This window comes from Lentimicrobium saccharophilum, assembly GCF_001192835.1.
In the GTDB taxonomy this organism is placed as follows: Bacteria; Bacteroidota; Bacteroidia; order Bacteroidales; family Lentimicrobiaceae; genus Lentimicrobium; species Lentimicrobium saccharophilum.
Genome location: NZ_DF968182.1, coordinates 367,363 through 425,033 on the forward strand (window position 1 = coordinate 367,363; position 57,671 = coordinate 425,033).

At 46.9% G+C, this 57,671-nt stretch carries 39 protein-coding genes and 1 pseudogene (2 of these 40 only partly in view); 20 read left to right on the top strand and 20 right to left on the bottom strand.

Going from position 1 to position 57,671, the window contains the following annotated elements:
* The 7 genes from TBC1_RS01335 to TBC1_RS01365 form a co-directional block, all read left to right on the top strand.
* A protein-coding gene (locus tag TBC1_RS01335) for an ADP-ribosylglycohydrolase family protein (RefSeq protein WP_062042634.1) crosses the window boundary here: on the top strand, positions 1–983 show its 3' portion. Its footprint begins 601 nt before the window's first position; 983 of the gene's 1,584 nt are visible here — the last part of the coding sequence; the start codon falls outside the window, past its left edge; it ends in the stop codon at positions 981–983.
* 8 nt (positions 984–991) lie between these two features.
* A complete protein-coding gene (locus tag TBC1_RS01340; protein ID WP_062042637.1) occupies positions 992–2,557 on the top strand; it encodes an ADP-ribosylglycohydrolase family protein in 1,566 nt (521 codons plus the stop codon).
* Positions 2,557–4,167, top strand: coding sequence for an alpha/beta hydrolase (locus tag TBC1_RS01345; protein ID WP_062037400.1), 1,611 nt, complete (start codon positions 2,557–2,559; stop codon positions 4,165–4,167). The genes TBC1_RS01340 and TBC1_RS01345 overlap by 1 nt, the downstream gene beginning before the upstream one ends.
* 3 nt (positions 4,168–4,170) lie before the next feature.
* Positions 4,171–5,736, top strand: coding sequence for an alpha/beta hydrolase-fold protein (locus TBC1_RS01350; RefSeq protein WP_062037403.1), 1,566 nt, complete (start codon positions 4,171–4,173; stop codon positions 5,734–5,736).
* Between the two features lie 31 nt (positions 5,737–5,767).
* A complete protein-coding gene (locus tag TBC1_RS01355; protein ID WP_062037407.1) occupies positions 5,768–6,775 on the top strand; it encodes a GRP family sugar transporter in 1,008 nt (335 codons plus the stop codon).
* A gap of 57 nt (positions 6,776–6,832) precedes the next feature.
* A complete protein-coding gene (locus TBC1_RS01360; RefSeq protein WP_062037410.1) occupies positions 6,833–7,603 on the top strand; it encodes a hypothetical protein in 771 nt (256 codons plus the stop codon).
* A 238-nt stretch (positions 7,604–7,841) separates the two neighbouring features.
* A complete protein-coding gene (locus tag TBC1_RS01365) occupies positions 7,842–9,323 on the top strand; it encodes an SLC13 family permease (RefSeq protein ID WP_062037413.1) in 1,482 nt (493 codons plus the stop codon).
* 29 nt (positions 9,324–9,352) lie between these two features.
* Here the strand turns inward: TBC1_RS01365 and TBC1_RS01370 are convergent, their stop codons facing one another.
* The 10 genes from TBC1_RS01370 to TBC1_RS01415 form a co-directional block, all read right to left on the bottom strand.
* The gene (locus TBC1_RS01370; RefSeq protein ID WP_062037415.1) at positions 9,353–10,480 is read right to left on the bottom strand and encodes an efflux RND transporter periplasmic adaptor subunit; all 1,128 of its coding nucleotides are present in this window, start codon (positions 10,478–10,480) and stop codon (positions 9,353–9,355) included.
* A 7-nt stretch (positions 10,481–10,487) separates the two neighbouring features.
* Entirely contained in the window at positions 10,488–14,828 is a 4,341-nt protein-coding gene (locus tag TBC1_RS01375; RefSeq protein WP_062037417.1) for a CusA/CzcA family heavy metal efflux RND transporter, read from the bottom strand.
* 35 nt (positions 14,829–14,863) lie between these two features.
* On the bottom strand, positions 14,864–15,481 hold the full coding sequence (locus TBC1_RS01380) for a tetratricopeptide repeat protein (protein WP_201781616.1): 618 nt from the start codon (positions 15,479–15,481) through the stop codon (positions 14,864–14,866).
* Complete coding sequence (locus tag TBC1_RS01385) at positions 15,478–16,803, bottom strand: hypothetical protein (protein WP_062037421.1); 1,326 nt, start codon at positions 16,801–16,803, stop codon at positions 15,478–15,480. The genes TBC1_RS01380 and TBC1_RS01385 overlap by 4 nt, the downstream gene beginning before the upstream one ends.
* Before the next feature lie 7 nt (positions 16,804–16,810).
* On the bottom strand, positions 16,811–19,003 hold the full coding sequence (locus TBC1_RS01390; RefSeq protein ID WP_062037422.1) for an urea transporter: 2,193 nt from the start codon (positions 19,001–19,003) through the stop codon (positions 16,811–16,813).
* 34 nt (positions 19,004–19,037) lie between these two features.
* A complete protein-coding gene (locus TBC1_RS01395; protein ID WP_062037424.1) occupies positions 19,038–19,613 on the bottom strand; it encodes an RNA polymerase sigma factor in 576 nt (191 codons plus the stop codon).
* Positions 19,614–19,769: 156 nt separating this feature from the next.
* Complete coding sequence (locus TBC1_RS01400; RefSeq protein WP_062037426.1) at positions 19,770–21,125, bottom strand: type III PLP-dependent enzyme domain-containing protein; 1,356 nt, start codon at positions 21,123–21,125, stop codon at positions 19,770–19,772.
* A gap of 11 nt (positions 21,126–21,136) precedes the next feature.
* Positions 21,137–22,183, bottom strand: a complete 1,047-nt coding sequence (locus TBC1_RS01405) for an ATP-grasp domain-containing protein (RefSeq protein WP_062037429.1) — start codon at positions 22,181–22,183, stop codon at positions 21,137–21,139.
* Positions 22,176–22,424 carry a PqqD family protein gene (locus tag TBC1_RS01410; RefSeq protein WP_062037432.1) on the bottom strand — a complete coding sequence of 83 codons (249 nt, stop codon included), beginning with the start codon at positions 22,422–22,424 and terminating at the stop codon, positions 22,176–22,178. Before TBC1_RS01410 ends, TBC1_RS01405 begins: the two co-directional genes overlap by 8 nt.
* A gap of 141 nt (positions 22,425–22,565) precedes the next feature.
* Positions 22,566–23,174: a helix-turn-helix domain-containing protein gene (locus TBC1_RS01415; protein WP_082189440.1), complete on the bottom strand. Its 609-nt coding sequence runs from the start codon at positions 23,172–23,174 to the stop codon at positions 22,566–22,568.
* A 645-nt stretch (positions 23,175–23,819) separates the two neighbouring features.
* On the opposite strand from TBC1_RS01415, the gene porZ reads away from it, so the two are divergent.
* Positions 23,820–26,153, top strand: a complete 2,334-nt coding sequence (gene porZ / locus TBC1_RS01425) for a type IX secretion system anionic LPS delivery protein PorZ (RefSeq protein WP_062037441.1) — start codon at positions 23,820–23,822, stop codon at positions 26,151–26,153.
* An 88-nt stretch (positions 26,154–26,241) separates the two neighbouring features.
* On the top strand, positions 26,242–26,967 hold the full coding sequence (gene recO / locus TBC1_RS01430) for a DNA repair protein RecO (protein ID WP_062037444.1): 726 nt from the start codon (positions 26,242–26,244) through the stop codon (positions 26,965–26,967).
* Positions 26,968–27,745: 778 nt separating this feature from the next.
* On the opposite strand, the gene TBC1_RS01440 is transcribed toward recO, so the two are convergent.
* Together TBC1_RS01440 and TBC1_RS01445 are read right to left on the bottom strand one after the other, a co-directional pair.
* On the bottom strand, positions 27,746–29,254 hold the full coding sequence (locus TBC1_RS01440) for a phospholipid carrier-dependent glycosyltransferase (protein ID WP_062037450.1): 1,509 nt from the start codon (positions 29,252–29,254) through the stop codon (positions 27,746–27,748).
* Between the two features lie 111 nt (positions 29,255–29,365).
* The gene (locus TBC1_RS01445; RefSeq protein ID WP_062037452.1) at positions 29,366–30,583 is read right to left on the bottom strand and encodes a 6-phosphofructokinase; all 1,218 of its coding nucleotides are present in this window, start codon (positions 30,581–30,583) and stop codon (positions 29,366–29,368) included.
* Between the two features lie 827 nt (positions 30,584–31,410).
* Between TBC1_RS01445 and TBC1_RS01455 the strand changes: the two genes are divergently transcribed.
* The 4 genes and pseudogenes from TBC1_RS01455 (at position 31,411) to TBC1_RS01470 (ending at position 40,421) form a co-directional block, all read left to right on the top strand.
* Entirely contained in the window at positions 31,411–35,514 is a 4,104-nt protein-coding gene (locus TBC1_RS01455) for a S8 family serine peptidase (protein WP_062037458.1), read from the top strand.
* A 128-nt stretch (positions 35,515–35,642) separates the two neighbouring features.
* A pseudogene (locus TBC1_RS01460) lies at positions 35,643–37,163 on the top strand (IS1182 family transposase); the annotation flags it as partial.
* 82 nt (positions 37,164–37,245) lie between these two features.
* Positions 37,246–38,964, top strand: coding sequence for a T9SS type A sorting domain-containing protein (locus TBC1_RS01465; RefSeq protein ID WP_062037461.1), 1,719 nt, complete (start codon positions 37,246–37,248; stop codon positions 38,962–38,964).
* A 68-nt stretch (positions 38,965–39,032) separates the two neighbouring features.
* On the top strand, positions 39,033–40,421 hold the full coding sequence (locus tag TBC1_RS01470; protein WP_062037463.1) for a T9SS type A sorting domain-containing protein: 1,389 nt from the start codon (positions 39,033–39,035) through the stop codon (positions 40,419–40,421).
* A 161-nt stretch (positions 40,422–40,582) separates the two neighbouring features.
* Here TBC1_RS01470 and TBC1_RS01475 read toward each other — a convergent pair whose 3' ends face one another.
* Both TBC1_RS01475 and TBC1_RS01480 read right to left on the bottom strand, forming a co-directional pair.
* The gene (locus TBC1_RS01475; protein WP_062037466.1) at positions 40,583–41,875 is read right to left on the bottom strand and encodes an MFS transporter; all 1,293 of its coding nucleotides are present in this window, start codon (positions 41,873–41,875) and stop codon (positions 40,583–40,585) included.
* A gap of 115 nt (positions 41,876–41,990) precedes the next feature.
* A complete protein-coding gene (locus tag TBC1_RS01480; RefSeq protein WP_062037468.1) occupies positions 41,991–43,262 on the bottom strand; it encodes an aspartate kinase in 1,272 nt (423 codons plus the stop codon).
* 200 nt (positions 43,263–43,462) lie between these two features.
* On the opposite strand from TBC1_RS01480, the gene fbp reads away from it, so the two are divergent.
* On the top strand, positions 43,463–44,458 hold the full coding sequence (gene fbp, locus TBC1_RS01485; RefSeq protein WP_062037471.1) for a class 1 fructose-bisphosphatase: 996 nt from the start codon (positions 43,463–43,465) through the stop codon (positions 44,456–44,458).
* Between the two features lie 16 nt (positions 44,459–44,474).
* Here the strand turns inward: fbp and TBC1_RS01490 are convergent, their stop codons facing one another.
* Both TBC1_RS01490 and TBC1_RS01495 read right to left on the bottom strand, forming a co-directional pair.
* The gene (locus TBC1_RS01490; protein ID WP_062037474.1) at positions 44,475–45,167 is read right to left on the bottom strand and encodes a response regulator transcription factor; all 693 of its coding nucleotides are present in this window, start codon (positions 45,165–45,167) and stop codon (positions 44,475–44,477) included.
* A gap of 42 nt (positions 45,168–45,209) precedes the next feature.
* The gene (locus tag TBC1_RS01495; RefSeq protein WP_062037477.1) at positions 45,210–46,775 is read right to left on the bottom strand and encodes a sensor histidine kinase; all 1,566 of its coding nucleotides are present in this window, start codon (positions 46,773–46,775) and stop codon (positions 45,210–45,212) included.
* A gap of 285 nt (positions 46,776–47,060) precedes the next feature.
* Between TBC1_RS01495 and TBC1_RS01500 the strand changes: the two genes are divergently transcribed.
* From TBC1_RS01500 to TBC1_RS01510, 3 genes are all read left to right on the top strand, one after another.
* Positions 47,061–48,413: a glucose-6-phosphate isomerase gene (locus TBC1_RS01500; RefSeq protein ID WP_062037480.1), complete on the top strand. Its 1,353-nt coding sequence runs from the start codon at positions 47,061–47,063 to the stop codon at positions 48,411–48,413.
* Positions 48,414–48,619: 206 nt separating this feature from the next.
* Positions 48,620–48,868 (top strand): hypothetical protein, encoded by a 249-nt coding sequence (locus TBC1_RS01505; RefSeq protein ID WP_201781617.1) that lies wholly within the window; start codon positions 48,620–48,622, stop codon positions 48,866–48,868.
* A gap of 346 nt (positions 48,869–49,214) precedes the next feature.
* Positions 49,215–49,883: an outer membrane beta-barrel protein gene (locus tag TBC1_RS01510; protein ID WP_172668798.1), complete on the top strand. Its 669-nt coding sequence runs from the start codon at positions 49,215–49,217 to the stop codon at positions 49,881–49,883.
* Between the two features lies 1 nt (position 49,884).
* Here the strand turns inward: TBC1_RS01510 and TBC1_RS01515 are convergent, their stop codons facing one another.
* From TBC1_RS01515 to TBC1_RS01530, 4 genes are read right to left on the bottom strand one after another with little or no spacing between them, the layout of a single operon-like run.
* Entirely contained in the window at positions 49,885–50,496 is a 612-nt protein-coding gene (locus TBC1_RS01515) for a hypothetical protein (protein WP_062037489.1), read from the bottom strand.
* Positions 50,497–50,554: 58 nt separating this feature from the next.
* On the bottom strand, positions 50,555–51,103 hold the full coding sequence (locus TBC1_RS01520; RefSeq protein ID WP_062037492.1) for a GNAT family N-acetyltransferase: 549 nt from the start codon (positions 51,101–51,103) through the stop codon (positions 50,555–50,557).
* Positions 51,096–51,788 (bottom strand): DNA alkylation repair protein, encoded by a 693-nt coding sequence (locus TBC1_RS01525; protein ID WP_062037494.1) that lies wholly within the window; start codon positions 51,786–51,788, stop codon positions 51,096–51,098. Before TBC1_RS01525 ends, TBC1_RS01520 begins: the two co-directional genes overlap by 8 nt.
* Before the next feature lie 55 nt (positions 51,789–51,843).
* Complete coding sequence (locus TBC1_RS01530) at positions 51,844–54,192, bottom strand: M1 family aminopeptidase (protein ID WP_137305359.1); 2,349 nt, start codon at positions 54,190–54,192, stop codon at positions 51,844–51,846.
* Positions 54,193–54,518: 326 nt separating this feature from the next.
* Between TBC1_RS01530 and TBC1_RS01535 the strand changes: the two genes are divergently transcribed.
* The 3 genes from TBC1_RS01535 to tsaB all read left to right on the top strand — a co-directional run.
* Complete coding sequence (locus tag TBC1_RS01535) at positions 54,519–55,955, top strand: TolC family protein (RefSeq protein ID WP_062037500.1); 1,437 nt, start codon at positions 54,519–54,521, stop codon at positions 55,953–55,955.
* A 321-nt stretch (positions 55,956–56,276) separates the two neighbouring features.
* A complete protein-coding gene (locus tag TBC1_RS01540; RefSeq protein ID WP_062037503.1) occupies positions 56,277–57,629 on the top strand; it encodes an efflux RND transporter periplasmic adaptor subunit in 1,353 nt (450 codons plus the stop codon).
* 15 nt (positions 57,630–57,644) lie between these two features.
* A protein-coding gene (tsaB, locus tag TBC1_RS01545) for a tRNA (adenosine(37)-N6)-threonylcarbamoyltransferase complex dimerization subunit type 1 TsaB (RefSeq protein ID WP_062037506.1) crosses the window boundary here: on the top strand, positions 57,645–57,671 show its beginning. 681 nt of this gene lie beyond the right edge of the window; the window shows 27 of its 708 coding nt (coding positions 1–27); the start codon lies at positions 57,645–57,647; the stop codon falls past the right edge of the window.

Sequence of the window (57,671 nt, forward strand, 5' to 3'; positions counted from 1 at the left end):
CCGATGATGTTGAATTTATTGTGGGGGAAGCCGTAAAGACCATCCCCGAAGGCACGAAATTTCACGATTGCGTCGCCGATGTGATTAAATGGCACAAGCAGTATCCCGACGACTGGAAAGCCACCTGGTTTGAACTCCAGAAGAAATGGAACAAGGATGTGGGCTGTCCCAAGGGTGTTTACCTTTCATTCAACATCGATGCAAAGATCAATTCCGCATACGTAGCCATCGGGCTGCTATATGGTAAGGGCGATTTCTCCCGCTCTGTCGACATCGCCACCCGCTGCGGGCAGGATGCCGATTGCAATGCAGCCACTGCGGGCGGTGTGCTGGGCGTGATGCTGGGCTATGATGCCATCCCTGAATTCTGGCTGAACCCGCTTAAGGAAGTTGAAGCGCTGAATTTCGAAAGCACCGAGATGTCGCTCAGCAAAGCCTATGAAATGAGCTACCGCCATGCGCTGGGCATGATTCAGCTTGCCGGTGGCAAAACCGAAGGTGAAACCGTTGAAATTCCCTATGAAAATCCGGTTGCGGTCGCGTTTGAGCAGAACTTTGTGAATTGCCACCCCATTGCCCGTGAGAAAATTGATCGCTCGTTTATGGATGAGATTACCTTTAATTTTACCGGAAACGGTTACATTCTGTATGGAAATATGGTGAAAAGGTCGAAGGTGGATCCCGATTACATCGACCGGATTTCGAAGCGGCTGGGATCGGAAGTGTTTGGTCTTGCTGAACTGGAGGACCCATATGTGGCCGAGGTTGAGGTTTACATTGACGGGGTGCTGGATGAAACGGTTTACCTGCCTATGAAGAATACCTCGCGCCGTCTGGAGCCGGCCTGGAAATACCAGCTCCCCGAAGGCAAACATGAGGTACGTCTGAAATGGACCAACAACACCCCGGATTATGAAATCCGGATCAACGACCTGATCGTTTATTCCGAAAATCCTCCGGTTAGTCCTTTACCGGTTAACTGATGAAAATTATGAAGAAACTGATAATACTTCCGTTTATCCTGTTGCTGCTGATGTCGTGTCAGCCGGAGAAGAAAAAGCAGGCTGAGCTTCCTGAAACGTTCACCCTTTCGAAGGAAGCGCTGTTTGACAAAATCAGGGGCGGCTGGGCTGGTCAAACCATCGGCTGCACTTACGGAGGGCCAACCGAGTTCAAGTTCAAGGGCACCATGATACAGGATTATCAGGAAATGGTGTGGTACGACGATTACATCCGGGAAATTTATGAACTCGATCCGGGTTTGTACGACGATGTTTACCTTGATTTCTCATTTGTTCAGGTGATCGAGCGCCTGGGCGTCAATGCGCCTGCCGACTCCTTTGCCGTTGCCTTTGCCCGCGAAGATTACAAGCTCTGGCATGCCAATCAGGCGGCGCGCTACAATATCCTGAATGGCATCATGCCTCCCGAATCGGGGCACTGGATGAATAATCCCCATGCCGATGACATTGATTTTCAGATAGAAGCAGACTTCGCCGGTCTCATGTTTCCCGGAATGATCAACAACGCGGCTGAACTCTGCGACCGCACCGGACACATTATGAATTACGGTGATGGCTGGTATGGAGGCGTTTTTGTGGCCGGAATGTATGCCACGGCATTTATTTCTGACGATATCGCTTTTGTGATTGAGCAGGGACTGAAACCCATTCCTCCGCAAAGCAAGTTTCACCAGGTAATCAGCGATGTGATTGCCTGGCACCAACAGTATCCTGATGACTGGAAAAAATGCTGGTTTGAAGTTGAGAAAAAGCACACTTCCGAAAAAGGCTGCCCCGAAGGGGTTTTCAATGCGTTTAACATCGATGCATCGGTGAATGCCGCCTATGTGGTAATCGGACTGCTCTACGGGGAAAAGGATTTTTACAAAACCATGGACATTGCTACCCGCTGCGGACAGGACTCTGACTGCAATCCTGCCACAGCAGCCGGAATTCTGGGCGTAATGCTGGGCTACAGCAGGATTCCTGCATTCTGGAAGCCCGCCATTGAAAAAGTGGAGGATGTGATGTTCCCATACTCCGATCTTACATTGAATCAGGTCTATGATCTCAGCTACAAGCATGCTCTTGAGCAGGTGGAAGCCAACGGCGGTGACGTGGGCAGCAACGACCTGACCATTAAGGTTCAGGCGCCGGAGATGCTGAGGTTCGAGGAGTCTTTCCCGGGAATGTTTCCCGTTAAGGAGCTACTGGTGCGCACTGACCATCTGGAAGAAAGCATAAAATTCGACTTCAGCGGTACAGGCATTGTGGTGCTGGGCAATGTAAAAAGCCGGTGTATTGATGAATCGCGTGATTTTGTTGCCCTGCTGGATGTATACATCGATGGTGAAGTGGCAGAACAGGTTAAAATGCCTTTTGATTACATCACCCGCAAATATGATATTTTTCACAAGTACATGCTGCCCTCAGGTGAGCACAAGCTTGAAATCAAATGGGTAAACCAGCATCCTGACTTCAGGATTTATTTCAAATCATACGTGGTTTACGATGACAAACCCCTCGAATCCCTGAGTAAAAAAGCGAACCTCTGATGCAACGAAACGGCAGATTCTTCCGTAAATCAATTCTGTTGCCGGCATTTCTGGTGCTTGCAGCCCTTGCAGGCTGCAAAAAGGAAAAGCCGGATAACGGAACATCGCTGCCTTTTGAGCGTTTGCGCAAGGATTTGTCGATACAGAGCAGTCTGCTGAACAGGGCCATTAACTATGCCGTGCTGCTGCCGCCGGAATATGAACATGGCCAGGATACTTATCCGGTAGTCTATCTGCTGCATGGCTTAGGTGACAATGAAAAGGCCTGGTACCAGGGGGGCAATATACGCTATTATGCCGATCAGTATGCCGGTGAAACGGGCCCGGTGATTTATGTGATGCCTCAGGGTTTCAACACCTACTGGGTTAATAAATATAGCGGGACTTATCCCTACATGGATATGCTGATCGACGAACTGATGCCGGCCGTTGAATCGGAATTCCGCGTCAGTAAGGAAGCTTCGCAGCGCGCCGTGATGGGTTATTCCATGGGCGGATACGGAGCGTTGATTCTGGCAGCGAAAAATCCGGAAGTTTTCGGAACGGCCGTTGCGCTCAGTATGTCATTCCGCACGGATGGGCAATACCTCAATGAGCCACAGGGGGTTTTCGACAGTCAATGGGGGACGGTCTTCGGCGGGATGGGTAAATCGGGCAACGACCGCCTTACTCCTTACTTCCTCGAACACAGCCCGTTTCATTTTTTTACGGAAGCAGGCGATCCTTCACGCAGTGGACAGCGTTACTTTATCGACTGCGGCGACGATGAGGAAAGCTTGTCGGAAACCAACAACGCGATGCACCTGTTGATGCGAGATCAGGGCATCAATCATGAGTACCGGGTGCGCAACGGGGCCCATTCATGGGACTACTGGCACAAATCACTGCCGGAGGCATTCAGGTATATTGGCCATGCATTCCGACATCTTCCATATCCCGATCAGGGTGACGATACTTTTACTGACAATCCTGTTCAATCCGCCAGGATTCATACTCATTTTACTGTAGAAACCGAGCAGCCTTTCCATGTAATGGAGCCGGAGGGCTATGCTACCGAAAGCAATGCCTATCCGGTGATTTATATTTTGCATGACCGTTCTGCCGGGATGGAGCAGGAGGAATCGATGGATCTGCTGGCCAGGATGGATGCCAGTATCTCCGGCCTGCGGCTGCCAAAATCGCTGATTGTGGAGATCCCGACTGTGAATGAAATGCTTTCCCTGGAAACATTGAGCAGGATCAAAGAAATGGTAAACCTGGAATACCGGGTAAAAACTGAAGGAAAGTTTGCTGTAATTGCCGGAAATGGAGGCGCCGGAGCAACTCTTTATACTATACTGCCCGAACTCGGCGATCTCTTTAATGCATGTTTGTTTTTTGATGCTGAACTGCCCTCCGGCGCCTCCATGACCGGAACTGCCCTGGCCTTGTACCTCGATATCACGGATCAGGGCAATAACTATCAGCCTTATCACTCATTTTATATGAGCCTGAGACAGCAGCAGATTCCCCATGAATACAGGGTAAGACAGGGGTTGCCTTCGCATGGCAGTTTCCTTGCTGGATTGAGTGAAGCATCGGTTTTTATAAAGGACAACCTAAAAAAATAGATCATGAAACGGATAAGCTGTCTGTTGATAAGTTGCCTGCTGCTGCTGACTGGTTTTGATGCCATCGCCGGTGATAAACTGGTGATGGAGAGCATGACCATGCACAGCAGGATACTCGGTCAGGAGGTTCGTTTTTCGGTGATACTGCCGGAAGGATATTATACTGAAAACCGACGCTATCCTGTGGTTTACCTGCTTCACGGCCTGGGCGACGATGAGACTTCATGGCTGGAATACGGGCGTGTAGGTCAATACAGCCGCAATGCCACGGCATCCGGTGATATCGCCCCGGTGATTTTCGTGATGCCCCAGGCATTCAGGACTTATTATATAAATGACTATGCCGGAATTTTTCCATACCAGGATATGCTTGTGCAGGAATTTGTCCCTCACATCGACGGACTTTTCAGAACGATTCCACATGCCGGCAACCGCGCGTTGATGGGTTACTCCATGGGCGGTTTCGGGGCGATGGTGCTCCACCTGGCCCATCCCGGGGTGTTCGGTGTTTCCGTCCCCCTCAGTATGTCGGTGAGAACGGACCAACAATATATGACCGAGGAAGCTTCCGGCTGGGATGAGCAATGGGGCCGGCTTTTCGGCGCTCCCGGTCTGACGGGTGCCGACCGCCTCACGGATTACTACAAGTTGCACAGCCCGTTTCATACCCTGCCCCGGCTTGGTGAAGTGCAGAAAAAGAACCTGAAAATATACATGGTAAACGGCGACGAAGAGCAAACCCTTTGCCGCAGCAATGAAATGTTACATATCCTGATGCACAGTATTGACGTTCCGCATCATTACAGGGTTATTGATGGTGGTCACAGCTTCAGGGTGTGGCAGGCCGCTTTGCCTGACGCACTGCGCTTTATCAGCGATGCCTTTGAAGGTAAACCTTACCGGGGTGATCTGATGGATTCTCCTGCAGCCGGACAACTTCCTCATGAGCAGATGATTGTGGTGAATACCGGCGGTGAGCAGGTATTTGCTTATGTACCGGATGATTATCAGGTATCTGACAGAAAGTATCCCGTTATTTATTTTGCCGGAATTACAGGGCAGGAACAGATGGTTTCGGTCAGCAGGCTGCTCGACCGTGAGATCCGCGCTGGCAAGGCAACACCCATGCTGATTGTATTTCTTCCCGGAAAGGATGAGACCGGGATAATCACATTGATTGATCAGCTTGAAAGACAGTTGCGCATTCGTCCCGGCTACAGGTTCAGATCTGTCGCAGGATATGGACAAAGCGCGGAAACCTCGCTGAGGTTGCTGAACAGAGAGATGCGTTTCAGCAGTTGCCTGCTTACAGGCGCTGTTCTGAGCGGTTCAGAAGCGGCTGAAATCCTGTCGTCATTTGAATTGGAAAAACTGAAAAGAACCAGTCTGTTCATTGATGCCCCCGATGATGGCTGTTGCGCTGAAGGCAATGGCGAACTGCACATGATGCTCCGCGATGAGGAGGTAAACCATGAGTACAGGGTAAGACAGGGTAGCGGAGATGAAGGCTGGATCTCAGGCGGATTTAGAGAAGCAATTAACATGATTTCTACAAGATTTCACAGATAACGGATTATTAACACACCAAAAACAAGCAGATATGTTTATCGTAAGTAGTTACACGCTGGCCGTTGCCCTTTGCTTCGTCACCATGCTATGCTGGGGCTCCTGGGGCAACACGCAGAAACTGGCCGCCAAAACCTGGCGCTATGAACTGTTTTACTGGGATTATGTTATCGGGGTTGTACTCCTCTCGCTGATCATGGGTTTTACACTGGGAAGCACAGGGGAACAGGGTCGCAGTTTCATTCCTGACCTGATGCAGGTGAGTGCGGCCAATTTTGGCAGCGCCTTTCTGGGCGGTATTATTTTCAATGCTTCCAACATCCTGCTGTCTGCTTCCATCTCTCTGGCCGGTATGGCTGTCGCTTTTCCGGTTGGCGTTGGACTGGCCCTGGTGCTGGGGGTGTTTATCAACTATTTTGGTGCACCATACGGAGACGCCGTTTTGCTGTTCAGCGGGGTGGCCCTCATTGTTTTTGCACTGATCTTCAATGGCGTGGCTTACGGAAAGATTACTAAAAACAAGGATAAGAATGTAGCGCGTAAAGGTCTGTACATTGCCATTGCAGCCGGTATCCTGATGTCGTTCTTCTACCGTTTTGTGGCTGCAGCCATGGATCTCAACAACTTTGAATCGCCTACGCCAGGAATGGTTACGCCTTACACCGCCGTATTTATTCTTGCGCTGGGTATGTTGTTCAGCAATTTCTTCTTCAATACCTACCTGATGAAGAAGCCTTTTGTCGGGGAACCGGTTACTTACAAGGCGTATTTCAGCGGAGGGTTCTCCACACACATGGTAGGTGTGCTCGGCGGTCTGATCTGGGGTATTGGTACCTCCCTGAGTTATATTGCCACCGGTGAAGCCGGTGCAGCCATTTCGTATGCACTCGGACAGGGCGCAACCATGGTTGCCGCCTTCTGGGGCGTATTTATCTGGAAAGAGTTCAGGGGAGCGACCAAAACCATTAACCTCCTTCTGTTCTTAATGTTTTTGCTTTTCACCTCCGGTCTCGCACTGATCATTGTGGCCGGTAATCAGTAGAATTTTAATTCCAATCACACAATAACTCTCATTCATTAACCAAAAACCAAAAAAACAATGAAAAAGTTTTTTTCAATCATGGTGCTGGCAGCCATCACTGCCATGAGTTTCACTGCATGCGACAACAAGGACGACGACGGAGATGATCCCATTGTTGTACCTCCCGCAAAAATCAAAACCATCAGCGTGAATTACGGAGACGGCGTTGAAGGCTATGAGTTTATTTACGACGCCAACGACAAGGTTTCAAAAATCTACAATTCATGGGAAGGCGTTGCGGTTGATACCATCACATATGACTACTCGGTAGCCGGCAAACTGACCATCACCAAGGAAGACTGGCCCACTACCTACGAACTCAATGCAGAGGGTCTGGTCGTTAAAGAAATCTGGGACGAGACCAGCTATGCTTCCTATGAATACGATGCCAATGGCTACCTCATCGGAATCAATGAATTCTGGGATGGCGCCAACCACAAGAAGTTTGATGTGGAAGTGACCAACGGCAATGTCACCAAGCATACCAGGTACAACGACGAAGGTGTTGTGAACCGTTACAAAACCTTTACCTACACTGCCGGTGAAAACACGGCAAAAATCCAGCAGGCCAATGCCGTGGATTCAAACTGGAAAACCGTGGGCGGAATCTTTGGCAAGCCCAGCAATAAACTGGTTGACTATCTTGAATACTGGGATCCGGGCGACGAAGCCAACAAGAGAACCACAACCATCACCTACACCTTTGATGCTGAGAACAGGATTGCAACAATGACCCGCTCAGGTGACGGATGGCAGGAACTTTACGCCTTTACTTATTACGAAGACTAAAAAGAAAATGAGCCCACCAATGATTAAAGAGATGTTTGATCTTCTTATTAATGATTGGTTGGTGTGTTTTTGAGGAGGGAATAGAGGTGCTTTGCAGGCAATCTGCGGGCACCTCTTCCTTTTTTCCTGTGAGGGTGAAAATCGGACTGATCCTGTTCATCAGGGCAGGGGTAAGTAAATGTGAAGAAATTACTTATTGCTCATAAAGTTCAGGTAATACAATAATAATCTGCTTTATATGCGAAACATCAGGTACAAAGGAATGCTTGCCGGGCTGCTGATCCTTTTTACAGGTCTGCTGTTGCCGGTTCCTCCGGGAATGTCGGAAAGCGCGCGCAATGCCGGGCTGGTAACCATACTGATGGCCGTCTGGTGGATTACAGAGGCCATTCCGATCTATGCCACCGCTTTCCTTCCCATGGTATTGTTTCCGCTGCTGGGTATTTTACCGGCCGGAGATACTGCCATTAATTATGGTCATGACTTTGTACTGATGATGATTTCCGGCTTTTTCCTTGCCAAAGGCATAGAGGCCCAGAACCTGCATAAACGGATTGCTTTGGTGCTGATCCGCGCCCTGGGGACCAGCCGCCCGGTGATTCTGATGAGCATTATGCTGGTGACCGCTTTCCTTTCGATGTGGATTGCCAATGTTACGGCTGCCCTGCTGATGCTGCCGATCGGGATGGCGTTGATTACCAAGGAAGAATCTTCCGGTACAGCCAGCCACTTCGGAACGGCCCTGATGCTGGGGATTGCCTACTCGGCCAGCATCGGCGGAACGGCAACCCTGATCGGATCCCCAACCAATATGATATTTTCGGGAGTCCTCGCCAAAATGTTTCCCGAAGCGCCATCCATCAGTTTTCTTACCTGGTTGAAAATTGGTTTTCCCCTGGTGGTTGTCTTTCTTCCGATTGTCTGGATTTACCTGGTGAAGCTCTTCAGGGTGCGTGAAAGCATTCCGGGCAGCAGGGAGCTGATCGGCGATGAACTGAAATCCATGGGGCCCATGAGTCCTGGCGAAAAGCGGGTGATGTGGATATTTATACTGACTTCGCCGGGCTGGATTTTCCGTGAAAACCTGGTGATCGATAATTTTGTGTTGCCCGGCTGGAGTAACCTGCTGGGCATGGAACATTATGTGCATGACAGCACAGTCGGTATGTTTTCGGTAATGCTGCTCTTTATGATCCCTGACGGAGCCGGGAAACGCCTGCTCGAGTGGAAAACGGCCGTGCAGATTCCCTGGGGCGTCGGGGTGATTGTCGGCGGAGGTTACGCCTTGGCATCGGGATTCAAGGCAACCGGGCTTGCCGAATGGCTTGGGCTGCAACTGGCCTTTGTCAGTGATTATCCTATGTTCGTTGTGTTGCTGATCGTGGTGGGATTTATTCTCTTTTTTACCGAAGTAAACTCAAATACTGCCACGGCCAATATTTTTTTACCGGTGCTGGCCAGCATGGCGGTCGCGGGGAATATCAACCCGCTTTTGCTGATGATTCCGGCAACCTTTGCCTGCTCGTTTGTATTTATTATGCCGGCCGGAACTGGCCCCAATACAGTTATTTTCGGCAGTAACCGGGTAACCGTTCCCGAGATGGCCAGGGCCGGACTGGGACTGAAAATCATCAGTATGGTGCTGCTGCCTGTACTGCTTTATTTTCTGATTGAACTTTTTATGGGTATGGACAAAACGCTGCCGGTCTGGGCAGGATGAGTAGTTCACACAGCTGAGGGAAAACAGGATTATTCATTCAGCAGATTATAGCCCCCTTTAATCAGCACATTTTCAAGACCTTCCGGATTAAGAATTTCAGTGAAGCCTTGCATGCTTTCCCCGGTTTTAACCATTTTCCTCAGAAATACCATTTCCTTTTCATTTTCTGATGTCTGCACAAGGACCATAGTGTTGCCTGCTTCGGTAAGTATGGCTTCATCGGGAAGCGCAGTTACCGGTCTTTTCCCGGTAATGATTTCTGCCTCAACAAACAGCCCGTGGATGAGGCTGGGCTGGTGTTCGGGCAGGATATTGCCCATCACAGTAATGGTTCTCGATTCAGGGTCAACAGCCCTGCTGTAAGAAGTTACCTTCCCCTTGTACTTTTGACGGGTTTGGTTGGGGCTGTAAAAGATGATATCCTGATCCGTTTTCAGTGATATAAGGTCTTTTTCATATACAGAGATCTTAAGCTGAAGTGAATTCAGGTCAACCATCTCCATCAATACCAGATCACTCCGGGTATGCAGGCCGGAGACTGCCGTTACCCCGGAGATGTATCCGTTAATCGGCGCATAAATACTCAATTCCTGGACAATTTGTCCTTCGGCAGTATTCAGGGTGTTCAATCCGGCCATGCTCAGGATGGATTGAAGGCTTTCGCTCCGTGCAAGCAATGTTTTATAATCTGCTTCTGCCTGCAAATAGGTCTTCCTTGAAGCGACATTATCATCAAGCAGGGCCTTCTGCCGCTCATATTCTGCCTTTGCCGGTTTCAGGGCTGAACGGGTTTCGGCATATTCCTGCTGCAAGCGGAGAAATTCACCGCTTTCAATAGTGCATAGCAGTTGTCCTTTTCTTACCTGATCTCCTGTTTTTACTTTTATGAGCTTCACTTTGCCCTCAAAAAGGCTGCTTATTTTTGCCTGACCGGCTGGGGAGGCAATGACTTCTCCCCTGGCCTGTATGGTTTGCGAAAAGGTGCGTTTTTCCGGATTTCCTTTTTGCATGCCTGCAGCCTCAAATTGCGCCGGTGTTATTGAAATCTTCTCTGAACCTGCTTGATTATCTTCTGCAGGCAGCTGGACGCCCGGATTACATGCGAACAATAAACTCAGCGCTAGCAGAAAGAGCGGAAATGTATGTGTCGTCTTCATAAGTCATTCAATCAAGGGTTAAATAATTTATATCCAGAACGATCTGATTATATGCAGCCACATTGTCAAGGTGGTTAAGCTGGATTTCGATGGCATTTTCCAGGCTCTGAATCAATCTGAAAAAGTCTGTCTCTCCGTTTTTATAGCTCAGATTTGCGGCCCTGATGATTTCTTCAGCAAGCAGTCTGCCGTGGCTTTCATAATAACCAATGGCTTCGCTGTAACCGATCAGTTCATTGTTAAGTGATTTTTTTGCGGCTTCCAGCCTGAGGCGTAAGTTTCCGAGCCTTGCACCGGCAATTTCATATTCAAGTTTTGCCGCATTGATTCTGGCGCGCTGCCCTCCCCATATCAGGGGCATGGCCAGCCCGGCCTGGTAACCATAATAATTCTGTGCACCGGCATAGGAATTGGTGCCATTGAACCAGGTAAGGCTGATTTCGGGCAGGCGTGCATTTTTTTCCTCTGCAATCCTGCTTCTTGTTACTTCAGCTTCAGCCAGAAAAAGTTCTGTCTGCGGATTTACCATGCCTGCGTGTTCGCTCAGTAGCAGTGGTTCCAGCATTTTGAAAGCGATGTCGTATACTGTATCAGCCTGCAGCAGGCTTTGAAATGCAATTGCGGCCGTGTTCAACTGCGCGGTTATTTGCTTCAGTTGCAGCACAATCTGTTGTTGTCTGGCCTTTGAATTCAGCATTTCGAGGTATGTATGTCCCCCATGCTCATAGCTCAGGGCTGCAGCAGCGGATAAATTGCTGTAGAGGCTGTCAAGGTATTGAAACCGTACTTGTTTATTCCTGAGATACAGCAGCTGATTTACAGCTTTGTGCACTTCCCTGGTCAGTTGATATTTGCTCATTTCCAGGTTTTTGACAGCTGCTCTCGTTTCTGCCTGTCCGGTTTTTCGCTGTGCCATTAACAGGGTCGGGAAGCTGAAGGATTGTTCAGCACCGATAATGTAGAGGGGTTTGCCGTTTTCGGCAACATTATTCTGGTCAAAGCCATAATAGATGCCGGTTTTGCCAAGGGCAGCCCTGGCGGGTATCATTACTTTGCTTTGTTCAGCCTGAAGTTCTCCGATTTTTATGGACTGGTTGTTAACAAGGGCTATTGATACTGCCTTTTCGGGAGTAATTTCAACTGGCTGGGCCAGGGCAACACCAGCCGGGAGCAACAGTAATAAAAGCAGGGGCAGGTTTTTCCGGGAACGGAAAGGCCATAACCTGATGCTGTTCCGGTTGTCGAAGATTGCATATAGCAGCGGAAGTGCGATCATGGTAAGCATGGTTGAGGTTATCAGTCCGCCAATCACTACAGTAGCCAGCGGGCGTTGCACTTCGGCGCCGGCGTTTGTTGAAACAGCCATCGGAAGAAAGCCCAGTGCAGCAGCAGCAGCGGTAAGAATCACCGGCCTGAGCCGCTGCCGGGTTCCGGTCATGATGCGTTCGCGCATGTCTGAGATTCCCTGTTCCTTTAATTCTTTAAGGTGTTCAATAAGTACAATTCCATTAAGCACGGCAATTCCGAAAAGGGCGATAAACCCGACGCCGGCCGAAATGCTGAATGGCATGCCCCTGATCCAGAGCAGGAGCACACCTCCCACAGTTGCCAGGGGAATCGCCGAGAATACCATGGCTGCTTCTTTAAAAGATCCGAAAGCGAAGTGCAATAAAATAAAAATCAGCAGCATCGCTATAGGAACTGCCAGTTGCAGCCGCTTTGATGCATTGCGCAGGTTTTCAAACTGGCCCCCATAAGATACCGTGTATCCCGGGGGAAGATTCAGCCGGGTATCAAGAATATCTTTTAAATCTTTCACCACGGATTCCATATCCCTGTTTCGAACATTGATGCTCACCACCACCCGGCGTTGTGTATTGTCGCGCGAAATCTTGGCTGGCCCGGTTGTATAGGAGATGTCCGCCAGTTCACTCAGGGGGACCAGTGCGCCACCGGGTAAGGGAACCCTCAGGTTCCTGAGGTCTTCAATGCCTTTGCGTGACGATTTTTCGAGCCTGATTACCAGGTCGAAACGCTTTTCTCCCTCAAATATGCTTCCGGCTTCGGCGCCGCCAAATCCGGCTGCGATATAATGATTCAATTCCCGGGTATTGGTCCCGTACCGGGCAATCATATCGCGCCGGTATTTCACACTCATCTGGGGAAGTCCGGCCGTTTTTTCAACAATAACATCTGCGGCTCCTTCCACCCCGTCGATCAGGTTTTTAACTTCAAAAGCTTTCTGATTGAGCACATCAAGATCTTCGCCAAAGATTTTTACAGCCACATCCGCCCTTACGCCTGTGATTAACTCATTAAAGCGCATTTCAATGGGTTGGGTGAATTCATATTCAATTCCGGGAATTACTGAAAGTGCTTCCTTAAATTTATCGGCCAGCTCATCTTTACTTTCAGCCGATACCCATTCTTTTTTTGGTTTCAGTTTGATGATGATATCACTTTCTTCCATCGACATCGGATCCGTTGGAACTTCTGCAGCCCCTATGCGGCTGACAATCTGATCAATCTCCGGGAAATTTTCGATCAGGATATTTTCCATTTGCGTTGTCAGTTCAATGGTTTCCGACAACGAGGTTCCTGTCTTAAGCACCGGTTGTATTACAAAATCCCCTTCATCAAGGGTGGGAACAAATTCACCTCCCATTCTGGAGAAAAGGATACCAACCAGTATCAGCGAAAGGGCTGCCATCCCGAATACGGATTTTTTATGATCGTAAGCCCATTCAATTACTGGTTTGTAACTCCGATAGGCGAAGTTCATAATCCATGACGAAATGCTTTTTTTATTTTCCTTTACAGGCCTCAGGAAGATTGATGCGGCGACCGGCAGCCAGGTAAAACAAAAAATAATGGCTCCCAGCAGCGCAAAACTGAAAGAAAGGGCCATGGGCCTGAACATTTTTCCTTCGACCCCGCTGAGTGAGAGGATGGGAATGAAAACAATAAGGATGATGAACTGACCGAAGATGGCAGAATTCATCATTTTGGAGGCGCCGGTAAAGGTAATGCTGTCGACGAGTTTCTGGCGTTGATTTCCGGCAAGGCCATCCAGTTCAGTTTTTCGTGTATTCAGGCTTAATGCAATAAACTCCACGATAATGACGGCACCGTCGATGATGATTCCGAAGTCAATGGCTCCAAGGCTCATCAGGTTGGCATCCACGCCGAAAATGTACATCATTGCAATGGTGAACAGCAGCGAAAGCGGGATCAGTGAGGCAATAACCATTCCTGACCTGAAATTGCCCAGCAACAGGACTACCACGAAAATCACGATCAGACAGCCCAGGATAAGGTTTTCAGAAACTGTAAAGGTGGTTTTGCTGATCAGCTCGCTGCGTTCAAGGATTGGGTTGATATAAACACCCTCGGGCAGTGTTTTCTGGAGCTCAGCCACCCGCTGTTTCACTTCCCGGATTACTTTGCTGGAGTTGGCGTCCTTCAGCATCATAATCTGACCAAGCACTTTTTCACCTTCGCCATTACCGGTAATGGCCCCGAAGCGGTTGGCATATCCTTCATTAACTTTGGCAATGTCACCCACCAACAGCGGAATACCATTTATATTTCTGATAACGGTTGCATTGATGTCATCGATTGATTTCATCAATCCTTCGCCGCGGATAAAATAGGTTTCATGCTGTTTCTCGATGTATGCTCCTCCTGCCACACTGTTATTCCGTTCAAGTGCTTCCAGCACCTCGGAAATTGTAACATGCATGGCATTAAGTACCGAAGGGTTAACCGCCACTTCGTACTGTTTTAGGTACCCGCCCCAGGTGTTTATTTCAACAACGCCCGGAATACCCGACAACTGACGCTTAACAATCCAGTCCTGAATGGTTCTTAATTCCATCGCGTCGTATTTGTCCTTATAACCGGGTTTGGTATCGAGAATATACTGATAGATTTCTCCCAGTCCCGTGGTGATGGGCCCCATCTCTGGTGTACCGAACCCCTCAGGTATGTTGGCCGATGCACTTTTGATCTTTTCTGCAATCAATTGCCGGGGAAGGTACGTCCCCATTTCGTCATTAAAAACGATGGTAACCACAGACAATCCGAATTTTGAAACCGACCGTATCTCCTGAACGCCAGGCAGGTTGGCCATCTCGAGTTCAACCGGATAAGTGATAAATTGCTCAACATCCTGCGTTGAAAGATTTCCGGAGGTGGTGATTACCTGAACCTGGTTGTTGGTGATGTCCGGTACGGCACCGATGGGTATCTGGGTAATGGAAAACAACCCGAAACCAGCAACGGAGAGCGTGAATAGGATAACAATCAGCTTATTGCGGATGCTGAACCCGATAATTCTTTCAAGCATGGTATGATTCTTTCGGGATTTGCATATTTACAGGATTATTTGATCAGATTATAGCCCTCTTTTGCTGAGGCATCCCCCGGGCGGTTCATCAATGCCTTTCCGAACAAAACCTTGGCCTCCCTGAGTTTGCCCATCCGGTAATTGGTCCAGCCAAACATATGCAGGGCATCGTAGTCGAAAGGATAAAGATTTGCGATTTTTTCAAAGTATTTGTATGCTGTCTGATACTCCTGACGGCTGTAATATATCATCCCCATCCGGTAATTTACAGTGTAATGATTGGGATCAATCTTCAACACTTCATTGTAGCGGGTAATTACCTGGTTCCAGTTGCCCAGGGCTGCAGCCGGCAGTACAAATCCCAAGCGGGCCTCAACCGACATGGGCATTAGTTGTATGGATTTGTTGTAAAAGGCAATGGATTCGGTAAACCACCCGGCCTGATAGGTAAGCCACCCCAGCCTGAGGTTGATCTCGTATGAGGATTCATCATAAACTTTTTTCAGTGCTTCTATGGCTTTGCCATATTCCGCATTGTTTTCCAGGGCATAGCTGTTTTTGAAAACCTCTTCGAACTGAACCTTTTCCTGGGCTGAAACCCTTAAAGTCGCGAAAGCCATCAGCAGCATCAGGCTGATCATTGATTTTTTCAAGGCAGATTCCATGTTAATCCTCCTGTTATACTTAATGTTTGGTAATTGTAATAATAAATCTTTCCCGTTGCCGGTTCCGGGAAAAACAGCTCGGTTCCTTCACGGAGAAAAAGCTGGGCCCTGAGGCTGAATCTGAGATAATCGTTGTGGATATATATCAGCCGGGCAGCGAAGCGGTTTTTTGTCTTATCGAAAGCGTTGTAAAATACCTGCAGGTTGTTTTCAGCTGACCCGGTGAGGTTTCCCGCGGTAAATAAAGCTTCACCCCATAGCGCTGGCAGGATTTTTCCTCCCACCATCTGGCTGAAAATCAGACTTTGGGAATAATCGTTCTGATTCAGGGTAATGGTTGTGCTGCTATACAGGTTCAGGTTTCCGTAAGGTCTTACGATACATCCCAAAGAGGCCTGAGTAGTCCTCAGCTGATCCGCGTGCAGCGACCATAAACCGGCCGAAGCTTCCCAGACCGGCGAAAGGTAGCTGATCTCTCCCCCGTATGCAATATCATCATATTTTGTATTTCGGGGAGGTCCGATCATGCGGGCGACGATGCTGTCGTCACTCCGCAAAGGATTGGAATACCTGACGTCCGATAATCTGAAGGCGGGACTGATCCTGATTTTGCGTCCGATTATAAACGATGGCGCAAGGTATGCTTCCAGTTGCCGCACGGAGTAGTTCCCGCTCAATGAATCAAACCCCGTAATTTCAACTGTTCTTGTTTTATTGAAATTCATTGCTGACACGGCTGCATTGATCATCAGGCTTGAACCGGCCGGGATCAGCGCACCCGCCAGTGAATAGAAAGCGTTTTTGTTCAGATAGGCTTCAGTATAAAGCCCGTTTCCTTGTTGCCTGTGCTGATCAAACCGGCTGCTGTGGTCAGAAAAAGCCGGTCCTGCCTCCACATAGATCATTGGATTGAACAGGCGGTTGACTGCCTGGTTTGAATTGCCGGAAGGCAGGCTTTTCTGAAACCTCCTGGCCTTATCGGGCTGTCCGCTGTAGAGGTATGATTTAATAAGCAGCGAAATGGTAAGTTCATCAAAATTATTGAAATCCCTTGCTTTTTCCAGATGGCGTGCAGCCCGGGCATACCTTTGCAGTTCAAACGCCGCTATTCCTGTCCTCAGTCGGATGTAGAAGTAATCCCAGCCTTCCCCGATGGCCTGTTCGCCGGTGATAAGAAGACTGTCCCACTTTTGTTCGGTATATAACCTGTAGGTGAGTGCTTCGTAATCAATGGTAAACGGCTCCCTGGCGGATATTTCTCCGGTAAAAGTAAACAGTAGTAATATGAATGCCAGGAGTCGCAGGCGCATGGGCGTTTCAGTTATTTTTAAAGTGAACGGTTGTGTTTATTTTACCCGATCCGATGCTGACGGATTGCAGGCGGTTTTCTGCGATAATCAGGCTGAATCGATAGCCGGCAAGATTTAAACCGGCAACGGACAGTTTACAGGAAGAGCCGAGTTGAAAGCGGTTGCCGGCCAGATCTTCCTGCCTTTCGGTGATGGCCATTTTATATTCCGGTTTAATGAAAAGATAAAACGGGGCGACAATATCCTGAATTACCCTTGCCCATGAAATCCCGAACGAGGAAGGCGGGAAGGTATCGCGGGTGACCAGGTCCCTGTGATAAACCATAGGTACCTTGTAAGCCGAGAGATAGAAAAAGTAAAGCAGGCTGTCGCGGCTCCCTTCATAATGGGTGAAGAAGAACATAGACCCATCGGTGGTGAAATAAGCTTTCGCACCTGTGGAGGAATCTTCGATAAACTGGTTTTTGTAAAGGTCAGCATTCACTTTCCAGGTGCCGTCAGGGAAGGTTCCGTTATCACTGCTATACTCAATGTTCTGACCGGGGATGAAATGAAATGCCTTTACAAGGGCTGGTTCGGGGGCAAGGTTACTCACCTGCTCATTTTTTAACGGAATTTCATAGAGTTTGAGCTGGACAGGTTCCTGGTAACTGAGGTACTGTGAAACAGGGTAGTTAAGGGTCGCCGAGCCTATGTGCGGTGTTGACTGAAGTTGAAAATGCAGGTGGGGATAGGGTGATCTGCCGGAATTGCCACAGCTGGCGATCACCTGTCCCTGATGAACATAAGATCCCTGTTTTACCTTTATACTGCCTTTCTTCAGGTGACTGAGTTTGGAATAGAGCCGCTCCGAATGTCTGATTATAATGGTATTGCCCCAGTTGCGGCCAAGGTTGATTTCTCCGGGGGGATTGTCATCAATGCTGTCAACAATTTCTTCAACCCAGCCATTGGCCGGTGCTGTTACAGGTTTATCAAAACAATAATAATCGGAAACTTTAGCCCCTTCCCCTGAAAACTCTTTACCGGCTTCATCCGTAATCACAAAATCCCAGGCATGCCGCCACTCCTCCTGATGGGTGAATTCTCCGTTGTGGCCCTGGTTTACAGTCCAGACTCCGAAAAAGGGAAGGGAAACGGGCAGGTAGCTTTTGTTACGGAACCTTTCCCCGGAGTTTTGGCCGATGTATAAATTCAGTTCAGGAGAATAGTGCTGAACGGCAACAGGTTCCGGTTTCATTTGCATCTTTTCCCTGAACTTCATGGCATAGAGGAAAAGCAATACCATCAGGTTAAATGGCAATGAATACACCGGCAGTTGGATTATTCCGAGTAATTCCGCAAATCCTGCGGTAATCATTGAAATAATGGGTGTTACCAGGATAACCCACAAAAACGACCAGCCTGATGCGATCATAAAGAAACCGCCGATGGCAATGGCGGTAAGAATATGGTTGAAACCGATGAAACCATAGTTCAATTCATTCATGTTTGCCCCTATCAGCAGATAAAAGCCCCAGGCTGAAGCAAACCCGGTTACTGACAGCAGGAAGGCTATCCGGGAGTAAAAAAGCAAGCCTGCAGCAATCAATAAGCCTGCGAAGAGATGATATTGAAAGAAGATGGCTCCCAGGGATTTAAAGTAAGTTTTAATAAACAGTGGCCAGCTGACATCTCCGAACCATTCGTAAATCCTGACAACCAGCGGGCCGCCCCTTTCATAAATGGTGCTCAGGGTATAAATGCCCGATTCCCCGGGGATCATGGTAGAATAATTCCGGGCGGCAAGTGTCGCTATCCAGATTGCTATAAGGAAGGGGAGTGTAAGGTAGGGCAGTGCATATTTACTTAACAATCCCTCGAAAGCCAGGGTAATAAAGAGGGTGGCTAGGGCCGTGGCAACCAGCAGCAGGTAAAACTCAGGGCCCGGCTGAAACGAAAGTCCGAGGCCCAGACCAGTAAGCAGGGAATTGAAACCATAGAAACCCGACAGTATATTCCGCCGGTTCAGGCCAAGTCCCCAGGCCAGGCCATTGGCCGTAAGCAGCGATAGCAACCCGGCAGCACCTGCATACACATCGAAGAATGAAACCACCATGAGTAAAAGGCCGAACCAGGGATTTTTCGAAAAGAAAACCATGGTGTAGCTGTTCACCGTACTGGTATATACCTTGCTCAGAAGGCCGGCTGGTTCTGACATAAAATCAGTCTGAAATTTGGTTAAGCAGTGGGAATCAGTCGATGTAATCTTTCATTCTCGGATCACTCATAATTGCCTTTTTCAAGCGTTCCTTGCAGTTGTACTTCTTGGTTTTGGCGTAATTCTCCGATCCGTAGCCCATGGTGTCTGCAATGTCCTTTGATGAAAATTTCTGAAGCGAAAGCAGCAGTATCCGCTGGCAATCCTTTTCCATGGCATTGAAATGCTCCCGGTAGATCCTGTATTTCATCTGTTCGGCTTCAGCAGCCTCCCTGGTGGCTGATTCCGGTATGTTAAAGAACTTTTCGATAAGGTCAAAATTGGCGGCTCCCTTACGTTTTGTCTTGAGCTTTTGCATCCATAGATTCCGGCTGATGGAATAAAGGTAGGTCAGGAAAGAACAGGTAAGGTAGAAGTCATCTTTCTGAACATTTTTGAGCACCACGATCAGGGATTCCTGGAAAATATCTTCGGCATCTTCATCATTGCCGGTATTTTTCTTGATCAGGTATCTGATGGTGGGGAAAAACTCCTGGTAAACATGCTTGATGATATAATCGCTGTTGAGCTTAAGCCCCTCCACGATCGCCCTGTCGGAAAAATGTATCATCCAGCCCTTGAATTAATGACTTCTCTTATACTTCACGCAGGGTATAGCCGGAATTGCTCAGGAATAGCCGCTGTTTAGCCCTGCTGTGGTTAAATATGCCCTGTTTGAGATCATAAAATTATAAAATTATGTTTGTTTGGCAAATAATTTTACAAATTATCTGAGTTTAATCAGGTGTTCCGGTATTTTCTCACTTCCGGTCACCGTTTCCATTGTTTCGTGTTCCCTGATCACGTGGGCTTTTCCGTTTTCGCCGATCAACACCACGTTTGGCCTGAGGGTAATAAACTGCATCCACTGGGTTACATTATACGCGCCAGTATGATGGATGACAACCTGATCGTTGATGTTCAGCATCGGCAGGTTGACGCTTTCGCGTACGCAATCGATGTTCATGCACAGGGGACCGTAGAGGGTGGTGTCTTCGCGATGCTGCGAAACGCCCTGAGCGACGGTGACCATGTGCTGGTACCAGAAGGCGGTGAAAAGAAGATTAACGCCGGCGTCGATGATGGTTGCCCTCCTGCCCGATGAAAGCCGTTTATTGGCGATCACGGATGAGATAATAAAACCTGCTTCGTCAACCAGGGCGCGGCCTGTTTCAAGAATCAGCAAAGGCAATTCGCCGGGGCTGAAATGACTGTTAATCAGTGCGCTGCTGATGGCTTCTGCATATTCGTCAAACGAAGGGTTGGTGTCGCTGCCTGGCAGGTATGACCCCTTGAGCGTATTTTTTGAGGCAAATCCGCCACCGATGTCGATGTATTTCAGCTGGTGGTTGAATTTCTGCTGCAGCGACCGGGCCAGATCTGCAAGCTTTGTGGCGGCAACGGCATACGCATTTGCTGTCATGATAAAGGTCCCTATGTGGGTGTGAAGCCCCATCAGCTCAAGCTTGCCTGAGTGCATGATTTTGTTCAGGGCATCCCATGCCTGTCCGTTTTCGTAGTTGAACCCGAAGCGGTCCCACATGGGGTAAATCCCGGTATCCATATTTACCCGGATGGCTACCCTTGGCTTCTGAGAGGTGGTTTCAGCCACTTCAATCAACAGGTACAACTCGTCCAGGTGATCGATGTGTATAAGGCTGCCCTTTTCAGTTGCCATGATCAGTTCTTCCCGGCTTTTACCAGGTCCGTTAAAGATGATTTTTCCCGGATCCACGCCGTTGGCAATGGCTTTATCGTATTCGTAACCGGATACCACTTCCGCCCAGGCTCCCTCCTGATGAAAAATATTGCATACGGCAGCAAGATAATTAGTTTTATACGACCAGGCAAACTGTACTTTAGGGTACCGGGTCGAAAAAGCCCTGAAGGCTTTACGGTAAGTGCTTCTGATCGTATTTTCGGAAAGCACGAACAGGGGGGAGCCATAATTTGCTACCAGTTCTTTAACAGCCATGCCATCAATATGGGTGGTCGGGGCCTGTTCGGTCCTTATCCCTGATTTTCCGGGCATACCAGCTTCCAGTTTTGTTATATGCGGACGTTCATAATGTTTCTTTTCCATATTAATCTTTATTAAAGTTCCCCGTTTACTGAGTAATTTTCAAATTCGCTGCGGTCAACTATCATATCCCAGGCGTACCGGATAAAAAGTTTACCCACTTCGTAGCTTGTATATGGCCCGACCTTCTCGCCAAGGGCCAGCCTGGTGAGCGCTTCAGGGATATTCTGGCCAACACCGACCGCCAGGTAAACCCAGGCCGGAATTCTTGGGTTGATTTCCATCAGAAAATACCGCCCGTCGTTTGATTTCATCATTTCCAGCTCAAATCCCCCTCTCCATCCCGTTGATTCAACAAAACGGCGGGTCAGGCCCAGCAGGTTCTCATCGTCAATACTGATGCCGGCCCAGGCTTTTCCTTTATCCGTGATGTATTGCTTACGCATGGGCACTGCAGCGATGGTATTCCCCCTGCCATCGCCAAGTCCGGTTACATTGTATTCGGTTCCGTGCACAAACTTCTGGAGGATTACCGGATATCCCCATTTCGCAACAATTTTGTTAAAATAGTTGCGGGCCTGTTCCATATTATAGGCAATATAGGCGTCATACCACTTTCCTTTAACCATCAGCGGAAAGTCCAGTTCCTTTTCATGCTTGTATATCTCAGCCTGATCAGTGATGGCTATGCCCAGGGGAACATCAATCCCGTATTTTTCCCCGAATTTTGAAAGGTTAACCTTATGCCGTTCTTCGAATTGCTCAAATGTGGGCAAAAACATATGGATGCCCATCTGCTTAAGCTTTGGCTCAAGTTTCATAAAGGAATAAAGCTCAGCGTCGAAGTTTGGAATGATTACATCGATGTTTTCCCGGCTGTGAATATAGGTCAGTCGTTCCATCAGCTCATCCGTTCCGGCGGTGGGATATGGAATCTGGTAGGTACGGTGGGTGAGGTTGGGCATATAGATGCCTGGCTCCAGCGATTCATATGCGAGTCCGATGATCCGGGCTTCAAAGGATGCAGCTTCGAGCAGTCCCCTGATCACGGCAACGCCCGGGCCGGGACTGTCGATGGCGTTCAGACCGGTAACTGCAATGGTATAGCAGGGCTTATTCATCCTTATCAAGAAGTTGGTACATTTTCATTATTCCGGCGAATTCATGCAGATCTTTCTCAAAACTGTTCCGCTCAACCGCATAGTTTCCGGTAATTTCGTCAATAATCTGTTCCCGGGTAAAACCCTGGCGAAGCAGGTTGATGATTTCGGCTCCGACAGGATTCACGGTAAATGATTCCCCTGTGGAAGGGTTGAAAAGAAACCCGGTGTCGCTGACGGCAATCTGATGTTTGATTTTCATAACCTTTTCAATGGTTTTACATTGTATGACAAAGTAACGCAATAACAACATTCTGTGGTTTATACAATTCTGCGAAAAGCGTATAAGATTTTATTGCCTTCCGCAAACCGGACCTGTGTGGGGGAGTTGAAGTTTTTATAATTACTCCTTTTTCGGGTGTGCGGGAACTGACTGAGGTCCGATCAGATCAACCGGTGTCCGGGAATAACCACCTTTTTTATATTCAGTGACCGATATTCCTGTCACCTGCCTGAACTGTGCCGAAAGGTACTGTACTGAACTGTAGCCAAGCTGAACAGCGATCTCGCTCAGGGTGTATTCGTCGTATTCGATCAGTTCCTTCACTTTTTCGATTTTATGGAGTATGATGAATTTTTCGAGGGTAATATGCTCATACCTTGAAAAAAGGTTGGTAAGGTAAGCATAGGAAAGCCCCAGCCTTTCTACCAGGTAATCGGAATTTCTGATCATTGAATTCACATTTCCCGCTTTGTGAACCAGTTCAATTACCGCAAGTTTTATTTTTTCCACAATCTGATGCTCCCGGCTGAAAATGGGCTCAAATCCATGGGCTGCAAGTAGTTCTGAATAAAACTCCTTATTGTGCAGCAGCGGATCATACATGATTTCCACTTCTCCGGGTTTGATATTAAGAATTGTGGCCCCCTCCTTTTCAAGAAGTTGCCTGATCACCACAAAACAGCAACTGCAAATCATGTTTCGCGGGTAAAGGACAGTTGTTTTCTGCATCTTGTGAAACTCAGGATTTATCTGGCCAATTAAATCGTTCTCAAAATCTGACGCGTTTTTCAGTTAGTTATCCGGTTGGTTCTGCGCGTACCCCGAAGTTGTAACCTGTTGCCTCATTCTTTTTTTGCCGGCATCCACAATGCATTATATGAGGTCATTCGAAATGCTTATAGTAACAGATGATGATCAGATAATTGAATGTGCATGTTTGCATATTTGTTTGACACGAAACTTTTCAATTTCCTGCGATCAGTGTAATAAACTGAACTTAATGTGATCGCAGATAAAGAGCGCTCTGTTAACCTGTTTGTATTCAACATTCAAGACCCCGGTAATCAATTCTTCCGGTCTTTGCCTGCGACGGATAACCGGCATGAAGTATTCATTGATCCGCACAATTATCTGAATTTGGTCAAAGCGGTTGTAATCAACAATAAATTGGTAAAATTGCAGTTTAATAGTTCAGGTTTTATTACTGACTTCCAAAACGGGGAAGTGTTAAACCGAACTGATTGATTTGTATTGTGAAATTAATGAAAGTACGGGGTTTGTGAAACAAAGTTCTGTCTTTTTTCTTTAATAAAAGGTTTAATGTAATTAGCAGGCCGGTGTTTCAGCAGGTCAAAAAAATTAAATTATCAACGAATGAGAAAGTCTGTATTCTTTTTATTTTTTGTTTTTCAGGCATTGGTTTTTCTCCCGTTCTCCGGATGGTCTCAGGAAATCGGCATCGGACAATGGCGTGACCACCTGCCATATCGCAAGGTAATAGCAGTAGCCGAAGGCGATGGCAGGATTTATGCGGCCACCCCTTACAGCCTTTTTTATTACGATATCAATGACAACAGCCTTAACCGTCTGAGCAAGAATAACGGCCTGAGCGATGTCGGAATCAGCAGCATTAAATACAATGATGATTTAAAGGCACTGGTCATCGCCTATACCAATGCAAACATTGACCTGCTGAAAGACGGAAATATCATCAATTTGTCGGATATCAAGCGTAAGCCCATTCTGGGAAATAAAACCATCAACCGCATTGTTTTCATTGGCAAGCGGGCTTATCTGGCCTGCGGGTTCGGGATTGTGGTACTCGATATTGAAAAGGAGGAATTTCCGGAGCCCATCTATTATATCGGAAGTCAGGGCAGGGCCATCAATATCAACGACATTACCTATAATCCGGTGGATTCGCTGATTTATGCAGCGACCGATGAAGGAATCTTCCGGGCCTCGTTTTATGGCTCAAACCTGGCAAATTTTGCGGAATGGACGCGCGAGAGTTCATTTGTTCTCCCCTCGGCTCCTTACAATCATATTGCAGCTTTTAACAACAGGATTTATACGAACAAGAAGGGACCTGCTTATTCAACCGATGCCATGTTTGTAAAGATCGACGGTACCTGGGAGCCCTTCCAGGCAAATAACACATCCAACCGGTCCAGCCTGGAGGTCCATTATAATCGTCTTTTGGTGTGTAACAACCTTGCGGTTGAAATTTTCATGCCCGACGGTTCGCTGGAACACAAACTCTATACCTATAACCCGGGCAACATTTTCCCAAAAGATGCAATTCTTGATAAAAATAATAACGTGTGGATAGGTGATGAATTTGAGGGTTTGGTGAAAATTTCAGATTTTAATTCAGCTGAACGCTTTCTTCCCGATGGCCCTGATTTTCCTGATGTTTATTCAATGGCCGCCGGGAAGAGTGATGTGTGGATTGTTCCGGGAGGTCGAAATTCTGCCTTCGCGGCGATATACCGTCAGGCCCGGTTTGCCGGTTTTGTCGACGGGAAATGGAAAACCACAGATCAGAAAACGGATGCTTTCCTGAGTGATATGCGCGATGTTTTATCGGTTGCCGTTGATCCGTCAAACAACAAAAGGGTCTATTTCGGCACCTGGGGCTACGGGCTGATGGAGTATGTGAACGAAGAGTTTTCGCAGCTCTATACCAGTGAGAACAGCAGTCTTGAAGGTACTGCCTATGAAAGTACATGGTATGGCATTGGCGGGCTGGCTTTCGATGATCAGAATAACCTGTGGGTTACCAATTCAAGCGCCTCTTCTGTCTTATCTGTCAGGAAGAACAGCGGAGACTGGAAATCATTTAACCTTGGCTCTGTGGCAACCGGGGTGGATATAGGGAAGGTTATGGTGGACAAATCAGGTCAGAAATGGCTGATGCCGCGCGATCATGCACTGATCGTTTTTAATGATAACAACACCCTGGATGACCCCACGGATGACAAGGCAAAGAGACTTACTTCCGTCGCCGGCAATGGAAGTCTGCCCGGCTCGTTTATACTGAGTATGGCAGTCGACCGCGAAGGTCTCGTGTGGGTCGGTTCCAATGAAGGCGTGGCGGTATTCTATTCACCGGCCAACATTTTCAGCGGCCAGAATTTTGATGCGCAGCGCATCCTGATAGAACAGGACGGATACGGTCAGTATCTGCTTGAAGCCGAAGCGGTGACCGCCATCGCCGTTGACGGTTCAAACCGGAAGTGGTTCGGTACCGACCGGGCGGGCGTTTTCCTGATGTCGGCCGACGGCACCAAGGAAATCCTGCACTTCACTGAAGAAAACAGCCCTTTGCTCAGCAATTCCATTACCGATATCACCATCAACGAGTCTGGAGAGGTCTTTATCGGCACGTCGCAGGGCGTAATCTCCTACAGAAGTGAATCCGTAACGCCCACACAGGACCTGAAAGAGGTGGTGGTATTTCCGAATCCGGTGCGCGAAAGCTACGAGGGGGCCATTGCCATCCGTGGCCTTGTTGAGAACTCCAGCGTGAAGATTACCGATATCAGCGGGAATCTGGTATATACAACGTTGAGTGAAGGCGGACAGGCGCTCTGGAACGGACGCAATTTTAACGGCGACCGGGTTCAGACGGGGGTTTATCTGGTTTATGTCACCAACAGTGATGGATCCAAAACCACGGTGACCAAAATCATGTTTGTTAACTGAAGCGTCGCGTTTTTAATTTTCATTGATACGGGTGTTTCAGGCCGGTCCTGAGCCGGTTTTCAGTCATTATAATCCGTATTTTTGACCCATGCTGATTTCAACGCATGGCATTGTATTTCACACCACCCGGTATGCCGATTCAGGGGCTGTAGTGAAAATTTATACCGAAAAATTCGGGTTGCAGTCATTTTTGGTAAAAGGCCTTTTCAGTCGCAATTCAAAGCTGAAAGCCGCTCTTTTCGGTCACCTCAGCATATTGGATCTGGTGATTGACCGCCACGAGCACAGAAACCTGCATTATATCCGCGAAGCCGGCATTTATATCCCGCTTCAGCGGTTGCAGGATGATATGTCGCGAAGTTCCCTGGTGCTGTTTATCAATGAACTGCTCTACAAATGCATCAGGGAAGAGGAGCCCAATCCCGCCTTGTTCAGTTATCTGGTGACCGTGCTGCAACTGCTCAACGAACCGGGAATTTCCCTGCATTCATTCCATTTGCTGTTTATGCTGCGGCTTACCCGTTTTCTGGGGTTCAGCCCCAGATTTGCCAAAGCAGGTTCAGGTGAATTTTTCGATATGGAAGAAGGGCTGTTTCTGGATTCGGAACCCATGCACCGGTACTTTATTTCCGGGCCACCGGCCGAAGCCCTCGAACGGCTTCAATTGATGGAATTTCATGACCTGCATGACTTTGAAATTTCCAGGTCAGTGCGCGATACCCTGCTCGACCGGCTGATAGATTATTACCGTCTGCATATTCCCGATCTGGGTGAAATGAAATCGGTAAAGGTGTTGCAGGAAATTCTCGGATAGCATTTAAGATGAGTCTGATATTCAGATATATGATTAAATTAGTTTTGATTAAGTGTTTTAAATCCGGATAGCAGACTTTCAGGTAAGAAGCTGAATGTGATCATTGAAGAAATGAAAATGATCAGAAAACCGGAAATGTTGCGATGCACCTGCATTGAAATCAGGCAATTCTCCTTAATTAAACATAAATGCATAATATAGCATTCTTAATCCACATTCGACCCCTCCGGGGTCGGAGAATTCAAAACGCATAACAAGTTCTACAAACATATGACCCCGCTGGGGTCAAATAAATATTCTGATCTGAAATTGATATTACATTCGATCCGGGTCAGGCAGGTAGAATGCGCTTCGGGCATTTTCCTTCATTTTGCTTCAGAACCCACTCCGAAGGTCAAACGCATAATTATGTACCAAAATAATGACTCCGGAGGAGTCAGATGTTTATAGAAAAGAATCAGCCACGAAAAATCACGACCCCGGAGGGGTCGCATGATTACTGTTGTTATTCTTGATTTACTTATAAAAATCAGGTGCATGTTATCCGGCATTATAGTCTGGTATACTGCTGACCTGTCAAAAAGAATGTAACAAAGTTTTCTCACCCTGTTCGGGATGACAAATAATCAGTTCTTCAGATAGCTTCGTCATTCTGAACCCGGTAATCGGGTGAGGAATCATCAAATATTTAAAAGGGTACTAATGATATTTATACAGAAGTCGGTTAAACTGGCTATATCATCTTATTTCCAACAACATGAAATGCCGGACTAATCATTTAAACCTTCCGGTACAACCGGAAGAACTGGTTTCGCCAGATCAGTTCAATCTCCCTCCGGTTCGTTCTGATGTAGTTCTCCAGCGCCGGATCGGGCAATTCCGAATACAGCAGGAAATGGGTCGGGCCTATAGCCTCAAATTGTTTATAGACTTCCACGGGGGTGCTTTCGGGCAGGTGTGCCATGCTGTTTCTTCCGGTAAACCTTGCCAGCGCCCTTGGCTTGATAAAAACGATCAGGGCATCTCCGGGCGTGATGGCATTGATCTGCTCAAAGGCATTCTGCGCATGCACGGCATAAGGGCCTTCCTGAATTACCGCCTTACGCTCCTGCAATTCCTTTAATGCCGGCATATACGTTACCAGTATCATCGCAGTCGCAAGGACTGACAGCGCAATTCCGCCCCTGCCGGGATTCATGGCACCGACCGCTGTGGCAATATAATTAAGTATCAGGGGCGCGAGGGGCAGCAGGAACCTGAATCCGGAATTGTGGTAGGGATAGACCAGCAGCAGTCCGAGGTATGCAAGCGTCACCCATTCCGCTATGCCGGGGCCACGCCTGAAAGCAACGATCAGCCCGGTAAGGGCAAAGGTGACCGCCGCGGAACCGGCAATAAAACCAAACCAGAAAATCTGTGAATTAAGGCTGACAAAAAACAACCGCAACACCTCGGTATAGGTATAGAGATTCATGGCAACGGTTTCCGGCAGGCTCCCCAGCGAGAAAGTATTCAGATAGGAAGATGCGCCGGAAGCCCCGCGCATAAAAATCAGGTTCAGTAGCAGCACAATGCCCAAAGCAGCGCCAATGGACAGGGCGGGATCCACCGCAGATTTCCACAGGGACTTTATTGCTCTTTTTCTGAGGAACGCCATTATCAGATGCCAGCCTGTGTACATTGCCAGTCCGGCCGCAAGGGCGAATCCTGCCGTTTTCACCGAAATGGCAACCCCTGTGACCACACCGGCAAGCAGCCATTTCCGACGGGATGAAAGCTGCTGCAGGTCCGGAATCATCACCAGAAACAATACAAACAGGAATGCGAAGGGGATATCGGCCATTACCTCTGCTTTCAACTCCATCACATAAGGATTATAATATACCATCAGGCTGAGGACAAGCGCCGGGATCAGTCCGAAATGCCTTTTCAGAAAGAGGACGGTGAGCAGGGCTGTTGCCAGAAGAAAAACAGAAATAAGATAATTGTAAGGCGGAATATAATTGCCGTATTTGCCTGTTATGGCTGAAATCATTAACGGGAATCCGGGAGGGTAGGCTTTCGGGCCTAGGCTTGGGTAAAATTCGTTATAAACATAGCCGGTCTGAGACATGGGATGGAAGCGGGCAATATTTTCGGCCTGGGCAAGGTATTGGGCAAAATCATCGCCCCAGTCGTGGTCGGCCCGGATATTCAGGAAAAGCAACGGCAGGAACAACAGCAGGGCAATGGCTGCCGCAACGGATTGCCTGTTAAAGAATGCAGGGAGTTTCAATCCTGATTTCATGATACCCGATTTAAAGCAAAAGCAAAGGTAATGAAACCTTTGTGAACTGAAAACCGGCGGGGCGCAATTACTCATCATCGCGCCCCGCCGGAATATAGTCACAATTATGTTTTACCAGTTCAGGATCTTCCTGAAGTCATAATTTTCGGGATCGGGAACATATTTCCGGGCGGCTTCGTAATCGGCCGGCTCAATGTACTGCAGACTGTCTTCAAACACCATTTTTGACTTCTGCCCTTCCATATTCACCAGGCGGGGCTTCACTTTGCCGTTTTCGTCTTCCACGTCCTTCAGGTAAAGGGGCGTGATGTCGCCGTTGGGGCCGCTCACCACCATACAACTGGTCAGGCCCTGGTCGAAGAGGTGCTTCACGCCTATGCCCATCAGGGCGCAGTAAAGCATATCAAAGGCGATGGGCTGCACGCAGCGTACCTCGTAACCGATTTCTACCGGACGGCTTTTCACGTTCAGTTTCAATTCCTTCGTTTTTTTCTGCAGGAGTTCGTTGAAGATATGCGCCTTGCTTACATTGCCCAGTTCCGGGTGCCCGTGGTCGTCGAAGGTAAAATGAATGCCCGAAGAGGTGATTTCATCGTCGGTCATAAAGTGGAAGACCCCCTCGCTGATGATGGCGACGCCGTAACTGATGCCCAGGATTTTACGCTTGATCATGGATGAAATCACCAGCCTGAGGATGCGGTCGAAGGTAACTTCGGCCTTGTTGAACATCTCAGGAATGATGATCATGGGATAATGGCAGGCGGCGCCAATGCCGAAGGCCAAATGCCCGGCCTCGCGGCCCATGGCCGAAACCACAAACCAGTTGCCGCTGGTGCGCGCATCTTCATAAACGGTGGTTGCCAGCCGTACTCCTTCCTGTTTGGCGCTCTGGTAGCCGAAGGTAGGAATGCCGTCGGGCAGGGGCAGGTCGTTGTCAATGGTTTTAGGAACGTGGATGTTCTGGATCTTCACGTTATTGGCGGCAAGGAATTTCGATATGCGGTTGGCGGTGGAAGCGGTATCGTCGCCACCGATGGTGACCAGCAGCTTCACGTTGTTGCTGACGAAAAAATCTGTATTGAAATCAGCATCTTTGGGTTTGTGCCGGCTCATAACCAGGAATGAACCGCCCTGGTTGTGGATGCGGTCGGCCATCTCAAAATCGATGTCGATGGTTTTAGGACTTCCCGTAAACAGGGTCTTGTATCCTTCGTGCAAACCGATGATGCGGTAACCATCCTTCAGAAAAACCTTGGCCACCGAGGCAATTACTGAGTTGATTCCGGGAGCAGGGCCGCCGCCTGCCAGTATGGCAATTGATCCTTTCATTTTATTGCTGGTTATATTTTACAGATTTGTTTATGCCTTTTATACAGGCAGGCGCAAATTTAGGAAGATTTGTGGTTTTATTTCCGGAATCATTCACCGTTTGGTCAGCAATCGCGTGACCGCCCGGTTCTGCTTCCATCGAAGCAGTTAAAGGGATCATGAGTTTTCTCCTGTTTTTTGATGCGGCTTCAAAGAAATCTACTATTACGGTTTACCTGACTTCTGCAAAAAGCAATTTGCCGATGGATGAAAATCAACTGTCCGGATGCATGTGCAGCCCGTGTTCTACCGGATGCAAACCGGTGCGGGTGGTTTCCGGAAAGCTTTCACCGGCTACTCCACCGAGAATCTGTGTAGTTCTTTATATGCAGCATATTGATAAACAGCACAGTAGTCCGGCATGCTGCCGGTCGTAAAATTAAACTTGACTTTAGCGGAAGATTGGCTTATCTTGCGGAGCAATATATTCATAAGTGCCCGGGCTCAGTTAGCGGGGGAGATAGTGTATGAATTACAGCCTGTAATTTATAAATGTGATAAGCTAATACAAAATAATGTACCGGAAAATTATCCAAATGCAAACCAAGCTTCCCATTCTGAACAAGAAGAGAATCAGGGTCGGAAAATTATTAAATGGGGGGGGGTATCAAACTGTAAATCAAACAAATACAAATTTCAGGATTTCTTTTCCGGAAATTCATGCAATCTGTTTCATATGTTATCATTCCGGTTATCTAAGGAGATACCCTCCATAGTTATATGATTTACCGGATGGAGGGATACATCAGACCAGGGATATAACATTTTTTACCTTAAAATTTAATTATATGAAATTTTTCAGATTTTTTCTTACAATAGCAGTGATATTTTTATGTTCTGCACTGAAGGGTCAAATACTTTATCAGGTGGGTGCCTTGAGTATACTGGAAAGCGATGGACAGTTCTACAGAATCAATGGTGATGATACAACAAAAGTATTTCCCGATAAAATTCTACTCAAATTTAAAGACGGTGTTACACCGGAAGCCAAAACCGGATTTGCAAATAACAACGGCTTAACTTTTATCAAATCTACACTCAATGGTGTTAGTCTTTATACGCTGAATCAGGGCTCAAACTTTATCGGAGTTACTCAAAGCCTTTCTGCTTCAACTCTTTTGGAATTTTTTGATTTAAACTACCTTTATAAAACTTTGTCAAATTTCATGCCACCCAACAATGATATTGACTGGTTTAGTTGGAATCCTTGGTGGGCTCAGGAAAATATCATGTGGCCTTACACCGAAACAGATGTTTATGGAGCCTGGAATATTACCAAAGGCACCCCTGATATTATTGTTGCAAATCTTGACAATGGTATCTCACTCAATCATTCTGACTTGGGTAATGGATCAGATGGGTACTCAAATATTTGGGTAAACCATAAAGAAATTCCTGACAATGGAATAGATGACGATAATAACGGGTACATTGATGATTATTATGGCTGGAACTTCGGAACATTTGACATTAATTGGGGAGATAATAATGTTACACATTACATGCCCGATCTATATTCTCATGGAAGTATGACAGGTTCAATTATTGCTGCAAAAACCAACAATGGTAATACAAATGGAATTTTAGGAGCATTTGGCATTGCTGGTGGCTGGGGTAACAGAGGTGTAAGCCTCATGAATGTAAAAATCTCATCACCGAATGAGAATATCCAATCAGCTAACATACCCTATGCCATAGAATATGCTTGTTTGAATGGAGCCAAAGTTGTTAATATGGCTTTTGGGGGTGGTTATTCACAAGCTATCGATGATGAAATAGGTTATCATTATGGTCAGGGTGTTGTGTTTGTTGCTGCAGTTGGTAATAATAGCAGTCCTGGCTATATTCTTTTTCCGTCTAGTTCAGAAAATGTTATAGCAGTTGGAGCTACTGAATTTGTATCTTGGGAAGCCAGATGGCACGAAAAAAATTCATCTTTAACTTGGGGCTCAAATTATATTGACGATAATTATGGTGTAGAAATCATGGCCCCATGTAGCCCTATAAGTATTTCTGCCCAAGGACAAAACTCTTTTTATTGGGATACAGAGGATTATGACATATTTTCAACCAAATCTTCAGCCAGTACTTCTGCTTCATCATCTTTTGTGAGCGGGGTGGTGGCTCTGATGCTCTCGGTCAATCCTTGTTTAACTCCTGATGAAGTTAGACAGATTCTTAGAGAAACAGCTGACAAATTACCTGGTATGATGGGACATGACACTTATGATTATAACTCAATACCTGGTTATCCGGGTTGTAATGATCAAATGGGATATGGCCGAATCAACGCAGCACGTGCACTTGAAAATGTTGCTCCTGGTGCGCCAATTTTAATAACTGGTGCTGTGGCGCCCTGGACAACAGACAGAAACATTTACTATAACATTACCATTGAACAAAATGGTGTTCTTGTAATTAATAATTGCGAAGTCTCTTTTGCTCCTGATGTAAAAATTATTGTTCAACAAGGCGGAAGGCTAATTGTTAACAACAGTGTATTGACCGGTCTTTGTGATGCAAACTGGCAAGGAATTGAAGTGTGGGGTCATAATTCAGCCAACCAGTGGCCGGATGAAAATGGAAAATACTCGCAAGGTTATGTAGTTTTGGATAGTGCAACTATTGAAAACACTGTTAACGCCCTTAACCTTTGGAAACCTGGCGACCTTACTCAAACCGGAGGTATTGTTCACGCAACAGGCTCTACATTTAAAAACAATGCCAAGTCAGTTCATGCACTGCTTTACCGAAATTCTCATCCTATAAATGAAAGGGAGATGGATTATAATTCATCTTTTAGTGATTGTAACTTCGAGATTACAGCGGATTACAATGGTACACATACTTTCTACAAACATGTGGATTTAAACCAGATTAATGGTATGAAATTTAAAGGTTGCGATTTTAACCTGTCGCCCGAGGCAAACAATGTTTCAGATTACAACCAGGCAATAGCTGCTTATAGCGCAGGGTTTAAGGTTGAAGCAAGGTGCGAAGGACTCACATCACCCTGTAATGCATGGGATAAATCAACTTTTAATGGTTTCAGAATTGGGGTTTATGTGGGTAATACAAATTCTTTGTATTCATACCTCATTAACCGGGCACTCTTTACCGGCAATTCCATTGGTGTTCTTTCCAATAATGTTGACAATGCTATTGTAATTAACTCCGAGTTTTATTCGGCTAAGAACCAATACAACTGGGAAGACTGCACCTACGGCATTTTTGTAGAATCTGGTGCAGGGTTCACCTTCGAAGAAAACAAATTCTTTAAACAGGCAGGTGCACCACTATCTAATTATATAGGTATAGGTGCTTTTAACTGCGAAACGGTTTCCGACATTTACAAAAACGAGTTTACCGGCCTTACCGCTGGTAATTATGCCTACGGGAAAAATTATTCTGATTTCCTATACCAAGGTCTCGAATACATTTGCAACATAAACACCGGTAACTGGGCCGATTTTTATGTAAAGGGGAAAGAGGATGACTTTTTTAGTGGTATCCAATCCAAACAAGGGAGTACCCTTATGCCGGCACGCAACCAATTTTCGCCAACCGGCGCCACCTGGCATTTTTACAACGAAACCAAAAATCTCATTGGCTATTATTACTGTCAGAGCTGCCCCGGCCATTACCCTGCATATGTTGAGAATGTTACGAGAGAACCCGTATCAGTTTCCGGTAATTGTTTGTCACACTATGGAAGTGAAGCTCCATCAACCAGTATCGTTTTAAGCACAGCTTCAAAATTAACTATGGAAACTGCTTTTGCTTTTGCTGATATGGATTTTAACAGTGTAAAGGTGCTTTATAATGACCTGAAAGATGGGGGGAGTACTGCTGGAACCATAAGCGATATTTCTCAGGCATTGCCTTCAGATATGATGGAATTACGCGCCAGGCTATTGGGCGATTCACCACACCTAACTACCGAAGTACTCAAATTGGTTGCAGATCGCACCGATGTATTTACCGAAGCCGCCATTTTCGACATTTTGGCAGCCAACCCCGACGAGTTGAAGAAAGAAGAATTGATGAAGTATCTTGAAGAAAAGGAAAACCCGCTGCCTGATTACATGATATCAATTTTAAAACAGGTTGCCGAGGGTACATCCTACCGCACCGTACTCGAAATGGAAATGGCCAAATACTCCCACGACCGCTCGCGTGCCGCAGGTGATATGATACGCAGTATTCTTAACGATGAAGAATTAGATATTGCCCAGCTCAGGTTGTGGTTGACCAATCTTGGTGGTATAGAAGCCGAAAGACAGATTATTGCTTCGTATGCACATGCCGGCGATTTTACACTTGCTTTAGCATTGGCCGAAACCCTGCCACAAACCTATCAGCTTGCGGGCGATGATTTAACCGGGCACAACCAATTTGTAAGTGTATTGCAAATGCAGCAAAATCTGGTTAATTCAGGGCGAAACATTGATCAGCTCACCCAATCAGAACAGGATCAGTTGCGTATAATTGCCGAGGCCGACAATGCAGTTTCAGCCCCGATGGCAAAAGCCATACTCGAATCGTTTTATGGTGCTGAATTTTCAAGATGCAAACCCATTGACGGTACTTCCTCATACAAAAGCCAGCCTGCTACCCCCAACCAATTGGCAGTGGCTTATGGTCTGAGTATTACAGTAAAACCCAATCCGGCCAAAGAGTGGGCTGCATTTGATTACACCCTGCCCGAAGGCGTTGAAACAGCAAGTCTCGAAATTGTTGATGCCAATGGTAAACACGTTGAAACCATTGCATTAAAAGGCAATCGTGGCCAGCAGTTGATTGATACCCGCACATGGATTGCAGGGCAGTATATTTACACACTTAAAGTTGCCGGGTTTACACAATCGGGTAAACTTGTGGTAGTTAAGTAGTTTTTAATAACCTGAGGCTGTCTCAAAAGGGCAGCCTCTTTTTAATTTATTGATTATCAACAATATTGTGTTGATAAGTCTTCACATCTATTTGATTGTCAATAAGATAAATTAGTTATCTTTATGACATGAAAACGAGCAAGCCCAGGTTTAAGCCATACCAACAAAATCAGTTGATGGCCTTTCCCCCAACTTTCGATGAATTGATAACACCTGAACACCCTGTGAGGGTTGTGAGCCATGTTATTGATCAAATCAACCTTGATCCTTTATTACAGAGATATAAGGGAGGCGGATGTTCAAGTTATCATCCCCGAATGCTGCTTAAAGTATTGGTATATGGATATCTGAACAACGTATACTCTTCACGTAAGCTGGAATCCGCAACCAGAGAGAATATATATTTTATGTGGCTCAGCGGAATGGAAAAGCCGGATCACAACACCATAAACAGGTTCAGAAGTGATCGATTAAAAGGGGTTATAAAAAAAGTATTTACTCAGGTGGTAATGTTGATGGCAGAATCAGGGCATGTTGATCTTCAGAATGTCTATACTGATGGCACTAAGATAGAGGCCAGTGCTAACCGTTACACTTTTGTTTGGGGCAAAGCAATCAAGACAAATAAAGAACGCATAGCCAAGCAATTGGATGAACTTTGGCAGTATACTCAGGAAGTTGCTGCAGAAGAGCTTAAAGATACCTCGCCTACTCAGTTTACCAGGATATCCCCGGAAGAGGTTCGTAAAACAGTAGAAATCATTGATCAAGCCCTTCAGGATAAATCGGTCGACCCGAAGGTGAAGCAAAAAGTGAAATATGCTAAAAAAAACTGGCCTGATAAGTTGAAAGAATATCAACAGAAAGAGCAAACCCTGGGAGAGCGCAATAGTTATTCTAAAACCGATCCGGATGCAACCTTCATGCGCATGAAAGAAGATCATATGCGCAATGGGCAGTTAAAACCGGGATACAATGCACAGATCAGCACAAACGAGCAAATCATTGTTAATTACACCCTGCACCAAAATCCAACGGATACTAAAACATTAAAGACGCACCTTGAATCATTCAGGGAGGCTTATGGCTTTATGCCCATGGAATTAACCGCCGACGCCGGTTATGGATCTGAGGAGAATTATGAATTCATGGAGCAAAACGAAATAGAGGCATATGTTAAGTACAATTATTTTGATCAGGAGCTACATAAACAGCAAAAGGCAAAGGGGATTTTTCATCCGGACAACCTCTATTATAATAAAGAGCGTGACTGCTATTACTGTCCGATAGGTCAAGCCATGATTTGTATAGGAACAAAGATCGAGACTTCAGAGGCAGGCTATAAACGAATCCTGTCAAGATACCAGGCTGCTAACTGTGAAGGATGCCCATTAAGAGGAAAATGTCATAAAGCAAAAGGTAACAGAATCATTGAAGTAAGCCATCGGCTGAATGAATTGAGGAAAAAAGCAAGAGAGCGGCTGTGTAGTGAAAGGGGAATAGCACACCGAAAAAAACGGCCAATAGACGTAGAACCAGTTTTCGGAATGCTAAAACAAAACCGTGGCTTTCGAAGATTCCTGCTACGTGGAATAGATAAAGTAGCTATTGAATTTGGATTGCTTGCTTTGGCCCATAACCTCAAGAAAATGACTCAAAAACACCCATTTTTAGCCGTTTTTGACTCTCTGTTGATGAATATTAAACACAAAATACCCAATCCTATACTCTGTGCTGCCAATTAGAGAAAATTATGATCAAAAAATTTGTCTTTCATCTATTTCCAATCTTAAAATAAAAAAAGACCGCCTCGATTATGAGACGGCCTCTTTTAAAATTTTTACCATGAAGAGGTTATTATTAATTCTGCTTATCATCTGCCATTATTCTTACCTTTTTTCTCAACCCATAGTATTGGAATGGCAAGCATGTTTTGGTACTACAGTAAAGGAGGTTGCTTATGATGTTTGTTCAACCGGAGATGGATATATTATTGTTGCAGAAAGGGAAAGTAACACTTTAGGCTCTGACATTATCCTTATAAGAACTGACTTGTATGGAAATTTGGTTTGGCAAAAATTTATCGGAGGCACATCTTCTGATGTTCCATATCGCATATTCCCTGCAGGTAATGACTGTTACTATATTTCAGCAATTTCTGCTTCAGAAGATGGAGATATTTCAAATAATCCATATCCTGACGGTTATGTAAATTTTTGGCTTTTTAAGATAAATGGTAGCGGTGACATTATCTGGGACAAAATGTATGGTGGAACATGTTTTGATCAAGGATGGACTGCATGCCACACTCACGATGGAGGTATGGTAAGTTTGGGTTACACTTGTAGTGACGATGGCGATATCAGCAATTATTTTGGCAGTTGGGATACCTGGTTGCTTCGCACCGACAGTCTTGGTAATAAAGTATGGGATTTCACCATAGGCACCAAATTTCTTGATTTTCCCAATTCCATAACCCAAACCTCCGACCGTGGCTTTTTGGTGGCTTCGGGCTCCATGCCTACAACCGGTGGAAATATTACCTGCACACCATTTAACTACGAAAACTCAGATATAGTGCTGTTTAAAATAGATTCATTGGCCAATATTGAATGGCAAAGATGTATCGGGGGTAGTGAAAATGAGGGAGTTAATGATATACTTGAAACCGAAGATGGATACATACTTGTATGTAATGTTTATTCTGCTGATGGCGATATGACAGGCTCCGGTTATCATTATGGAACTTTACCACAAGGCCACCCAACCGGTGATATATGGCTTGCAAAAATGGATTTTGAGGGCAATATATTATGGCACAAATGTTATGGTGGCACCCACAATGATTGGTCCAACAGCATTTTCCCAACCCCGGATGGTGGCTATATTGTTATCGGAGAAACCTACTCCAACGATGGGGATGTTTCGGGAAAGCATCAACCTCATGGTTACTATTCTGATATTTGGGTTTTTAAAATTAATGCCTCGGGTGATTTGCTTTGGCAAAAATGTTTTGGTGGTTTAGGCGATGAAAAACTTTGGAATGGTGTTATTGACAATGGCGATGGGAGTTATGTTATAACTTCTACCATGCATGTAGCCGAGAATGGTGGCGATATTACTTGTGTAACAAACTATGGCAGCATTGACATCTGGCTTATTAAATTACGCGATACCACAGTGGTAAGTACCAATCATATACCCTATGATGCCGGTATGGTTAGCGTTTACCCCAACCCTGTCCATGATTACGTAGTTTTTGAATTAAAAAAACCATTACCAGTGGGTAACATAACCATAAGTGATATTACCGGGCGGCTGGTAACAACCATGGCTTTAACCGGCGAGAAGACGGTGTGGCAAACAAGCGAAGTGCCAACCGGGGTTTACCTTTACAGAATTAAAGGGGCAACTTCGGTTGCTTCTGGCAAACTGTTGATTATGAATTAATTAAAATAAATCGGGCAGCTCAATTTTTAATGATTTAATTGGTTGAGTAAAACCTAAAAACTAATGTTATGAAAAAATTTATTACCCTTTTGCTTTGTATGGTAAGTTTTGGCGCTTTTTCGCAGAACTTTATTAAGTCGTTTTCTTTTTTCGGAAACGCGGAAGCGGCCCGTGTTGATTTGGAAGAAACCGGCTACAGGATGATCGGCTCAGGAAGGGATATTATTGGCGATTTTGTTTTTGTGCTACACCTGGATTTTTTTGGTGATACCATTAAAACCAGAAAAATGTATTTTGATTTTCAATTTTTTCATGGACTCTACCCTTGTCTGGAAATTACTGACCATGTTGACAATCATTATATTGTTGTTTCGCGAAGCAGTGATTCAGCCCTTATTGTAAAATATTCTCCCGAATGGCAGGAGCTCAGGCGAAAAAGCATCCCAACCTTCGGCACTTTCCAGACTTACGCCATCACGCATACTGCCGATAACCATCTGGTGCTTGTTTGCGGGAATGATTTATTGAAACTTGATACGGATTTTAACATTATCTGGCATAAACAGTATGGCGGAGAAACCAATGGGACGGAATCTGAATCAAAGCCATATTCAGTCATAGAATCTGACGGCGGCGACTTATTCGTTTATTCGTTAGACTACTTACTTGTTTTCCATTTTGACTATCCGCCTACTTTTCCTTACCTGCGTATTTTCAATACGGATGGTATTCTGCGCGATAGTATTGCAACCTCGCCCAGATACGAATGTTTGCCATACGAAGACAGGTATATTTGTGTAGGATCTTACCTGAATTTTTCAAATGTTCCGGTAACAGGCAATTATCTGATGCACCATGATCTCAATGGCGCGCAGGTTTTAGTGAAAAAACTGGCTTATGTTGACAGTAGTTGTATCGTACAAAGACCAGTACAAAATCATGAAGGCAATCTGATTTTTTTTGGAGCTAATTGCGCTGATTTTAATAGAAATATTTATATGCACGCTGCTTCCATAGAAGGAGACAGCCTGTGGACAAGACAATTTCCTTTTCCTGATTATGATAAGAGCTGGGTTACTGATATCAAGGTTGCCCCTGATGGGGGTTATCTTTTTTCAACATATCATGAAGCCAATGACAACCGGGTATTTCCCGGATTAATCAAAACCGATGCCATGGGCAACATCAGTAGTCTGGGATTTGAAGAAAGTGTAATCAATGAGAAGGTCAGGGTTTATCCGAATCCTGCCGCCGGATTTGTAGTTTTCGAACTTGACCAGCCATCGCCCGGGGGTACAATAACCATAACCGACATTACCGGAAGAACGGTTGCAGAGATACCTGCCAACAGCGTGAAAGTCGTTTGGGAGCCGGCAGGGGCAAAGCCTGGCGTATATTTCTACAGATTGCGGGAACCCTCAGGAACCACCGGCGGTAAACTGCTGATCGCGCCCTGAGTAAATCAGGTTATGGCAAGATCTGATGCAGTAAAGCTTAAGAGGGTTATTTTAACAGTTAAATTACGCACTCTCAAAAAATACACCTTGAATTTTACAGTGTGGTCCTTTTCCACGTGAGAACCATTTTACTGCAAATGAAATTGAACCTAAGGTGATCTTTATTGCCTGGGCTTCAGGTAGCGGTTATACAACAGCAGCCCGATAATGGTGGCGACGCCTATCATACTGAAGATAAACCACAGCAGCCCGGGGCGTCCCATACCGTCGACAAATTTCACATAAAGCGTGGCGCCGAGTATGCCGCCAATGCCGCTGCCGATGACTCCGTAAAGGAAAGAGTAGCCCAGGTAAAGCGCCTTTTTGTCGGGCGGGGCAATCAGTCCGATGTAGGAGATAAATTTCGGGTGGGCGGTCATCTCACCAATGGAAAATATAATCAGTCCGGCAACAAATACCCAGGCATAGGTACTGATGGCCAGTATGCCCATTCCCAGCGTCCCCAGCGCGATTCCCGTGATCATGGTGGGCAGGGCGGGGGTTTTCTTTACAATGGAAGAGACCAGTAGCTGCAACGCGATAATGGCCCCCGCATTGACCACCGTTACATGCTCGGCTTCAAACTTCCAGGAGGGGTTGCTGACAAACAGCCCCAGAAAACTGTTGATGGCATTGTTTACCGGTGTCATGTCCATGTAATCGGTCAGGTACCAGAGTATGGTATCGAACATCTGGAAATAGAGAATCCAGAAACCGCTGTATATCACGATCATCAGCACAAAGCGATAATCCTTCAGCACCAGCAGAATGCCTTTCAGTACTTCCGCGAGGGGCTTGGTATTGGCCGGGCGGGGCGGCTCTTTGTAAACGAACAGGTTGAGCAGCAGCATGGAGCCCGTACCCACGGCAGCCATAATGAAAATATAATTCCATCCTATCCCTTTCAGGAAAGGTACCAGAATAAGCGGGAAAATAAATGCCCCCAGGTTGATAGACCAGTAAAAGATGCCGAATCCCAGGCCTGAATTGCTTTCGTCGGTTACTCGGGCGATGGTCCCCGAAATCACCGGTTTGAAGAAACCGGCCCCGATGGCCATCAGGATCAGGCTCATAAATACAAGAACGTAGGAGGAGGAGAGGCTGGTAAAAAAGTAACCGGCGCTCATCACCGTAAAGGCCATCATCAGCGTGCGGCGGTAGCCGAAGCGGTCGGCCAGTGCCCCCGAAAGTATGGGCAGCAGGTACAGCAGCGGCGTAATGGTGCTTTTGATTACCCCCACGCCTTCCTTGCTGAAACCCAGTCCGCCATCGCCCACCGAAGTGACGAGGTAGACCGAAAGTACCGACATCACACCGTAGTAGGAACCTCTTTCGAAAAACTCCATCACGATGGCTGTCCAGAAATTGCGCGGGAAGGACTTGAAACCCGATTTGTTCGCAGGGGTGCTGTTCATGCCTGAAAATTTGAGTGATGCGCAAAAATAGGAATTTGCCGTTAATCTTCAACGGTGTGCAGGATGCTGCCGGAATCGGGACTTCCCTTTTGTTATTATGAAACCTGAGGCTCTTTTATTTTGATTTTTGGGATTCAACCACCAGTTGCACCGTTAGCCGGCTTTTCTGCTCCAGCAGCACCGGACGTTTGTTCACGATTTTATCGGTGATTTTTTTGTTGTAGTAACGTATGGTGATCAGTTCAAGTCCGCGGTTGTACTTCACCCGAAAATCGCCGCTGAGGGCCTTGAAGAGTCGGTTCAGCTTGTCGGGATGGTCGTCGATACAGATGGAAAAACTGATGGCCGAATTCTGCATCAGGTTGATGCGGATACCCATGTGTGAAAGCAGTCCGAAAATGGTGTGCAGTCCGTCTTCGGCGATAAACGAAAAGTCGTTGGGCGAGACGGAGACCAGTACCTGTTCTTTTTTCACGATATAGCAGGGCGTATTCAGCGGCTGATCTTCGAAACTGTGGATCAGGGTTCCTTTTTCCTCCGGTTTTTCAAAGGACTTCACGTATAGCGGAATATTCTTGTTCTGCAGCGGCTGTATGGTTTTCGGATGTATGACCGAAGCCCCGAAATACGCCAGCTCGATGGCGTCGCGGTAGGAGATGCGGTCGAGCAGCACGGTGTCGTCGAAGTGGCGGGGGTCGGCATTCAGTACACCGGGAACATCCTTCCAGATAATCATTTCTCCGGCATCGAGGGCGTAGGCAAAGATGGCCGCGCTGAAGTCGGAACCTTCCCTGCCGAGGGTTACCGGGTGGCCGTTGGTACTGCTGCCTATAAATCCCTGGGTGACGGTAACCGGGGCAAACTGCTCAGGGTTGGATTCATCGAAGGCTGCACGGATTTTCCCGGAAGTTTCTTCCCAGCTCACCCGGGCATTGCGGTAGGCCTCGTTGGTAATCAGCACCTTGCGGGCGTCGAGTTCCTGGTTGGTCAATCCGTTGAGGTTGAGATAGTCGCTTACGATGGCGGTCGACATCAGCTCTCCGTTTGAAACCACCAGGTCGTAGGCGGCATCGTAAAGGGCCGGAGGAGCCGACTGCAGCAGTTGCCTGATTTCACGGATAATCAGCTTAAGCTGCTTGGAACCTGCACCATTGAGCTCTTTTGAGATATCCATATGAAATGTTTCAATTTCATTAAGCAGGGTAATGGCTGCCATATCCTGTTTTATCCAGGCATCCGCCACCGCTTCAAGGGCGTTGGTCGTTTTACCCATTGCTGACAGGACAACGCACAGCCTTTCTCCGTTGTAATGAGAAAGAATCTCCCTGACATTTTTGACTGAAGCAGCATCTTTTACGGATGCACCGCCAAATTTGAATACTTTCATATACCAAGGTTTGATGACGCAAAAGTACTTAATTTGTGAGGATGAATGAAAAACATATGATGAACGAAGGTTTGCAGGCAGCGAAATTAGTCATGTTTAATCAGCGATTCTTCTTAACTTTCGCCCGGATATGAACCGGCCTGACGATTTACAGACGGATTCCCGGAATTTTTTGGTTTAAGTCACAAACACATCATAAAATGAAGACCCTTATTCAGTTTATTTCCGAAAAGCAGGCTGATTTCCCCTTCGCTACCGGTGAATTTACCCGTTTACTCAACGACATCGGCATAGCCGCCAAGCTGGTGAACCGGGAAGTCAACAAGGCCGGACTGGCCGATATCAACGGATATTTCGGGCAGCAGAATGTACAGGGCGAGGATCAGAAGAAACTGGATGTGTTTGCCAATGATTGCTTTCTTACGGCCATGAGGCACGGAGGAATGGTTTGTGCCGTAGCCTCCGAGGAGAATGATGAGTTGTATACTTACGACAATGCCTTTTCGCAGAAAGGGAAGTACGTTGTGGCCATGGATCCGCTTGATGGTTCGTCCAACATCGAGGTAAATGTGCCCATAGGTACCATCTTTTCCATTTACCGGCGCAAAAGCGAATCGGGGCCCGGAACCGTTGAGGATCTTCTGCAACCCGGCAACCGGCAGATTGCGGCCGGATATATTATTTACGGCTCATCCACCATGTTGGTTTATACCACCGGGCATGGCGTGAATGGCTTTACGCTGGACCCGTCGGTAGGCCTTTTCCTGCTTTCGCATCCCGAAATGACCATCCCTGAAGGAGGGAATATATATTCCATCAACGAGGCAAATTACATTTATTTTCATGAGGGGGTCAAGCAATTCATCAAATTCTGCCAGCAGGATGACCCGGCTACACTCCGGCCTTATACCACACGTTACATCGGTTCACTGGTCTCCGATTTTCACCGGAACCTGATCCGGGGCGGCATATACATTTACCCCGGTACTTTGAAGAATCCCAACGGAAAACTGAGGCTGCTCTATGAATGCAATCCCATAGCCTTCCTGGCTGAGCAGGCGGGAGGCAAAGCCTCAACCGGGTATGAACGTATCCTCGATATACAGCCCGAAAGTCTGCATCAGCGCGTGCCATTTTTTGTCGGAACGCGCCATATGGTAGAAAAAGCGGAAGAATTCATGCGGAAAAATGCCTGAACCCGGGCAGCCGTTGTTAGTCTTTAACAACGAGCTTGAATCCGATTCCGTGAACATTGATCAGTTCAACGTTGTCGTCGCCCTTCAGGTATTTGCGTAATTTGGCAATATAAACATCCATGCTTCTGGCGTTGAAATAGCTGTCGTCCTGCCATATCTTGTTCAGCGCATAACTCCGGTCAAGCACTTCATTGATGTTTTCGCACAAAAGCCTGAGCAGTTCATTTTCCTTCGAGGTAAGCCGGTGTTCCTGCCCGTCGCGGGTAAGTATCTGCCTGTTGTAGTCAAGGGTAAAGGAGCCGATGCCGAAGATTTTGCCCCCCTGGGTGCTGTAACCGGCACGCCTGAGAATGGCTTCGATGCGCAGCAGCAGTTCTTCCATGCTGAAGGGCTTGGTGAGGTAATCGTCAGCCCCGGCCTGAAACCCTTTCAGTTTATCTTCTTCGAGGGATTTTGCCGTAAGGAAAAGGATCGGGATATTACGGTCAACCTGCCTGATTTCACGGGCAAGGGTAAAACCATCCTTTACCGGCATCATCACATCTACAATACAGAAATCAAACTGCTCTTTCGAAAAAAGCTCAAAGGCCTCCTGTCCGTTTACTACCAGTCGGGTGGAATAACCTTTGGCATCCAGGTATGATTTGAGGATATTGCCCAGGTTACGGTCATCCTCAGCCAGCAAAATCCTTGTTTTTTCCTTTTCCATAGCTTTACACTTTAATAACAGATTTCAGGGGATCTTATCCCTTTATTTTTCGCCCGAAGGCAGCCATACCCGGAAGGTTGAGCCTTTTCCGGGTTCACTTTCAACACTCACTTCGCCTTCATGTTTTTCGACAATAAATTTAACATAACTCAGCCCGAGACCAAAACCTTTTACGTTATGCACATCGCCGGTTGGCACACGGTAGAGTTTATCGAATATTTTTTTCTGATTTGCTTTACTGATGCCTGTGCCATTGTCGGTAATGCTGATCAGCAAACCGTTGTTCCTGTTTTCGGTTGCGATGGTAATCAGCGGTTTTTTAGGGGTATATTTATTGGCATTGTCAAGCAGGTTGTTGATCATATTGGTCACATGCACCCTGTCGGCCAGTATTACCGGGTTTTGTGCATTCAGCAAGGGGGTAATGCTTCCGTCGCGGATCTGCACCTGTATGGCGATCTTGCGGACAATGTCGGAGATCACTTCGTGGAGGTCCGTTCTTTCTTTGCGGAGATTGAGCTGTCCTTTTTCAAGGATGGCTGTCTGCAGGATTTTTTCAGCCAGCACGCCCAGCCGTTTGTTTTCCTGACTGATGATGTCGATGTAGGAGTGCAGCAGGTCTTCTGTTTTCGGGACATCGGGGTCGTTCAGCACCTCACAGGCCAGCGATACTGTTGAAATGGGGGTTTTGAACTCATGGGTCATGTTATTGATAAAATCATTCTTCATTTCCGAGAGTTTCTTCTGCCGGAAAATGGCAATGATCACGACGGCAAAAGCGATCACGATCAGCAGCATCAATCCGCCGGAGATCATCAGCATACCGCTCATCTGCAGCACCAGGTAACGGGTTTGTTTGGGGAACTGGATCAGCAGATAGTCTCCGGTAGGGTATCCGTTTCCTGCAAACATCGGGAAGAATAACCCTTCATCCATCAAAGTCTTCCGGAATGATGCGTTTTTCTCAAGTACCATGATATTTCTGCCTTCGCTGAAAACCCCGAACTCGTATTCTGCATTGATCCCTTTTGCTTTAAGCGCCATGTTGATAAGGGTGTCGAGCTGACCCTTGGTAACCCTGCTTTCGATGTTAGGGGTAAAAGGAGAGTTGAACATCTCATCAAACACCTGGTTAAGCAGGAAAGCTTTCTTCCGGTTCAGTTGCCTGGCCCTTTCGCTCAGATCGGAACGGACAATGGGCATGGAATCGGATCCCGGGAAATTTATGCGCGCTGAGTCAGATTTCTTAACCAGTTTCCATTGATTATCCTCAAAAACTTCTCCCCATTCCTGTTGGCGCTGGTAGTTAAACGAGCCGCCGGCCTGTTCATCGTCAGGCATCCTGCCCGTTTCCTGAAAAATAAGATAATCGAGTGAATCAATTGCCCTGAGCAGGTTATTGTATTCTTTGTTTTTCTTCATCTGCCGGCTCATTTCAGCTTTCTCCAGCCGGCTCATCACATCTCCCATGGCTTCGGCCACGCTGCGCTGAAACCCGGCTTCGCGCAGCTTCACCGCACTGCGTATCCAGTAGGTCTGTATACCCGTCAGTATGATAAGTGCTACCCCTACCAGTGCCGTAATCAGTATGATGTGACGTTTATTCATATGGCAAAGGTAAGCGGGCTGAGGGCATAAACCTCAGTGCATTAACAACTTTTAACGTTTGTTGCATTTCGTTAACATTCCGCCCGGAGCTGATATTGTAATTTTGCTTTGTGAAAAATACAACAGTAGTGTTCTGACCCTATTGTGTTTTGTTTTGGTGTGTTTTGTGTGTGTAAATGCTACCAAGTGTGTTGTGTTAAAAAGTGCAGTCTCCCCACAGGTCTGCACTTTTTTAATTTAGTCTGACGTATCTTTGCCAAAACTTTTTCCAAACCTTTTTGAAATATGGTTGATCTGAAGATAAATACCGATAAACTCGAAGGCTTTGTCAGCAAAGCGGCAATCTATTCTTATCAACAACAGCTGGTGTTGCATCAGGAAACACTGTTAAACAAAACCGGGAAAGGCAATGATTTTCTCGGATGGATTACCCTTCCTGACGAAACAAATGAAGCAATGCTTGGCTCCATTATGCAGGATGCCCGTGAAATAGCTGCGATGGCCGACATTTATGTAGTGGTTGGCATCGGCGGATCCTACCTCGGTGCCCGCGCGGTGATCGAAGCGCTTCACCACAACTTTGCCGGACTGCTGACAAAGCAGGAACGGAAAGCGCCTCTGATCGTCTATGCCGGCAACAATATTTCGGAAGACTACCTGGCTGATCTGATGGATGTGCTTGACAGGTATGACTATGCCATGACCGTGATCTCAAAATCGGGTACCACCACCGAACCTGCCATTGCATTCAGGGTTTTGCGCAGGCATCTGGAGCAGAAGTATGGTAAAGATGAGGCATGCCGGAGGATAATTGCAATTACTGATAAATCAAGGGGCGCTTTAAAAAACCTGGCCGACGCCGAAGGGTATAAAACGTATGTTGTCCCGGATGATGTCGGAGGAAGGTATTCGGTGCTTACACCTGTGGGCCTGCTTCCCATTGCCGTAGCCGGTTTCGATATCCGCCGCTTTGTGGAAGGCGCCCGTGCAATGAAGCAACTGGTAACCACCGCCAAAACCATGGACGAAAATCCGGCTTTTCTCTATGCAGCGGCGCGCAACGCGATGTATGCCTCCGGAAAGCCGGTGGAAATTATGGTAAACTATCAGCCGTCGCTGATTTATATTACGGAATGGTGGAAACAGCTTTACGGCGAAAGCGAAGGCAAGCAAAACCGGGGCATTTTCCCGGCGGGCGTTAGTTTTACCACCGATCTTCACTCCATGGGTCAGTATGTTCAGGAAGGTCTCCGGATTATTTTCGAAACGGTACTCAGCATCGAAAAGCCCAAACGCGATTTAACAGTTCCGGCTGAAACCGACGACGCCGACGGGCTAAACTTTGTGGCCGGAAAGCGTCTGCATGAGGTCAACCGCCAGGCGGAACTCGGCACCCTGCTGGCTCACGTCGACGGTCAGGTTCCCAATATCGTCATCAGCCTGCCGCAGATCAATGAGCATACCCTGGGTCAATTGTTGTATTTCTATGAATTCGCCTGCGCCCTTTCGGGATATCTGCTGGATGTAAATCCTTTTGATCAGCCCGGCGTTGAAGCCTACAAGAAAAATATGTTCGCCCTGCTGGGTAAACCCGGATTCGAAAAGCAGACCGAAGAACTCCGAAAGCGTCTGCAATGACCGGACTCCCGGTTGATCAGCCTGCTTGAATTTTAACATAGCGAAAAGGGATTTCCCGTTTTTGCCATGTTCTTTTTTTTTGATCCCTTCAGCTGCAGGGTTTTTTACTGCCAAAGGCTGATGAATACCGGAGAATACTTTCCGGTTTTACTACGAATATCAGTAAAACCGGTGCGCTTGATAAAAAAAACCGGGCGCTTGATAATTTGTCCGCTTCTGAACATTTTTCTGATGCATATTTGCAGGCACTGGATGATGTTTGTTGCTATTCTATGCAGGACTACCTCAAAGAAATATTGAACAGGGTAAGTTTTGATAAGGAACTTTTCCTGAAAGAACTTAAAAAACACAGGCGATGGCTCACCCCGGAAGAATGTGAAATGCTTGACGCCTGGGTATTAGAAAACCATAGTGAAATTATAGGTGACAGGACGAACCATCCGGTTGCCGGTTAAACAAAGATCAGGTTTTATGATGTCATGGCTATGTTTTTAGACCCATCCAATCAAATTAGTTAATTTCAATGAAGGCTGCCCGACAATAAGGCAGCCTTTATTGTTTTCAGGGGTTAATTGTTCCGGCAGCTAACGGCCGAATGGTTTTTCCGTATTAACATGCTTTCTTTTGGCCGGCTAAATAAATGGAAATCAATCTGTATGACCACGTGGTTTATTATTATCGGCAGTGCTGATCACAAAAACGACGGGTTTTCTTTATCTTTGTTGCGCAGGCATGTTTTTTTTATACCCTTCATTGGCAAGCCCGGTATTTTTAAGCCTTTTAAACATAAAATTGTTTCAGATGAAAAAGTTACTTCTGTTTTTAATTTCATTCTTTGCATTAAATGCAGTCCTCCTGGCCCAGAAACCTTCGGAAAGTCTTTTTTCTGATAAGTTTGCAACCGGCATTGACGTTTTTAATGATGTTATCATGGATGCCCCCGAAGGAATCAAGTTCCGCGCAATCAATCCGGGTGTCAATATCTACGGCATGCATACCTTTCCCGTGAAAGAGTCAGATTTTGCTTTTGCCATTGGTCTTGGGCTGGGCATGCACAACCTTTTCAGTGATGCCACCCTTCAGGATACATCCGGTGTTTCGTTCTTTCAGGCAATACCTGATGACCTTGATTATAAAAAAAGCAAGCTGAGCCTTACCTATCTGGATGTACCTGCCGAGATCAGGTTTAAGACGGAAGGCGGATTTAAAGTTGCCTTAGGGATAAAGGTTGGTCTGCTCATCAATGCCCATACAAAATACAAAGGCAACGATCCGGCCGATGGCAGTAAAACGAAGATAAAGGTAAGTCAGCTTCCAAACCTGCAGACATGGAGGTTTGGCCCGAGTTTTCAGATTGGTTACAAGTGGATAAATCTTACTGCTTTCTATTCCCTTTCGAAAATATTTGAAGAAAATGCTGGACCGGAGATTTATCCGGTATCTGTCGGAATTTCCCTGCGACCTTTCTGATTCAGAGCAGGATAAAGATTCCTGACATGATCAATGCACCCGCAACATAGCCTGAATAGACCTGGGCTTCGTTGTGGGTGTTCAGTTTCAGGCGGGCAAACCCGGTAATTCCACCCAATATGATCAGGAGAATAATCAGCAGCGGGGTGTTCAGGTGATGGGTAAACATCAGCCCGGCGAATCCACCCGCCAGGCCTCCGATGCCCATCATATGAATACTGATCTTCCAGAAAAGATTAATGATGGCGGCAACAACAACAAGTATGGACCCCCCCAGCAGAAAAAGCAGGAAAACAGCCGGCAGCCCCATGTTGCTCAGCATGAAATAAGTGGCGAAAAAAGAAATTGCAGCAATCACAAACGGGAAAGTCCTTTCTTTTCTTTCTGGCAATTGCAGGCTGCTGATGATTCCTTTCTGAAGCATCAGCCAGATGATCACTGTTGGCAAAATAAATGTGTTGCCCAGAATCAGTCCGGTAAGTGCCCATTTCAGTTTTTCAGGAAGAATCAGCACATAGTAAGTATTCTGGTTAAAGAGCAGCAGCAGTGCATACGTTGGCATCAGCAGGGGGTGCAGGATATAGGAAATCAGCCTCGCGATTTTTGATTCCATATTGGAAGGGGATTACCGGGGCAAAAATAGTGATTCCTCTCAAGGGTTGGACAAACAATTACCAGGGCAGCAAAAGGTAAGGATCATCTTCCGGATCCGGTTTCTGCTGCATAATGGTATCCTGGTCGTAAATTTCGAAGCCGGCCTTTTGATAAAGTCCGAGGGCTGACGGGTGATCGAGGTTGCAGGTGTGCAGCCACAGGCGATTTATTGGTCTTTCCCATGCCTTGCCTATACACCATTGAAGAAAAGGCATGCCTAGTCCTTTACCCGTAAACTCACAGGTAAGTCCGAAGTAAACCAGTTCTGTTTCCTTTTCTGACGAGAGGTCAAATTCTGCAAAGCCTGCCGGAACTCCCCCATAATACAATACCCAGATGTTGTTTGCCGGATTATCGAGCATTTGCTGAAGCTCATCTGCCGGGCACATGAGGCGGTTGTACCATTGGTACGGACGACCCACTGAAGTATATAAATAGAGATAAAATGAACGCACCGGTTTAACAGCCTGCATTACTATGCACCTTTTCGGAAGGGCTTTTTCCGGTAGATCCGCCGGTGACGAATTCATCTGAAGCCACCAGGTAGTGGCTGCTATTTCATTCATGGGTTTTGTTTTTCAGGATGACTTTCAAGGCTTCGCGCCTGCTGAGCGGCGAAAGGGTGTTGGCTTCCACAAAAGCGATCACGCGTTCGGGCCTGGTTTTCGAGTATTCGCGCAAGGCCCAGCCGATGGCCTTACGGATAAAGAATTCCCGGGACCCGGCCAACTGCCGGATGGCCCTGAAAAGAAGCTGTTCATCGGTTTTGTCGCGGTACTTCAGCTGGAAAAGCAACACGGTGCGCTGTAGCCAGAGGTTTCCTGAATTCAGCCATGATTCCGTGAGCTCCGCAGTCCTCTCTGGATAAAGCGACATCCAGGGGCCAACCAGGTTGCTTGCAATGTAATCCACCGTATCCCACCATGAGCGGTTGACGATCATTTCTTCGAACAGAAGGATACGCTCCGGATTTCTCAGACATTGCTTAGAGGAAATGATTTCCATGATGGCATATTGCAGCTCCCTTTCTTCCATTTCCCAGATCATCCTGACTGTTTCATTGAGTTGTAAGGGAGCCGGCAGGCCGTATTGTTGTTTGAAATCCCTGGTCAGCAGTTTTCGCTCAGGCGAAGGAATCCCGAAAAAACGAAACTGATTGAGCATATATTTTTCCATTGCCGGGGCATGCAACGGATTGGCCTTCTCCTGAAAAAGTGCCTTAAGTGAGTTTGCATAAAGAACAGCATCCATAGTCAGCCTGTTTGTTCTGAATGATTTATTCGCTGAATCCTGCAGACAGGTGTAGTTACCTGGCTATTATCAGTCTTGCGACGTATTTCTTTCCCTGTGCAGAAACAAAATTTACCAGATAACTGCCATTGCTGAATCCTGAAGTGTTCATCCGTATTGATTTATCTCCGGTGGAAACTTCCCTGAAATATATTACCCTTCCGGTGGAATCGTGTATGGTGAGCCTTCCCGCTTCCGGTTTTGCCAGAATAATTTCAGTCATATATGTTGCCGGGTTGGGTGCAATTTTCAAAAAGGAAGTATTACCCGGCTCTTGTGATCCGGCATTTACAAACAGTTCATCCCAAACGGCCAGGGTGTATTCCCCGGGGAGGAGGTTGGGCACATAGATTATGCCCAGTTGCCAGGGCCCCTGCCGGGTAAACGGAACGGATTGCCATTCCTGGCCTGCGCCCGGCCGGAAAAGAATTACCAGGGAATCGGCCGATGAAGTAATAAGATTATTGTCCAATGCGTTGCCCCGGTTGTAGGTGAAGCGTCCTGTTGCCTGAAATCCTTCAGGGAATATGCCTTCTACACTCCAGTAGCGGTAATCGCTCAGGGTCAGCCCGGGCCGGGGCTCCAGCATGCCGTCGGGGGCTACCCAGTGGTGGGTAACCCTGACAAAGGCAGAATCGCCCGGATTGATGACATCCATTTTGAAATAGGTGTCAGGAAAATCGAAAAGGCCCGTGGCCCGGATGGTTTGGTAGTTATCGGTGGTGGCATCGCCGTTTCGTTCGTAAAGGTCGGCCATTACAAGAGCAGGTTCAAACGGAAGCTGAAACACTGAAGATCCCTGCCATCCCGAAAAGGTGATGGTGCGCGTTTCCACGATGCGGTCACTGCTCATAAATGCAAGTTCGCTGCGACAGTTTTCGGCCGGCAGTTCAGCGCCCTTAAGTTTCTGCCGCACAAAAACCTCCACATCAACATGGCTGCCTGCCGGTGTTACATGAAATGAATCCACGGAAACGTGGTTGTATCCCGGGCCGAAAACATGAAAATCGAAAAACCCGGTCAGATCAGTGCCGGTATACTGGCTGAGGAAATCGCGCAGGTCATATGAGCTGGCCGGCTGATAGGCAAATTCATCCAGATAAGCCCTGATCCCGTTAAAGAAAAGGCTGTCGCCCAGGTAGCCCCTGAGGGCATGGGTCACCATACCGCCCTTGTCATAAACATGGGTTCCGTAAGTCAGGTTGGAAGGCATGGGGGAGAGGGGCAGGTAACCCCCTTCGCTGATGTGGGCATAGCGGAGCACTTCGCGAGCGAGGCTGCGCATGTTGTTGCGTGCTGTGGCTTCACCGTAAAGGTGTTCCCGGTAAAGTGTTTCGCACCAGCGGGCCCAGCCTTCGTTCAGCCACATATCGGCATCAGAAGCACAGGTAACTTTATTGCCAAACCACATGTGCGACAACTCATGGGCATAGAGCCATTCATCGGACAGGCCGCCGTTGATACTGCCATTCGGATAGGCAATGTTTTCGGCATGCTCCATGGCCCCCAGGGCTGTTCCGGTGAAACCGATCCGTTGAAAAGGATATGGCCCGAAACAGGTTTCATAATTCTGAGCAATCTCTTTTAAGTTCTGAAAGCTTCCGTTGACCCGTGCTGTATCCTGAGGCCGCACAAACCAGGTAATGGGAATATCCTGTTCCGTTCCCGGGAATGTATCCGTAAGCATCACATAAGGCCCCACCGCCACAGAAGCCAGGTAGGTGGGCAGGCTGCGGTCCGACTTCCAGAAAAACTCTTTGGTGCCGTCGCACATGGTAGACACCGACCGGAGGAGGCCCCCGCAAACGGCAAGCTTGTCGTTTTCCACCCTGATCCGGTATTCGTAAAATGCCCGGTCGGTAAAGTTGTCATTACAGGGGAACCAGGCTTTCCCAAGGTTATGCGGAATGGATTCAAAACCAACGCCCAGGTTAAACGCGTATGAACCGGAAAAATGAAAGCCCCCCCATAATTCGTGGAAAGGAACACCCTGATAATAAATCCTTACCAGGTTGGTGTCGCCGGCTGATAAGGGCTGATAAAGCTGTATGCGTAAGTTGTCTCCAATATGGGAAAAGTTCAGATGCTCATCATTTTCCGTCTTTACCGAGTCAACCTGCAACTGCTTTAAAGCCAGCGGCAGATGGCTGATGCTGCTCAGCGGGGTGGTAAATCTGACTTCGGTCATTCCCTGAATTTGCTGTGATGAAAGGTTGACAATTGATAAATTAATCGCATAACTTACTACATCAACCGTGTCATCTATTGCGGATGAATTCATGTTTTGCGCCTTTGCATGTAACCCGGTGCACAGGTTAAGCGTCAAAGCAGCCAGAAGAAAGAATTGCAGGAATTTCCTCATCATATTTATAAAGTTTGTGTCGGCCGGATGAAAATGAAAACCGCCGGTTTGCAAATTTTTGTAAATTTAACTCAATGTAAACAACCTATCGCATAAATTTGACCAAAGTTTACATTATGATGTTTGTTCACCATAATTGCCCGGTTTATGTGTTCATTATTGAACCTGATACTGAGCGAAACCGAACAGCAATTGAAAAGAATGAATTTTCAAGTTACTATAAATCAGGGTGATATTTTCATGGCACGATCTTTAATTATTGTGTGGTGAAATTATTGCCAGGCTTTTTTATTAAACTCCGCATATTACGGATAGCTAATTGTTTTAAAATGATAAGAAAAACCATTTTATTTCTCCTGATTACCGGAATGATTTCCGGTGGGGTGACCGCACAGCAGGTATGGACCCTGGAGCAATGCATTGATCATGCCCTGACCAACAACCTGCAGGTGAAGCAGTCGATGTTACTGGTTGAAAGTGCCAAAGCCGATGTTTTGCAGTCGAAACTCGACCTGCTGCCAGGGATTACCGGAAATGCCTCGCATGCATACAATTATGGTCAGACCATTGACCGTTATACCAATCAGTTTGCAACCAGCAGGGTGCAGTCAAACAACTTTTATCTTCAGAGCGGAGTGACCCTGTTCAACGGTTTCCAGAAAATGAACCTGATCAGGCAGAATCAGCTTAACCTGCTGGCCAGTGAGAAAGATGCAGAGAAGTTTATGAACGACATCTCCATCAATATAGCCACATTCTACCTGCAGGTATTGTTTTACAAGGAACTTGTGCAGATCCGTTCAAACCAGCTGGATATAACCCGTCAGCAGGTGGTACGCATGCAGAAACTGGTAGATGCGGGTACCATGGCTGCAGGGGATTTGTTTGTTGTAGAGGCACAGCTTGCCGGGGAAGAGTCAAGCCTGGTGAGTGCCGAGAACAGCCTGGAAGTTTCCCTGCTTACGCTGGCCCAGTTACTCGACCTGCCCTCGACCGATGGCTTTGATATTGAAATCCCTGTTCTTTCCATTGAAGGGGATCCGGGACTCGCCGGTAGCCCTGATCAGATTTTTAACCATGCAGTTACCGGAATGCCTGAAATCAGGGCGGCAGAATACCGTTTGCAAAGTTCTGAAAAACAACTGTTGCGTGCCCGCGGGACTTTCTATCCTTCACTGGCACTCAGCGGAAGCTGGGGAACCGGATATTCAGGTGCAAGGCAGGAAGTGGATCAGGTGATTCCTGCAGATCCTGCACTGATTGGTTTTGCCCGGAATACCGAAGGTGAAAACCTGGATGTTTATGCATTTAATTCAGATTTTACCTATAAAACCACCTCGTGGGGCGATCAGATCAGGGACAACAACAACCAGACAATCGGCCTGTATCTGACACTGCCCATTTTTAACGGCTGGCAAACCCGCACTATGGTGAGCAAGTCGAAAATTGCGCTCGAAAACTCACGCCTCGACCTGGAGCTTCAGCGTATGGCCCTGCGGAAGACCATTCAACAGGCCTGGGCTGATGCCAGGGCTTCGCTGAAAAACTATCATGCATCCGAGAAGAAGCTGCATGCCACGCAGGAGTCCTTCCGTTATGCCGAGCAGAAGTTCAACGTCGGGGTGATGAACTCCGTGGATTACAATAATGCCAAGAAAGATATGACCAATGCCGAATCGGAGGTGCTGCAAAGCAAGTTTGACTTTATCTTTAAAACAACGGTGCTTGATTTTTATATGGGCAAACCTCTGACGCTGAAAAAGTAAACATTATTCCTGCTTACTGGTATTTTCCGTCCGGAGTTCTCCGGGCGGTTTTTATTTTAAGGGTAGGAATGGTGTTGAAGTAGGGTGGAATGATATGCTTAACATGATATTTTCAAAGAAGGAAGCCTGCATTTGAATAGGTATTTGCCGGCAGCTGTCAGGGCGAAGGAGATATCAGGCTATCGCGAGGAGCGGGATCTGAAAGGCCGGATTTATTAAGGGCAAAAAGATCTGTGCCGGTTAATATGTGTCAAATGTTTGTATAATTTCGAATATGAAAGGTAAAGTGCTTAATTTTATGCAATCAAAATCAGCCGGACGATGAATAAGAAAAGAATGATCAGGATTGGAGTTGTATTAACTGCAATTATTGTTGTGTTTCTGGCTTTAGCCCGGAAACAGGGTTGGTTGGGCGAAAAGGACCTTATTCAGGTTACGGCTGAGAAGGCCGCTTTGCGCTCAATTACCGAAACCGTTTCGGCCAATGGTAAAATTCAGCCAGAGGTGGAGGTGAAAATCTCACCGGATGTCAGCGGCGAGGTGGTTGAGTTATTTGTAAAGGAAGGAGACCAGGTTGAGGCCGGTACACTGCTGGCACGCATCGATCCAAAAATTTACGCTTCGAATTACGACCGCATGCTGGCCGGGCTGAACACCCAGAAAGCCAACCTGGCGAATACCCGGGCCCGGGTTGCACAGGTACAGGCCCAGTTTATTAATGCCAAAGCCAGTTACGAGCGCAGCGAACGCTTGTTTAAAGAGAAGGCGATCTCCGCTTCGGAATACGATGCGGCCAAATCAGCGTTCGAAGTTGCCAAAGCCGAAGTTACTGCTGCTGAAGAAAGTGTGAAAGCTGCCGAGTATTCGGTGAAGAGCGCCGAGGCTTCGGTAAAGGAAGCGGGCGAGAACCTCTATAAGACATCCATTTATGCACCGGTATCGGGTACCGTTTCCAAACTGAATGTTGAGAAAGGAGAGCGCGTTGCAGGGGCTTCGCAGTTCTCTGCCGGAACGGAAATTCTCCGGATCGCCAACCTGTCGGTAATGGAAGTGATAGTCAGCGTGAATGAGAATGATATTGTCCGTGTTGCCATTAATGATACGGCCCTCGTCGAGGTGGATTCCTACCTGAACCGTAAGTTCAAAGGCATCATCACGCAGATTGCCACCTCGGCCAATGTCACCGGCCTGAGCGCAGACCAGGTTACCAACTTTGATGTGAAAATACGCATGCTCCCTGAATCTTACAGTGACCTGAAAGTCAAAGGCCAGCCCACAGCTTCTCCTTTCAGGCCGGGGATGTCGGCAACGGTTGATATCCAGACCGAGTCGGCTTACAACGTGCTTACCGTGCCGATTCAGGCCGTCACCGCCCGTCAGGATACCCTGAAAAATGAAAACAGGGAGCGGCCGGACAGGAATGTGGAGGAGGTTACGGAAAACAAGCCTGAAGAACCTGTGCAGGAGTACGTTTTTGTTATAAAGGAAGGTGTGGCTAAATTGCAAAAAGTAAAAACAGGCATTCAGGATAACGTTTACATATGGATAACTGAAGGGCTTACCGAAGCGGATGAAGTCATTACCGGGCCTTACCGCGCTGTATCAAAAACCCTGAAGGATGGTGATAAGGTGAAGGTAGTTGATAAAGCCGCGTTGTTTGAAAAGAAGAAATAATCGTTTTGGACCTTTATGGCACTTATATTAAGCATTGAAACG

What these genes read in the sequence shown, in the direction of transcription:
- TBC1_RS01510 (WP_172668798.1), top strand. Translation starts at nt 49,215, where the DNA reads ATGAAAAAGTTACTTCTGTTTTTAATTTCATTCTTTGCATTAAATGCA.
- TBC1_RS01445 (WP_062037452.1), bottom strand. Translation starts at nt 30,583, where the DNA reads ATGAAAGGATCAATTGCCATACTGGCAGGCGGCGGCCCTGCTCCCGGA.
- recO (WP_062037444.1), top strand. Translation starts at nt 26,242, where the DNA reads ATGCTGATTTCAACGCATGGCATTGTATTTCACACCACCCGGTATGCC.
- TBC1_RS01495 (WP_062037477.1), bottom strand. Translation starts at nt 46,775, where the DNA reads ATGAATAAACGTCACATCATACTGATTACGGCACTGGTAGGGGTAGCA.
- TBC1_RS01500 (WP_062037480.1), top strand. Translation starts at nt 47,061, where the DNA reads ATGGTTGATCTGAAGATAAATACCGATAAACTCGAAGGCTTTGTCAGC.
- TBC1_RS01525 (WP_062037494.1), bottom strand. Translation starts at nt 51,788, where the DNA reads ATGGATGCTGTTCTTTATGCAAACTCACTTAAGGCACTTTTTCAGGAG.
- TBC1_RS01490 (WP_062037474.1), bottom strand. Translation starts at nt 45,167, where the DNA reads ATGGAAAAGGAAAAAACAAGGATTTTGCTGGCTGAGGATGACCGTAAC.
- fbp (WP_062037471.1), top strand. Translation starts at nt 43,463, where the DNA reads ATGAAGACCCTTATTCAGTTTATTTCCGAAAAGCAGGCTGATTTCCCC.
- TBC1_RS01530 (WP_137305359.1), bottom strand. Translation starts at nt 54,192, where the DNA reads ATGATGAGGAAATTCCTGCAATTCTTTCTTCTGGCTGCTTTGACGCTT.
- porZ (WP_062037441.1), top strand. Translation starts at nt 23,820, where the DNA reads ATGAGAAAGTCTGTATTCTTTTTATTTTTTGTTTTTCAGGCATTGGTT.
- TBC1_RS01540 (WP_062037503.1), top strand. Translation starts at nt 56,277, where the DNA reads ATGAATAAGAAAAGAATGATCAGGATTGGAGTTGTATTAACTGCAATT.
- TBC1_RS01515 (WP_062037489.1), bottom strand. Translation starts at nt 50,496, where the DNA reads ATGGAATCAAAAATCGCGAGGCTGATTTCCTATATCCTGCACCCCCTG.
- TBC1_RS01480 (WP_062037468.1), bottom strand. Translation starts at nt 43,262, where the DNA reads ATGAAAGTATTCAAATTTGGCGGTGCATCCGTAAAAGATGCTGCTTCA.
- TBC1_RS01370 (WP_062037415.1), bottom strand. Translation starts at nt 10,480, where the DNA reads ATGAAGACGACACATACATTTCCGCTCTTTCTGCTAGCGCTGAGTTTA.
- TBC1_RS01455 (WP_062037458.1), top strand. Translation starts at nt 31,411, where the DNA reads ATGAAATTTTTCAGATTTTTTCTTACAATAGCAGTGATATTTTTATGT.
- TBC1_RS01415 (WP_082189440.1), bottom strand. Translation starts at nt 23,174, where the DNA reads ATGCAGAAAACAACTGTCCTTTACCCGCGAAACATGATTTGCAGTTGC.
- TBC1_RS01390 (WP_062037422.1), bottom strand. Translation starts at nt 19,003, where the DNA reads ATGTCAGAACCAGCCGGCCTTCTGAGCAAGGTATATACCAGTACGGTG.
- TBC1_RS01535 (WP_062037500.1), top strand. Translation starts at nt 54,519, where the DNA reads ATGATAAGAAAAACCATTTTATTTCTCCTGATTACCGGAATGATTTCC.
- TBC1_RS01355 (WP_062037407.1), top strand. Translation starts at nt 5,768, where the DNA reads ATGTTTATCGTAAGTAGTTACACGCTGGCCGTTGCCCTTTGCTTCGTC.
- TBC1_RS01475 (WP_062037466.1), bottom strand. Translation starts at nt 41,875, where the DNA reads ATGAACAGCACCCCTGCGAACAAATCGGGTTTCAAGTCCTTCCCGCGC.
- TBC1_RS01395 (WP_062037424.1), bottom strand. Translation starts at nt 19,613, where the DNA reads ATGATACATTTTTCCGACAGGGCGATCGTGGAGGGGCTTAAGCTCAAC.
- TBC1_RS01365 (WP_062037413.1), top strand. Translation starts at nt 7,842, where the DNA reads ATGCGAAACATCAGGTACAAAGGAATGCTTGCCGGGCTGCTGATCCTT.
- TBC1_RS01385 (WP_062037421.1), bottom strand. Translation starts at nt 16,803, where the DNA reads ATGCGCCTGCGACTCCTGGCATTCATATTACTACTGTTTACTTTTACC.
- TBC1_RS01440 (WP_062037450.1), bottom strand. Translation starts at nt 29,254, where the DNA reads ATGAAATCAGGATTGAAACTCCCTGCATTCTTTAACAGGCAATCCGTT.
- TBC1_RS01375 (WP_062037417.1), bottom strand. Translation starts at nt 14,828, where the DNA reads ATGCTTGAAAGAATTATCGGGTTCAGCATCCGCAATAAGCTGATTGTT.
- TBC1_RS01360 (WP_062037410.1), top strand. Translation starts at nt 6,833, where the DNA reads ATGAAAAAGTTTTTTTCAATCATGGTGCTGGCAGCCATCACTGCCATG.
- TBC1_RS01400 (WP_062037426.1), bottom strand. Translation starts at nt 21,125, where the DNA reads ATGGAAAAGAAACATTATGAACGTCCGCATATAACAAAACTGGAAGCT.
- TBC1_RS01340 (WP_062042637.1), top strand. Translation starts at nt 992, where the DNA reads ATGAAGAAACTGATAATACTTCCGTTTATCCTGTTGCTGCTGATGTCG.
- TBC1_RS01520 (WP_062037492.1), bottom strand. Translation starts at nt 51,103, where the DNA reads ATGAATGAAATAGCAGCCACTACCTGGTGGCTTCAGATGAATTCGTCA.
- TBC1_RS01405 (WP_062037429.1), bottom strand. Translation starts at nt 22,183, where the DNA reads ATGAATAAGCCCTGCTATACCATTGCAGTTACCGGTCTGAACGCCATC.
- TBC1_RS01470 (WP_062037463.1), top strand. Translation starts at nt 39,033, where the DNA reads ATGAAAAAATTTATTACCCTTTTGCTTTGTATGGTAAGTTTTGGCGCT.
- TBC1_RS01410 (WP_062037432.1), bottom strand. Translation starts at nt 22,424, where the DNA reads ATGAAAATCAAACATCAGATTGCCGTCAGCGACACCGGGTTTCTTTTC.
- TBC1_RS01350 (WP_062037403.1), top strand. Translation starts at nt 4,171, where the DNA reads ATGAAACGGATAAGCTGTCTGTTGATAAGTTGCCTGCTGCTGCTGACT.
- TBC1_RS01345 (WP_062037400.1), top strand. Translation starts at nt 2,557, where the DNA reads ATGCAACGAAACGGCAGATTCTTCCGTAAATCAATTCTGTTGCCGGCA.